Genomic DNA, 57671 nt, shown 5'->3' on the forward strand with positions numbered 1-57671 from the left:
CCATGGAAGTCGCAGAGTTGCTCAAGGTTGTTGCGGGCGAAATGAGCCGTCAGGAACTACAGACTTCAATGGGATTGAAGAACGCCGATCACTTCCGCAAGGCCTATGTTTTGCCTGCTCTCACTGCGGGCTATCTGGAAATGACATTATCCGACCATCCGAAGAGTCGCCTGCAACGGTATCGCCTGACTGACGCCGGCCGGCGCTGGCTGGCGGTTGAGCTGAAAAGATAAACCTGTTTTGGTGGCTGAAGAATGTGTGATTTGTTGAATGGTGATGATTCCCCGATAGAGTTTCGAGATCGGGAGCATATTTCCCTTTTTCTATCGGGTTCATTGGAGGGTGGCAGCATTGACGATGCGGCTGAAGCCTTCGGTGTCGTGATTCGCGCTTATGGTGTGGACAAGATGGCCCGTGAGTCGGGACTGTCCGTGGAGCATCTTGCTCGTTCATTTGGCGACAGGGGCGATCCTGATCTGAGCACTGTGCTGGCGGTGATGAAGGTACTGGACATACTCCTGACCACTCGAGTGAAGGACGAGCGGGAAGATGACTGATTTTGATGAACTGCCGGCACCCCAGCAGGCTTGTGTAGTGGTCGACCGACTCGAATGCACCGGGAATCCAACGAGTCCATTCAGGGATGATTTGGAGAGGTCGTTTACATATCCCCGAGGTGTTACATGGAGAAAGGCTCCGTATTTCAGAGCAGTCGTAGTCGGGTCGTGCGCTTGCCAAAGGCCGCTGTGCTACCTGACAACGTAAAGCGTGTTGATGCTGTCGCTATCGGCAGAACCCGGATTATTACCCCTGTGGGTGAGTCTTGGGATAGCTGGTTTGATGGTGAGGGCGTAGCCGCTGATTTCGTGGTGGACCGTGAGCAGTCAACTGAGTAGGAGCGAGAGCTGTTTTGAAGGTCAATCCGCAGACCTAGCTGGATCAGCCCTTTCCTGTAGATAACATTTCGGCCAAGGACTCAAAGCAAGGCATCACCCTACCTGTGGAAACCGGACCTGCGTAGGAGCCGGCTTGCCAGCGATTGCGATGCCACATTCAATGCAGCCACTACTTGCGAACGAGGTCTCCAAATTTGGCGTTCCAACCGATGAAAACGCGTGTTTTCTCATCGAGAGCCGATTGGGCCAAGGCATCCAGGTACAGCGTGTCAGCGCAAATTTGAATACCCAGTTCCGGCCATTCCGGCTCTATTGCTTCTTGTCCGGAGTTGGGCTGGTTTTTTTGAGTTGGTTATGATGCTCTAACTAAACTGGTTTCTGTGGTCGTCTGAGGGATGTTCGCTACCGGCGCTGTCAGCAGGTCTGTTCAAATGCGTCAAAATCAACTCATCTAGTTCTTTCAAGCGTGTGCGGAGGCCTGTGCGGTCTGTGGCCACAGTTATAGCTGAGGTGCCAGGCACCCCTGATAGTAGTGCAATTATTTCATCTCGCTCGTCTTCTAATTGTCGGACCCTGATCTCATTTCCCACGGCCTCAGCAGCGTCGGTTTGTCGTTGTCGAGCTTTTTCGTCGGCGAGAAGGCTCTCTTCTACTTGGCTAACATTCGCCTTTATTTCCGTAAAGCGCCCGGCCGCAAATCGAAGAAATTGACTAAATTCATAAATGTGAAAGTCTTGCCCGCTTTCAGATTTAAATTCCTCTACCAGCTCTGGTCTAGGGCCGAGCTTTCTTCCTTTATGGATCCACCACCAATCTTCTTTGACGTCATCAGTGATAAAAATTATCGGGCGGTTATCCATTTTTGATTTTGCTATCATTTCTTTCCAAATGATGAGGTCGCCGAATTTATCGAATTCCCCTGCATCCTTCTTGGCATCCTTATAACCCGGTGGAACTTTCTTAGCATAGCGATCCTCGCCCTCTTTCTTTAACGCATTAAGCTGTTCTCGTGTCCACTTGTCACCAATGCGGCCATCCAACAACTGTGTAAGTCTAGATACAGCTTCAGTGATTTCCTCTGAGGGGTGTGCTGTCTGCGCAGCAATCATGCGCCCATGAAAGTCTGTTGCGAATATATCCAGTGCGGCAAGCTCTTTTGGTACGCTAATAGTTGGGTGTGCGCGTAGCTGTCGCAGCCTCTCACGTGCTTTTTCAAGAACCGCATCTAAGTCTTTGATTAATATTTCATATGCGTCTTGAGCTCCAAGTTCAACGTCCAAACGGTTGCGATGAAACTCGAGCCCAACTTGATATGGAATCCATAGTGATGCCTTGAGGGCGTCAAATAGCCGCAGAAGCTCGTTGCGCACCGCAGCAGGATGGCGAAGGCAATGTAATAAAACATTCGCATCGGCAACAAAAATTGCGTTATCCCATAACGCTGACACCTCGGTAACTGATTTTGGGTACCAGCCGGAGTATTTATTTTTCATGTTTACTCCAGCCAGAGCAACTTGTTGATTCCGAGTCGTTTAGCGGCCTCTCTAACCAGCTCGCGGGTATGCTCACTCTCGGTTTTACCACTCTCAAGCAGAATGACACCGAATGAAGAAAAGGATTTGTGCGCACGACCACGCTCGAAAATCGTCATCAAAATTGACTTCCAATCGCGACTACGGCCCCATCCTATGACACGACCATCCTCAAGTCTTCGACCGTGTGGTTTGATAAAAATCTGATCTACGAGATCAAGGTGAGTTAAGCCAAGCATTCGCCAGACTTCGGTTTCGCTCAGCGACAACCGGTTCCGAACGTAAGGCTTCACTAACGAATCCTTAATGTAGACTCGAACTTTTCTTGCGTCCATTACATGTGCCAACTGCCCACCGATAGAGGCATCTCGCGTCCAAAGTTCATAGTGCCGTGCACGCTCAGTGTCTTGGAGTGACATCCATCCGAGGTCGTCACACTGTTCCCAGAGTTTCTCTCTAAGTGCGTCTCGTATTGCAGTCGGAATTGCCGTCATTGAGTTCCTCCTCTATTGTGCGGCGCTGGAAAATCGAATGCAGGGAGGTCGAGTGTAGGATCTCCCTCGCGGGTAAAAAGATCAGCCTGGTCTTTCATCCAATCTAACATAAAGGTGCCAGCGCCCTCGTCGCGAAACTGCACCACTCCCGGTAGACGTAGCCGCTCGATGTCTCCACGAGCAGCTTTTTCTAACTCAATAACCTCGGCAATGCGACGCAAATCACTGACGAAGTCGAGAATGACAACTTTCTTTTTTCTGGGGCTAATACGTAACCCTCGACCTAGTTGCTGTACAAATATGCGTCGGCTGTGTGTGACACGCATGAAAACAATCATATCTACATCGGGAACATCGACGCCTTCGTTGAAAAGGTCACGGGTTGTTACAATGTCGAGAGAGCCCTTGCGAAATGCTGCCATTGTTCGGTCACGGTCGCGAGGCATCATGTCGCCGGTGATCGGCTCGGAGCGAAAACCGAAAAGCCTCAACATTGCCGCGAAACTTTTCGCGTGTGTAACCGAGGAGCAAAAAATTATAGCCGAGCGCCGTAGTTCTTTGTTGAAGGTTTCGCGAATTGCGCGCGCTGCTTCTTCATCTCGAGTTGGTAGCAAGAGCAGTTTATTCAATTGGGTGAGCGAATATCTATTGCGAGATTGAGAACGGACAAATGTCCAATCAATATTGTCAGCAAGCAGTCGATAGTCCGCCTCGCAAAGGAAGCCTCTACGAAGCCCTTCCGCTATTCCAACTCGAATAACCGGGGGGCCTAGCAAATGATCGATATCGTAACCGTCTCCGCGCCATGGTGTCGCGGTAACTCCTCCGATCATCGCCTCCACCATTTTATCGGTTACCCTACGGAAACTGTCTGAGCCAACGTGGTGCGCCTCATCAATAAGTACGAGGCCAAATTCAGGCAGCTCTTCTAACCGTGACACAGCACTTTGTACAGTTGCGAATGTGATCCCGTCCCATTCGGATGGAAATTCTCCACTAATCATTCTATGCGTAGGAATCCATTTTGGAAGTTGATCCCAAAATGCCTTTTGTAGTTGATCGACCAACTCTCTTGTTCCCGCGAGGACGAGTGCTCGTCCTCCTGGTATGGCCTCATCACGGAACAGCTGCGCGATGCTTTCAGCCAATACAACAGTTTTCCCAAGGCCTGTTGCCAGTACTACTTGGGCGCGGCCGGTTTCACGTAGACATCCGACAAACTTGTCAACGGCTTCGAGTTGATAGTCACGGAGTTCACGTCTAGAGGGAGGGTATTCTGGGCTTCGGCGTGCCATTTCCAAAAGGGTTGCTGGCTCCAGTACTCCGATCGTTACCCCAAGTGCGCCCCACCGGCGAACCGACTCCAGCATAGCTGGTCCGACCCGACGACTAGTTGCGACATAAATTCGATCGGCCTGATAATAGCGGGCGGCCTCTCCAACTTGATCAATAGCTGTGGCTGATGGGTATCCATTGGAGGTGAACTTACATTGGATTACCCACAGTTCGCCATTTTTAACACCCAAAACATCAGCACCCGCATCGCCGGAGCCTCCGATCAGTCGAACGTCCTCAAAGCTGTTACACACGAGAAGCCGGGCCACGTCACGCTCGAAAGCTTGCCACGGTCCTTTCAATAGGCGTTGTGCGTTAAGAAATGGCTCTGCGCTCACATCACTGCATCCGGTCTCAGAAGGCGAAGCGAGCAGGTTGCTCGAATTACGGCATCCCGGGATGCAAGTGCTAGGTCTGCAGGTGTCTGATCTGCGAGCCAGATGGCATCCCCGAGATATGCGTCATAGCGCGCGACTGTTGAAGACCGAGCATCGTTCGTAACTTCTGCTGCACCGAAGTCGAGCGCAATGTACGCGTCCTCCCAGTATTTACCATCAAGGAAAATATTAGGATGTCTTAGGAAAAGCTTCCGTACGGTGCTGCCGTCGGCATATTCCCAATACCGACCACTCGCAATTAGTGCTTGTGGGTCAGCAACGCTTCGCCCTGCCATTCGACGAGCGATCCCTTCTTTCTCACGCCCCGACAGCTCTTCATGTGTTATTCGTGCCATGCTCTCACCTACGAGGCTAGCTGCGGCGCGGCAGATGTCGTTCAGAATACTGCTAGCAACGGCGATGATTTCCTGTTCATCTAATCTCGTATCTCCGCTGTACTCCGCGCGAAAGTCTGCGAGAACACTTGCCACTGTTGCGTCCTGGCTATGGCCTCGGAGAAACTCGATCGTTCGATATGTTATATCGACAAGAAGAGCATCTAGCGGGGTCATTGTTGAGGATCGGAATACCTCGTGTGTTGAATCGACCAAGTAGGAGTAGGTGCGTGTAGCTACATCTTCCAAGCGGACAGTCCAAGGCTGCCCCGCTGGTAATTGCGGATCAGTGGGATCTACAGAGAATGCCTCTATTTCGAACTCAGCTCGGTATGTAGGGTGGATGTATTTACGGGTCAACTCGAAAATCGGTCGGCGTGCCGGTGCGGGTATTACCAGAGGCGGTGCCACTGGCGGCTCGCTGGCTTCAGCGCTAGGTCTTTCATTCGCGCCAGAGCTCTCTGGAGTCGAAGCCCCTCCGAGAAAACCTTCGGGAATTACAACAGCATCATTAGTTCCAGATACATCGCCAAGAATCTTTGTGTCCTGTTCTTCAACTAGTTGCCACCATCGTTCATCGGTTAAATAGTCAGCATCTGCATTGGCAAATAGGCCGGCCATTTGTTGGGCTCGATCATTGTCTTGGACCACCATGACTCGAGACCAAAGCCCGTTTTTGCCCTGAGGACTGGTGCGACGGAACGCTTGAAATAGTTTATAGAGTGGGCTTCGATTTCCATCGAACCCTTTCTGGCGTGCAGTATTAGGCCGTAACGGGCCTTCGCCGCGGATCACACGAACCATCTCGTTCCATGCTGGGTCGTCGCGTTCAAATCGGTTCTTTGTATAGCTGACTTGGCAATGATCGAGATGGATTTCCCCGATGAAGCGCCCACGACTCCTGGGGTCATCAATTGGATACTCAATCTCGTCAGTCTCTCCATCGCTCCAGGTGAAGAGATCCTTATTTCCTATTTCGATCTTCCGGCCATTCCTGATGAAGTCGATACCGAAATCTGTCTTGTCTAAGTATCGTTGGATGCCTACCCAGCCCCTGATTTTGCGAAGTGTCTCGATAATTTTGCAGTGTGGTCCGCCAGTAGGACAGTGTTCCTGCTCGCTTGTCAGTGTGCGCATGCAATGCTCGCAATATCGCCGCGGGGCCAGCGCGACGTCGAAGCGCTCTACTGCGCACACTACCGTGCTGTCAGGCAGTTCCACAGACCTGCTCTCATCCCAGACGCATGGACGGAGTGGGGTAATCCTCGCGCCACCCAGCGTCAATCGAATAGCACCGGCCTCTGAGCTGGAAAGGAGCGAAGAGTATGCTTTAGCTAAATGCTTTTTAATGGCAGTTCGATTATTCGCACGAGCGAGAAAGGCTCGTTGCTCTGGCTTCAACCGGGTGATGATGATCTCGGTACCGTGGTCCTCATGGTTTGCCTTAGGCCGAGTTTGACGAGGTACTCTATAATTGCCTGAAGACCGAAGCTCTTCAAGGTCAATGCGAACGCCAACCTGTTCTGGATCCCCTTTACGGCTTGTCCAGACCTCTGTGACGAGGCCGAGCCGCGCAGTCGCAATATTAAAGCCCATGCCAAAAAGGCCGAGTTTAGATAGGGGATCGTTACCTGACCACCCAGCACGGAGGGCATTTTCTAGCACTCCTAGAGACATCCCCGGGCCGTTGTCCTTTACGGACACTCGCGCATTTTCAGTATCCGCCGTGGGGATGCTAACGGCGATTTCGGGCTGTTCAATAGTGTCGTCGGATCGCGCCGAATCGATAAAGCCGTCTATCGAATTGTCGACTAGCTCCGCCAGGCAGCGCCACTGCTCTAGATTGATTTCGCCAAGCATCTGCAGCACGCGCGGCGCAGGGGTGAGATCCAATTCTTGAGTCATTTCCCCTCCTCGGTGCCAAGCCTCAGCCGATACGTATCAGTAGATGCGCTCGACTTTTTGAGGTTTGTAGCTGCGAGATCAGTATTTTTAAAAAATGAGGCTCGGACTAGCGCTACCAGGCCTCCAGGATTGTCCAATTTGTCACTCGTCACGAGTTCTGTGTTGTCGGGTTTAAGAGTTCGCTGCTCTTGAGCTCTGAGCGCTACAAACCCGGCTTCGACTCCGAGAGTCGGGCGAGAAACCATGCCTTTCGACGGTTGATATGGTGCCATCCAATAGCAATCCTTGTAAGCGAACTTCGAGTAGATGAACTCTAGCGAGAAAGCCGAGGAATAGGAAGGTGAACGCTGGAGCAAGACCCTACCAACCGATGCGATCGTAAAGGACGAAAATTATGGTGGATACCATCAGCTCGCGTGAGCGTAGCCATGTAATGTCGTTGGTCAAGGGCAAGAACACCCATCCCGAGATGGTGGTCCGACGCTTATTGCACGCTGCAGGATTTCGCTATCGACTGCACGAAGCGAAGCTGCCTGGCAAGCCGGATCTGGTTTTTCCCCGGAAGCGTAAAGTCATTTTCGTACATGGCTGTTTCTGGCACCGTCATCAAGGGTGCGCCCTCGCCAGAATCCCCAAGTCGAATCAAGGGTTCTGGCTGACGAAACTCGAGCGTAACAAGGTGCGCGACGAGCTCAACTTGAGGCGGCTTCAGGATGAAGGGTGGGAGACACTGGTAGTCTGGGAGTGTGCCCTGAAGGACTTGAATCAGTTACAGCGTGTCTTGTTTTCGTTTCTTGGCGCCACTTCTACGGCTCGACCTAGGTAATTTCGTTCCCTGAATAGAGTTTTTCTAATATACGGGATCTCATAGGCTGGTAAGGCGCCAGCTACAGGGCGCCGGTAGCTCTCTGATCCACTGGAGCCTGTTTAGGGCTGGCCTCACTCAAACGGATCGCCTCAGGGCGATTGCGGTAGAGTCTATTTTTTGAAAATGCCCTGACGACTGAGAGATGAGCTGAGGTAGGTAAGACTGTGTGGACGACACGGTTTGCTGGTCGGAGAGGCCTTTTCATAGAGATTTTGCTGTGTTTATATACAGTCATCAGGGTGGTGCGATGCCAAATGCACAGATTGCCAGTTTGTTCCGATAAACACAGCGCGCATGCGTGTAGAATCCGCCCCCCGATTTTTAAAAGTGACTGGTGTCTCGGCAGCCACCGAGACACCAGTCAACCACGCCACCTGGTTAAGAGGTGAATAATGGCCATTACCGTTTTCCCACGAGCCTCTGTGCATTGCGAGGAGGTAGTCCCTAACGGGCTGCAGTCAATCGAGCTATTCGCGGGAGCCGGTGGTCTGGGACTTGGTTTTTCCCTAAGCGGCGTTGGCCATAAAGCGGTGGTTGAGTGGAGCAGGCACGCTTGTGAGACCTTGCGGACCAACAAACGACATGGTGTGGAGCCAGTTGCTCATTGGCCTGATGTGACCGAAGGCGACGTTCGGAATTTTAGCTTTAGAGGGTTTGAAGGCCTCGATATGATTACGGGTGGGCCCCCGTGTCAGCCATTTTCAATGGGAGGAAAGCATCGCAGTTTTTTAGACGACCGCGATATGTTCCCCCAGGCTGTTCGGGCTGTTCGGGAGGTAAGGCCGCGGGCTTTTGTATTTGAAAATGTACGAGGGCTCACGCGAGCTTCTTTTTACAATTATTTTAATTACATCTTGCTGCAGCTCGAGTATCCGAGCTTTGAAGCCAAGATTGGCGAAGAATGGCTTGAACATTTAGCTCGATTGGAAAAACACAAAACAAAGGGCCGGAAAAGTGAATATCACGTGGTGACCCGTTTGGTGAACGCTGCGAATTACGGTGTACCACAAAAACGTGAGCGTGTATTTATTGTAGGTTTTCGTGCCGATGTGCATCGGCCGTGGACGTTTCCAGCTGAAACGCATAGTGTGGACGCGCTGTTGCGTGATCAATGGGTAACAGGCGAGTACTGGGATAAGCATAAAGTAGCAAAATGTCATAGACCTGAGCGTCCGGCAAAGATTGATAAAAAACTTGCAGCCCTGCAGAAGGACGCGACGGTTTCACTCCAACCTTGGCAGACGGTCAGAGATGCTATTACAGATCTCCCTGATCCTGAGAAAAAAAGCTACCCATTGATACAGGCACACCGATTTCAGCCTGGAGCAAGAAGCTATCCAGGTCATACTGGAAGCCCATTAGATGAACCAGCAAAAGCATTGAAAGCTGGAGATCATGGTGTTCCAGGTGGAGAAAATATGTTGCGCCGCCCTGACGGTTCGGTGCGTTATTTTACTGTTCGGGAATGTGCTCGAATCCAGACTTTTCCAGATAATTTTATTTTCGATGGCACATGGGGAGAAATTATGCGACAGCTAGGGAATGCTGTGCCTGTAAAACTTGCGCAGCATGTGGCAGGGAGCGTTTGCGAGATGCTACGATGAAATAAATAGATGTTTTGTGGAGTAGCAGTTAGAAAATCGGCATTGGAGCTTTATTGTTTTCTCGTAAAGTTAGGTGCGCTGATGGATCGTGTCGCTGCTGTTGAAATGGATGATAAATTACAAAGAGTCAAGCGTGCTCGTTTGACATTAGATGAAGTCACCCGGAGTGTCTCTGCCGCAGCCAGGGAGTTTGTTCCCATATTCTGGCGGCGCCCATTTTTTTGGTTCTTCACGGATTACCGGGAAAGACGCTCTTGATCTTCATGAAAAAGAATTCGCTATCCCGGTAACCGTACGCCATTCGCTTGATGACCTTTATTCGATTGTTTATTCCTTCCAACTGACCTGTGTGCATCGGCCAGCGAACCCGGCTTACGATGCCCCGCCAGTAATCCTTTAGCCGTCCGGCGAACTGGATCAGGGCGGGTATCGCGCTTTCATGAGCATGGCGTAACCATTGCTTCCAAGCCGATCTCCAGCCCCAGGCGGTACTCGGCGTCCAGAGCATTTTGAGTTCAGCCTTCATCAAGTAGACCGTCATCAACGATTGGTTGGCCGCCAGCAAATCCTGCAAATGCACCCGTTGTTCCGGCTTTTTCAGGTTCTCCGGATTGCGCAGTAACAGCCATCGCGCTTGCTTGATGACCTTACGAGCAGGCTTGTCGTGGCGTAGCCGATTAGCTTCGTCGACTCGGACCCGATCAATCACCTCTCGGCCATATTTGGCCACCACATGGAAGAGGTCGTAGACCACTCGCGCTTTGGGGCAGTGCTGGCGAACCTCCAGGTCAAAAGCGGTGTTCATGTCCATCACTACCGCTTCGATTCGAGCGCAACCCTATGGCCCTAGCTCCTCGAAGAATGGCCTGACCGCCGCCCGGCTGCGGCCTTCGCCGATCCACAGCACTCGTCGTGTATCCGCATCCAGCACAACGCTGGCGTAACGATGACCTTTGAACAGGGCGAACTCATCCATTATCAGGCGTCGCGGTTGCGCCTTTGGCAGATTACTCAGCGCCGCTTGCAAGGCTCGACGCTCCAGCAACCGGACGGTGTCCCAATGCAGCCCAAACAGTTGAGCCACGTGTAGCGTGGGAAGGCGCTCCGAGGCTTGAATGACCGCATCGGCCAAACGGCGCGTCATGCGGGCATAGCGATCCAGCCAACTGACAGCCTCCATGCGCTTACCGCAGTCACGACAGCCAACACGCCTGAGCAAAACGCTGAGGCGCACCGCACGGCCGAGAATGGGCAAATCACGAACGACTCGCTCGCAATACTCATGAGTAGTTGAACAGGGTTTTTGGCACCCGCCACAGGAAGGGAAACGGGTGGCGTGGGGAGTCAGGTCGATCTGTAGCGCGTCGCCATCAGGCTTGATCGTGACGACAGAAAAGCCCTCCCAAAAAGGAAGGAAAGTATTAATATAGCGCATAAGAACGCCGGTTTGTTAGATGTGTTTGCTCGCACGAACATCATCAATCAAATCGGCGTTCTTGTTTCTGTGTTTCCCGGGATTCCGTGAAGAACCATTTTTTTACCCATCAGCCTCGATATGGGATATGGCGGGACGGGTCATGGTCTAAGGGCGAGCATTCTACTAGTGAGTGAAAAGGGGAGCTAGGCTCCCTTTTCTAATCGCGCGCTGATTTTGTACCTAGTCAGCTTGTTCCATCTGCGGGTTGCTCCTCAATCACTGAATCCACCTGCCGTTGAGCCAACTCGATCAGATGCACTACGCCCATCGCCACCTTGCGATTCGCGCCAGTGAGATTGTCGGCGTTTTCGTAGGCGGTGGCGGCAGCGGAGTCCAGTATTGAACTGGCGTTAACGAGGGCTTCCTCTCGGCTTTGCCGGGCAGGGGACTTGTCTTGTGTTCCTGTGATACCAGGACGTTTTGGACAGCCGCCCCGAGGCAGTATGTAGTACGCCAAGGCGCGATCAGCGGCTTGGGGGTCGATGCTTTCGGTACCGAGGGTTCCCGGCGGGTTGGGTGTGACCTTGTACATGGCAAATCTCCAATCTCACGGATGGAGCCGTCACCAGTATCGCTACCAAACGATTTGAGGGTGGCGGCTGTACACAGGTTGGTAGACCGGAAGATTGGAGAAACCGGCGCGCCCGAAGGTGCCCTGCGCACAGCCACCATAAAATGCAGGCAATAAAAAACGCCTGATTCCAAGGGGGCGCTGTGCGCCAATCTATACCGGGCTACCAAACCCGATCACTGATATGCAGTGACGGACTGAAGACTAGCCAGCGAAATTGGCAAGCACAAGCGGTCAGGATTTTCTAGGAAACTTCAGTCAAAGGAAAGCGAGTTGTCTTGCTGGCCTTGCAAGATCACCGGGAAAACGGCTCCTGAATCACCTCTTGCCACCGGGGGCCACATGCAATCGTGTCACCACCTCCAGTCTTCAGAAAATGATGCTCATTGGCAGTCATTTCGCCGATGACCGGTGTGGCTAAAAAATGGCAAATGCACATCATCTGGCCTATCGTTCATCGCACCTAGCCCAGACTGCTTTCAAGACGACCTGCTTAACGGTTTCCGAATACCGGATGGCGCTCATGGCGTTTCATCCCCACAGTCTCCTCGCCAGTCTCGGCACGGCCGAATATTGCAATGACATTTCGTGTGGTAAGCCAGCCTTTGCCCATAGTGGTCACGGGTCGAGGTCGGGTGGCTGTCAGGTGACCACTCACCAGGAAGGTAAATTGAAATGGCTATCGATCCCAAGCAAGTGCATGCACGTGTGATGATTCAAAATATAAAAAGCGGTCGTTATTTAAGTATTGAAGGGAATACTGCCAACTGGAGTAAAGATGATGCCAGTTTGACGATTCGTGACTCCTTGAATCTCCCGGTTTTGGAAAGTCCACAGGTCTGGAGTATTATTCAGATTCGAAAAAGCTCTTGGATATTACTGAATCAGTACAGCATGAATGTTGCCTGTATCCGGGGACGTAGTACCGATAATGGTGCCACGGTCATCCAGTACCATACTCAGGGTGTGGCCTTTCAGGAGTGGGACTTCAAACAGCTCCAGAACGGCAACTGGCTGATTCGTAATCAGAACTCTGAAAAATATATCGGCCCTCAAGATCGCAGTACGGGCAATGACCATTACTGTATCCAATGGGACGATCAAACGGGCGAGGACAGCTACCAAGAGTGGCAGTTTAACCCGGTCTAGTGACATTTGAGTCAGTCCACCCGTTCCAACAACCCGTCTTGTAGGGGCGTTCATGACCTGCGTGTGATGTCGTGGCACGCAGGTCTGTTTTCATGAGCCCCGGGGTTGGATCATCGGATAACGCATCCTGTCCCTGTAAAGTCCTTATGTTGCGAGATTCAGGCCCTCTCCAGGCGAGTGTCAAACGCCGGGGCCCGTCACGCGGGCTGGCAATCTGGCCAAGCGATCCCACCCCTCTGCGCTGATCCCTGAGCAGTTCGGCAACCACAATTTTTGTAGCGGCAACTGCTCCAACACGGACACTACGGCTGAAGTGATCTGCGATTCCCCCGGGCCTGCCGCAAGCGTCAGATCTCGCAGAGGCAGACGCGCCAGGTGGGCGACTCCGGCGTCAGTGAGCCAAGGACTTTCATATAAACCGAGGCGTTGCAGCGGTAGATCGCGCAAACAGGCCAAGTCGGCATCGCGTAGATCCAGACCGCTTATCTCCAGTTGCTCCAACGGCAATCCCAATTCGACGAGCATTCGCAAAGCCTTGCCGTCGATGCCGCGACAAAAACTGAGATTGAGCCGCTTCAGCGGCAGACCCGCCAATTGTTTCAGTTCCTTCCCTGTGATGTCGTTCAATGAAAGGTCCAGTGATTCCAGCTCCAAACCACGCAGGTCGGACAATGTATGCGCGTCGATGCCTTGCACATCGGAGAGCCCCAGGCGCTTCAGTGGAAACGCGTGCAGTACATCGAGCCGCTCGATCATTTGCTGTGAAGACTTGAGATCCAGATCGGCGAGTGGCATGCCTTCCAGTTCGGCAATGTCGTCCTCACAGATATACGAAGATTGCAGCGAAAGCCGTTCGATCGGCAGGCTCTGGATAGCGTGGAGCATGGCGTCGGTTGCGTAACAGTAATCGAGGCTCAGCGAGCGCAATGCGGTCAGGCCGCGGAGCCAGGAAGGGTCCTTCAGGATTGCGCCATTCCAGCCCAGAGATAACTGTTCGAGTGGATGATGACCCAAGTGCCGCATTCCACGTGAAGTGAGTTCCCCTGCGCGATTCAAGGTGAGTGAGCGCAACTTGAGTCGTGACAGTCCGAGCAGGCCGTCGTCGGTGACCTCATCACAACGGTTCAACGACAACTCCTGCAGCGCGCCACTGCCGAGTTGGTGGAGGAAACGGTCGTCGAAGTCTTCGCCGTAGGTTTCCAACTTCAGTCGGCGCAACCGTTCGAGTGATGGAAGGCTGCTGGCGTTGTCATCGCGCGAAAAGCCACTGATTTCCAATGTCTCGAGGGCAACGGCTGGCAAACGTTGCCATACAGTCTGATCGAAGCTGAATTTCGGGCTGTTGAGTACCAGCGTACGCAGTGGCAGCCCAGCCAGGGCATCAAGCCAGTCAGGCTCGGCGTTATCCAACTCCACATGGTCTACGGGCAGTCCGCGAAGCTGCGATAACAGTGCCTTGGGGCGATTGGTATGCGCGGTGGCGTTCAACTGCGCGACAACAGCGATAGCAGCCGGATCGCACAGACCGGCAGCGACTCGTAATCCATCCAGTGAAACCTCCCCGCTGTCGAGCAGAGCACGATAAAGCGAAGCACGCGCGGCAATGTCATCGGGTGTGGCAGAGAGTTGGGCCATCAGAGCGTTGCGGTTCAGCACTATTGACGAGTCCGAAGTGAGTGAGCCGAAAGGATTGAAGGAAGTATTAGCCAGTGAAGTCAGCCAAGTGTCCAGAGGCCTGCGTGAAAAAAGGGGAGCAACAGCTTCCCTTCATGTCATGCCTTTTCGTCAGCTTGCTGCCCCTGTGGGCAGCTCCTCAATCGCCGAAGATTTCAGTCTCCGGGGAGTGATGCTCATGGGCTACATTTTCAAGGGTTTATGATTTTTTGAGTCCCCTGGGCTACAGCTTGTCATTCAGCCTTGATGTCCAATCAAATCTGCCTGAAGCACTATGAGCATTGCGAATTTGTGCCTCCAAGGCTACAGTAATTGAATGTTACGTACTTTTTGATGCCAGGGGGCTACAGATGAGCACCTTGTTCGATGTGGCGCATATGCTGAAGGAAGCTCGTCGTGAGGCACATCTCAGCCAGGAGGCGATCGCGAGCCGTGCAGGCGTGGCGCGTTCAACTGTCGCTCGCATGGAAACCTTGGCCAAAGGCGATATGAGTGTTTCGGCTCTGGTGCGATTGCTGGAGGCGGCGGGTTATGACTTGAAGCTGGTGAAGGCAGGCCATCAGCGCACGGTCGAGGATATTCTCGCTGAGCAGCGACAGGGAGTGTTTGAGCGATGATCCTGGATGTCCATGTCAGTGGGAGAGCGGTAGCCAAGCTGTACCGTGAACGGGACGAATACGTGCTGAAGTATTTTCCCGGTACAGACGCGGCAGACTTTGTCAGTTTGACCCTGCCTGTGCGCGAAGAAGCTTGGCGTTGGCCGCGTGACCTCTTTCCGTTCTTTCGGCAAAACTTGCCTGAAGGATATTTGCTGGGCGTTATTCGTGAAGAGTTCGGGCCGCTGCTTGACGGTACTGACTTGTCTCTGTTGGCGGTCATCGGCGGTGCGGGTATCGGTCGGGTTGCGGTGACACCTGAAGGGCTAAAGCCGGGGCTGGAAGCGGATCCGCTGGATATCGGCCACCTTTTGACAGCTGAAAATACCTCCGAGCACTTCGCCAAACTGGTCCGTCGCTATGCTCGGGCGGCGATCTCGGGAGTGGTCCCAAAGTTCATCGCCCAACAGGCCGAGGCAGGCGATCTACCTTTGGGTAAGCCCACGTTGCGCACCGGATTTCACATCATTAAAGGATCGGATGACAACACGCCTTATCTGGGCTTCAACGAGTTTTACACCATGCGGGTACTGGAGCGTCTGAATACCGTTCCGGTTGCCAAATGTCGTATGTCAGATGATGGCCGTGTTCTGGTCGTGGATCGTTTCGATGTCGATGAATACGGCGTACCGCAATGGGGATTGGAAGATGCCTGTGGGCTGCTGGGCTTGCCGCCCCACGAGAAGTACGCAACCACGATGGAGAGAGTTTGGAATGCCACCCGGGCCTATATTGATGCACAACACTTGCGTGAGCAGCGAGAGCATTTCGGTTGGCAGTTGCTGAGTAACTATGTGGTACGTAACGCAGATTGCCACGCCAAGAACATCGCGCTTTATTACACGTCGCGAACCGATGTGGCCTTTACACCGGTCTATGACCTGGTCACGACTCAGGCCTATCCGCGTTTCGCGGATAATGCGCCCGGGCTATCTATCGGTGGGCGTCAGACCTGGACTCCAGGGCGAACACTGGAGATGTTCTTCAATGCTCGCCTTGGCATCGCCCCGCGTCGTTACGCCGAAATGGTCGAGCAGCTGTGTGAGTCAGCAGTCGCGGTGGGGGGCGAAGTTATCGAGGCGGCGAAGAACGAGCCCGCGTGGCGAGATGTTGCCAAGCATATGGTGCATGCCTGGAACGATGGCATGGAGTCATTACGTAGTCAGAAATCAGCTCCGCACTTGCGGGGGTTGGAGGCAGCCATTACGGGCGCGGAATTCTCAGGCCCTCGGCCGCCAGAGCGACACCGGGAACAGATTGGCCGCTCTGAGTTGTTGGCGTCGAAAAAACGCTAGGAATATCGGGCCTCACTGGTAGCGTTCGCCGAATGAGCACCAAGCGGACATACAGGGAGTTGACTCTATGTCTCCTTATCGCGCCGCTTCCACCCACTTCAAGCCTGAACAGTCACCACTCAGACCTTGATCTGCTTCAGCCACCGGTTGGCGAGCCCCAGGTCAAAAGCCGCCGGGTCGAAGAGCTCCCCATACCATTCCAGCACCGATTCGTGCTCCGGATGCTTGGGGTCTTTCATCGCTTCAACGAATTCGTCATAGCCCGGCACACTGCCCACATCTTCCGGCGGGCAGGCATTGGCGCCATCGACGCAGTAGGGCACCTGAGGGCAGGCGGCGGCGGGGAGGTTTTTTTCAACCTTGATCGTGTGCTCCCAACTGTCGCCAAAGTCATAGAGGTAGCTGAACGTCTTTTTCCCGTTCAAGGCCTTGATCAGGGTTTTGCGAGCCTCTGAGTTCACGGGGGGGCCCCAGCCTTCGGAATCGGGAATACCGTACTTCTCGCCGGCAATCTCAAACTCGTGCATATGGCAATCTTCCCAGCCCATCACCGCCTGGAACACCCGGTGCAATCTGCCCAGGGTGATGTTTTCGGGCACCGCCACGCGCCTCCAGATGGCCGGTTCGATCCATTTCAACTCAATGTGCAGTAACAGCAGATCAGGCTCGGGTTTTGGTGAGCGAACAGGTTTGACCATGAATCAGGTTGCCTCGTCATGTTTGATGGGCGTGAGCGCGTTGTTTTACGGTGGTGATCCTGTCTTGCAACACGTTGCGATTACTTCGGGCGCGTGTGGCTCTATGGTAACGATGTTCTCGTGAGAGGGAAAAGGGGAGCGCCGCTCCCCTTCACACCACACTCGTTTACGTCAGGTCGCCACCGCTGACGACTGTCCGTCTATCACTGAATCCACCTGCCGTTGAGCCAACTCGATCAGATGCACCACACCCATCGCCACTTTACGATTGGCGCCCGTGAGGTTGTCCGCATTCTCATAGGCGGTGGCGGCAGCGGAGTCCAGGATTGAGCTGGCGCTGACGAGAGCGTCTTCTCGACTTTGCGGGGCAGGGGCTTGGTTTTGTGTTCCTGTGACACCAGGGCGTTTTGGACCGCCGCCTTGAGGCAGTATGTAGTACGCCAAAGCGCGATCAGCGGCTTGTGGGTCGATGCTATCGATACCGGATGTTCCCGGTGGGTTGGGTGTGACTTTGTACATGGTAAATCTCCAATCTAGCTAGCGGTTGGAGCCACCACGCCATCGCGACTAAACGATTGAGGGTGGCAGCTGTGCACAGGTTAGTCGACCGGAAGATTGGAGAAACCGGCGCACCCGAAGGTGCCCTGCGCACAGCCACCATAAAATGTAGGCAATAAAAAACGCCTCATTCCAAGGGGGCGCTGTGCGCCAATCTATCCCGGGCGACTAAACCCGATCACTGAATAGGCAGTGACGGACTGAAGACTAGCCACCGAAATTGGCGGGCGCAAGCGGTCAGGATTTTCTAGGAAATTTCACGCGAGGGAAAGCGAGTTGTCTTGCTGGCCCTGCCAAATCACCGGAAAAACGACCTCTTGTTTCATTCAATCTTGTAACCACCTCCGACCGTGCCCTCATGCAACGCCGACTGTATAACCTCATACAGCCTATTGGCCTCCACCGTGGTTATCGACCGTGAGCTGTCGCGCAAAACCACCCGCAGCAGTACATTTTCCTGCCCAGGTAGCAACCCCAGTCGTTCAATCGCCTGGGTCGGCAATTGATCCTCGCACCAGCGTCCCTTGACCTGCATTTCTTCAATCCACCCCGCACGGTCTCCCGCCGCCGCCAGCATCTTTTCAGTCAATGCCTCTTCACTTTGCCCAGGGGTAACCGCCAAGGAGATATCCCGGCTGATCGACGGCAGGCGGGATACGGCTTTCCACGGCAACAAGTCATGCATCTGTGCTTGAACCCGGATGTTCGGGTCGCGCAACAAGCGGATATCCGGAATACCCTTGCGCAACATCGTCAGCCGATCCAGGCCCATTCCCAGCGCCAACCCGCCATGCCGAAGCGGGTCAATCTCCAGTCTTTCCAGCAATGAGCGGGCGATGCAGCCACATTCAAGCACTTCCACTGGTCGCTCCGGTGTGACGACATTCACTTCGATACCGCCCTCGGTGTAGTGGTGAGGGCTGTCCGCCGTCACCCAGGTATGGCCGGGCACCGCGAGTTGAAGGATGTCGCCCACCAGGCGCAGCAAGTGTTTCCGTGCTGAAAGATCCGGTTCCCCCAGAACCCAGATATCCATCTGGTGCGGTTCGGCGCAATGCCAACGATCACGGGTATCCCGTCGATAGGTAATACCCGGAGCGGCCAGGAGAATCATTTCGCCGGGTTGTCGTCTTTCAGCCGCCTGTTGCAGTGCGAAAGGGATCTGGCTGGTGGTTTGCGTGCGCAACAGCGCGTGTTCGTTGACCCAGCGGGTGTGCTCGCTACCCAGTGTGATTTCGCTGGGGGCGTAGCCGAGCAATCCATAGTTCTCTTCGGCAGAAACAACCCGGGGACCTGTCCGGACTTGAGCGTTCGGCCAACCCCGAAGAGCAAGCCCGCCAAGGATTTCGTGGACTAACAGGTTGATCGCATGGGGGGGAGATGACGCTTCGGTCAGGTCAGGAAGATCAAGTGATTGTTGAAGGGCAGTATCTGACAGATGTCTTTTTTTATCGCGCATGACTTATCCGCTCCGCCATATTGATGGGTATTTGCGTGAAGGATCACATTACTTTTTGTGGTGGGAGTAATTCATTGATGTGGTGCTTAAAAATATGTAGGCATGTTCTTGTTGGTTTGTGGTTTTTAGCTTGCAGTAAAATCTTGCATATATGCGTTTTTGTGATGTGTTTTATCTTTGTTATTTTTATTTAATAAGAAAGCTATCCGTTTGGCTAGTTTTTTGTGTGTGAGGGAAGGTGTTCAATATTTGTGCCCTTTCCGTAAAGGTTTGGGTGTCATCCAATTGCACTTATCTATGTGAGGTGTCAGCGGTATGAAAAAGTTAAAAGCTCCAATCGTTCTGTTAACCCGAATGGCTTCAGATTCCGAAGCTTTCTCTTGGCCGCCACTTTCGTGGCCCTCGTTATGAGGGTCCTTTAATTTAAATCTGTTACGTTGGCGTCAGGGTAGTCGCTTGATGCCTTCCTCATAATGAGGGAGTTACGATGTTAAAGTCCAAACTGGTCGAAACTTTATTTGGTGGCCGGATGCCAAGCATTTTGTCTGACTCGGAAGAGTTTACATCCAGGTGTGCGGGCCTTGGCGTACCGGCACTAAACCTGAGTGATTTGGCGGTTTTACCGGAATACTGTGTGGTATTTTCATTTTGCGATGATGCGGCAAAGCTTGTATTCAAGAAGGCCCGGGAGTCACCTGTAAAAAAATTGATATTTTGTGCTGTTCACGTTTTTGATGCCTCCATTGATAGTGTGTTCTACACTCTTGAACTACTGCTGCAGAGTGACATTCAAAGCGCGCTTCAGTTGCAGCGAAAGGTTCTGGAGAAGCTGGAGTGCCATAAACACCTTCGTGTCACAGGTGTGGATACACAGGTGGAGGTATCTATTTTCGACGATGCCAAACCCTATGCGTTGATTGCGGAGGATGTTTGTGGGGACTTTGTTCATTCTGTCGCGGAATTTTTTGAGGTGCACTACGCACATATGAATTCACTCAAGCCCTGCCCCTTTCACGCTGAGGGTGTTCTAAAAGTAGCGGGTATTCTGACTGTTCTCAGAAAATCCGACTCACCATGTTCTCAAGATTTGAAGGATAAGTTGAAGAAATTGACTGGGCGAGTAGCCGAATATGGGGCGATGGCGGTCGTGAAAAATAATAAGCTTAGGTCATTCAAAGTCGATAATAAAGAAGAAATTGAGCTGCTTATTGCCGCTGCCGGGCCCCGTGGGGGGCAGCTAACAGAGTTTGCGATTGGCGTTAACAAATCGCTCGCACCCATTGTTGATTTCAGTGTTAACTCGCAAATGAATGAGGGCGTTGACGGGGTTCATGTTGCCATCGGTGATGGGTCAACTGGTTATCACATCGACTTCTTGAGTCCGGGGGCCGCAGTGGTTACTACCTCCACCTGACTCTGATTCCCAGTAGCCTGGGAAAATGTCCCCCGGATTGCCTCTTACCTCACTCAATCTTGTAGCCATCTCCAGTTTCCTGAGGGTGATGCTCGTGGGCTACAGTTTCCAAGGTTTTGTGCTTTTTTGAGGCCTCTGGACTACAAACTACGGCTTAAAGGCCGCTACATCCGCCGATGCTCAGTCATCGCCGACAGCACCACCGACGTCGCCGCCGTCCTCGTCTCCACCCCCAGCTTGATATACACGTGCTCCAGATGCTTGTTCACCGTACGCGGGCTCAAGTCCAGGATGGTGCCGATATCGCGATTGGTTTTCCCACAGGCCACCCAGCGCAGCACTTCCACTTCACGCCCCGTCAGTTGAAAGCGTGCCGACAACACCTGGCTGGCCGGCTCATCATTCAGGCTCAAGGCCGCCACTGGCTGCGAAGCCGCCCGCGCCGAATGCAGGATGCGTGAGGTGCGCAAATGCGCCGCAACCCGAGCCAGCACCTCATCAATCTGAATCGGCTTGGTCACGTAATCACTACCGCCCACCTCAAACCCCTGAACCACATGCCGACTCTCCGTCAGCGCCGTCATGAACAGCACTGGAATATCAGCACTCTCCGGCTGCGCCTTGATCCGCCGACAGGTCTCAAACCCATCCAGCCCCGGCATCATTGCATCGAGCAAGATCAGGTCCGGGCGCCGGCGTTCAATCCGGTTCAACGCACTCAACCCATCCAGCGCCACCAACACCATATAACCGGCATCGTTAAGCGCATCGGAGAGCAGGGCGAGGTTATCCGGCGTGTCATCCACAATCAGCACGACACCGGGTTCAGCGACTGTGGTCAGTGCATTCATCTTCTGCCTCCTTGAGGGTGCGGTTGATTTCGTCCAGGCGAAAGTTCTTCAGCAGCTTGCGGATCGACCCGATAAACGCCGCCGTGTCGGGTGTCTCGGCCTGGATGCTGTCGAGCTTTTCCTGCAAGCCACGGACATAGCCGATGGCGCTGAGTTCGCCGAGGGCGACAAGGTCAGGGTGTGAGGGCAAGACCCAGGGTTCGGGGAGTGCCGCCGGCGCCGGCTTTTCACGCCGCACCCAATGCAGATCAAGTTGCTTCTGAATTCTCTCCAGCAACTCCGGCGTGCGCACCGGTTTGGCCAGATAGTCATTGCAGGCACTCGCCAGGTTGCGCTCATCGCTGAAAGCATTGGCCGAGATCACGATGATCGGCACCGTGGACAGCGCATTGCGGCGGATCAGGCGGCTCGTCTCCCAGCCATCCATGGTCGGCATCGACAGATCCATCAGGATCAGGTCCGGCCCCAGCAACGCGACCTGACGAATCGCTTCCTGGCCGTTGCTGGCCTGCACCACTTCGAAGCCCAACGGTGTGAGCATGCCGTTGAGCACCTTGCGATGGTCGACATGATCGTCCACCACCAGCACCCGGCGTCGTGGTCCCTGGTAGCCGATGATGTCGTGCTCGACATGGACCACGGCTCGGGGCGCCCGCACCTGGGAAAGAAACAGCCGCACCTGGAAGCAGGTGCCCTTGTCCTGTTGGCTCCTGACCTGCAACTCGCCGCCCATCAGCGAGGTGAGCATACGGGTGATGGTCAGGCCCAGGCCGACGCCCTTGTCCTGGCGCATCAGGTCGCCGCGCTCGAAGGGCTGGAAGATCCGCTCGATATGCTCGGGGTCGATACCGATACCGGTGTCGATGATCTCGAAGTTTGCGGTTTCGCGCATGTAGCTGACCCGCAGGCAAACCTCGCCGCTGTCGGTGAAGTTGACCGCATTGCCCAGCAGGTTGATCAGAATTTGCCGCACACGTTTTTCATCGCCACGCACCACCGCCGGCATCTTGCCGATCAGTTCCAGGCGAAAGCGCAGGCCTTTCTCCTGGGCCTGCGGAGTGAACATCAGCTCCAGGTCGTGGATCAGTTCCGGGAACGGAATCTCCGTCAGTTCCAGGCGCAGCTTGCCGGCCTCGATCTTGGCCACATCGAGCAGGCCGTCGATCAGCGACAGCAGGTGCGAACCACTGCGCAGAATGGTCGCCAGGGCATCCTGGTGCTGTTCCGGCATGGCTGCGTCACGCTGCAGATTCTGGGTAAAACCGAGGATGCTGTTGAGCGGCGTGCGCAGTTCATGGGACAGCCCGGTGATGTAGCGACTCTTGGCCGCGTTGGCTGCCTCGGAGGCTTCCTTGGCATCCTGCAACGCCTGGTCGGTGACACGGTGGGCGGCGATTTCCTGCATCAGCAACTGGGTCTGGCGGGTTGATTCTTCCTGGGCCACATGGCGGCTTTCCCGGGTCAGGACAATCCACCAGGCGAGGATCGCCGCCAGCATCGAGAGGGTCAGGAAGGCCTTGAAAAACGCCTGGTACAAGGTTGCCGAATGGGGCAGTCCCTGGGAGGCCTGGCCGTAGATCAGCGCCAGGGCGCCGCTGAGCATCAGGATCAGCACCAGCAGCAGACCGAGATAATGCATCAGCCGGGTGTGCAGGCGCGGCACCATGGTGCTGGGCAGTAACCAGCGCAATAGCGACTCGAACTGCGCGGACAGGCGCCCCTGGGGTTTGCAACGATCACCGCAACGCGCATCCAGCGAACAGCACAGCGAGCAGATGGGCGTGCTGTAGGCCGGACAGAACGCCATGTCCGCGACTTCGAACGGATTGCTGCACAGACCACAGGTGACCTGCGTACTCGGCTGCACCGACCGCAGCAGCAACGGGTCACTGGTGCGGGCGATGTAATAGCGGCTGCCGGTGGCCCAGGCCAGCAGCGGAACCATGATCAGGGCCGTGCCGAGGGCTACGAAGGGCGGCGCGGCCTGGGCCAGTGTGCCGAACAGGCCGAAGTGGGCGAGGATCGACAGCAACGAGGCGATCACCATCGAGCCGACGCCTACCGGGTTGATGTCGTAGAGGTGCGCGCGTTTGAACTCAATGTGTTTCGGTGACAGCCCCAAGGGCTTGTTGATCACCAGGTCAGCGACCACGCAGCCGATCCAGGCCGTGGCGATATTGGCGTAGAGGCCGAGCACCTGGTCGATGACGTCGAACACCCCCAGCTCCATCAGCATCAGCGCAATCGCTACATTGAACACCAGCCACACCACGCGGCCGGGATGACTGTGGGTGACCCGGGCGAAGAAGTTCGACCAGGCCAGGGAGCCGGCGTAGGCATTGGTCAGGTTGATCTTCATCTGCGAGACGAACACGAACAGCACCATCGCCCCCAGGGCCCATTCCGGCGAAGAGAACACATAACTGAACGCCACCAGGTACATCTGCGTCGGTTCGGCGGCGCGCTCCATGGGGATTTCGTGTTGCAGGGCGAGAAAGGCCAGGAACGCCCCGGCGGCCATTTTCAGGGCGCCGGGGATGATCCAACCCGGACCGGCGCAGAGCAGGGCGGCCCACCAGCGTTTGCGGTTGGCCGCGGTTTTCTCCGGCAGGAAGCGCAGGTAGTCGACCTGTTCGCCGATCTGCGTCACCAGCGACAGGGCCACGGTACAGGCCGCGCAAAACTCCAGCAGATTGAAGTCGCCGCCGCTGGTGCTGCGACCGAGGAAGCTGGTCCAGTCGCTGAAAGCCTGGGGATTTTTCACCAGCACGAACAGGTAGGGCAGTACCAGTAGCACCAGCCATAACGGCTGGGTCCAGAGTTGCAGGCGGCTGATCAGGGTCACCCCATAGGCCACCAACGGGATCACCAGCAATGAGCAGATCACATAGGCGAAGGCCAGCGGGATATGGAAGTACAGCTCCAGGGCCAGGGCCATGATCGCCGCTTCCAGGGCAAAGAACAGGAAGGTGAAGCTGGCGTAGATCAGCGAGGTGATGGTCGAGCCGATGTAGCCGAAGCCGGCGCCACGGGTCAGCAGGTCCATGTCGACGCCGTAGCGGGCGGCGTAGTAGCTGATGGGCAGGCCGGTGAAGAAGATCACCAGGCTCACCGCGAGAATCGCCCAGAAGGTGTTGGTGAAACCATAACTCAGGGCCAGCACCCCGCCGATCGCCTCCAGGGCGAGGAACGACACCGCGCCCAGGGCGGTGTTGGCGATGCGCAGTTCCGACCACTTGCGAAAGGACTTCGGCGTGTAGCGCAGGGCGTAGTCCTCCATGGTCTCGTCGGCGACCCAGCTGTTGTAGTCGCGACGGATCTTGGCGATGCGCTGGGTGCCGGGTGGTAGCACGGTGAAGGACTCCTGCGGTCAAGGCGCTCCGTGCCTGGCGTTGTAGTGGTGAAAAATTGAGCAATTTTCATGCCCCAGACTGCCGGGCCGCTTTAGCGGTTACCCGTGCGCGGGCCTGCGCGTGAGGCGGTCAGGTGGCACGGGCCTGGGGCGCTAGCCTGCGCCAGCTTGGTGCGAATTTCCCTACGTCAAATGACGTATGCCTTTACGTCAGGCTGCGTATACCGGCCACCGCTGCGCGCCGCCATGCTGATGCCATCACCGTTGCTGGCCGCCCCCGAGGCGAACCCGCAGCGCCACCGCAGAGGAGTAGCAGCATGGAACCACGATTGATCCGCACCCAAGGTCTGTTGCCGCGCCGTCTGGCGCTGGGAGCGGCGGCCCTGTCGTTACTGGCCGCCAGTGTATTCAGCCAGGGGGTCATGGCGGACGAGGCCAACAGCACCGGCCTGGCCGTGACCCCGACTGAAGTTACCGTCGGCCAGTTGCACTCGGCCACCGGCACCATGGCGATTTCCGAAACTGGTTCGATCCAGGCCGAACGCCTGGCCATCGAGCAGATCAACGCCTCGGGCGGCATCCTCGGCCGGCAGATCAAGGTGATCCAGGAAGACGGCGCCTCCGACTGGCCGACCTTTGCCGAGAAGGCCAAGAAGCTGCTGGTCAACGACAAGGTGGCGACGGTGTTCGGCTGCTGGACCTCGGCCTCGCGCAAGGCCGTGTTGCCGATCTTCGAGAAGGAAAACGGCCTGCTCTACTACCCGACTTTCTATGAAGGGCTGGAGCAGTCGAAGAACGTGATCTACACCGGCCAGGAAGCCACCCAGCAAATCCTCGCCAGCCTCGACTGGATCGCCAAGACCAAGGGCGCCAAGACCTTCTATCTGGTGGGTTCGGATTACATCTGGCCGCGCACCTCGATGAAGATCGCGCGCAAGCACATTGAAAACGTGCTCCACGGCACCGTGGTCGGTGAAGACTACTACCCGCTGGGCAACACCCAGTTCGGCTCGCTGATCAACAAGGTCAAGCTGAAGAAACCTGATGTGGTGTTCGCCGCCGTGGTCGGTGGTTCCAACGTGGCCTTCTACAAGCAACTGAATGCGGCGGGCGTCAACTCTTCCAAGCAGACCTTGCTCACCCTGTCGGTGACCGAAGACGAACTGCTGGGCATCGGTGGCGAAAACATGGCCGGTTTCTATGCCTCGATGAAGTACTTCCAGAGCCTGGACAACCCGAACAACAAGGCCTTCGTCGAGGCCTTCAAGGCCAAGTATGGCAAGGACGCGGTGATCGGCGACGTGACTCAGGCGGCCTATCTCGGCCCGTGGTTGTGGAAAGCGGCGGTGGAGAAGGCCGGCAGTTTCGATGTCGACAAAGTGGTCGCGGCCTCGCCGGGTATCGAGCTGAAAACCGCGCCTGAAGGCTATGTGAAAGTGCACGACAACCATCACCTGTGGAGTAAGACCCGCATCGGTGAAGTACAGCCCAATGGTCAGTTCAAGGTGGTGTACGAGTCCGGTCTGATCGAGCCGAATCCGTTCCCTAAAGGTTACCAATAACGTTCGATCGCTATCGCCAGCAAGCTGGCTCCTACAGGGACCGCCTTGGTCGTCATTGCGGTTAACGACCAAGACGGTATCTGCACGCGCCTGGCTTGCCGGAGATGCGGTTTTTTTACTTCCACCCTCCCAGCAGGAGACCATCATCATGGAATGGCTATCGGAATTTGGTGCCATCGCGGCCATGCAGGGGTTCAACGGTTTGTCCGTGTTCTGCGTGCTGCTGTTGATGGCATTGGGGCTGGCGATCATCTTCGGGCAAATGGGGGTCATCAATATGGCCCACGGCGAGTTCCTCACCATCGGTGCCTACACCACCTATGTCTGTTCGAGCCTGACCAGCCATTTCGCCCCGGTGTTCCAGCCCTACTATTTTTTCTTCGCCATCGCCCTGTCGTTTCTGATCGCCGGCGCCATCGGCTGGCTGGTGGAGTGGGCGATGATCAGCCGCCTTTACAAACGCCCGCTGGACACGCTGCTGGCCACCTGGGGGCTGTCCCTGGTCATGCAGCAGACCTTCCGTTCGGTGTTCGGCGCCCGTGAAGTCAGTGCCACGCCACCGGAGTGGCTGATGGGCTCGTTCAACCTCACGGACGCCATCGAGATCCCGCGCAACGGCCTGTTCATGATGGCCCTGACCTTGTTGCTGACGGCGGGGATTTTTGTCCTGCTCTACCGCTCGCGCTGGGGCCTGCATGTGCGGGCCACGGTGCAGAACCGGTTGATGAGCCGGGCCGTGGGCATCAATACCCGCAAGGTCGACCGCATGACTTTTGCCCTGGGTTGCGGGGTGGCCGGGGTGGCCGGCGCGGCCTTCACCACCATCGGTTCCACCGGGCCCACCGCCGGCTCGCAGTACATCGTCGACACCTTCCTGGTGGTGGTCTTCGGTGGTGCGCAAAGCCTGTTCGGCACCATCGCGTCGGCGTTCGTGATTGCCCAGACCCAATCGATCTCGGAGTTTTTTCTCAGTGGCTCGATGGCCAAGGTGCTGACCCTGTCCGGGGTCATCCTGATCCTGATGCTGCGCCCCCAAGGGCTGTTCTCCATCAAAGTGCGCAAGTAGAGGCGAGCCGATGAACGTTCTAGACAAGATGCTGGCGGGCAAGCCGAACCTGCTCGGCGTGGCGCTGTTGGCGCTGCTGATTTTCGTGGTGTTCCCACTGACCCTGGATGCTTTCCGCCTGAACATGGTCGGCAAGTACCTGACCTACGCCTTCGTCGCCGTTGGCCTGGTGTTGTGCTGGGGTTATGGCGGCATTCTCAGTCTCGGGCAGGGAGTGTTTTTCGGTGTTGGCGGCTACTGCATGGCGATGTTTCTCAAGCTGGAAGCCTCCGATCCGGTCAGCACCAAGATCCAGACCACGCCGGGCATTCCGGACTTTATGGACTGGAACCAGATCACCGAACTGCCGTGGCTCTGGGTGCCGTTCCACAGTTTCAGCTTCACGCTGCTGGCGGTGATCCTGGTGCCGGTGCTGCTGGCTTTTATCATCGGCGTGGCGCTGTTCAAGCGGCGGGTCGGGGATGTGTATTTCTCTATCGTCACCCAGGCCATCGCGCTGATTCTCACGGTGCTGATTGTCGGGCAGCAGGGACTGAGCGGTGGGGTCAATGGCATCACCGATCTGAAGACTTTGCTCGGTTGGGACCTGCGCACCGACAACGCCAAGCTGCTGCTGTATTTCATCAATGCGGCGCTGCTGTTCGGCTGCATTTTTATCGGCCGTTTTGTCCTGGCTTCCAAGCTTGGACGGCTGCTGATGGCGATGCGCGACAAGGAGGAGCGGGTGCGCTTCTCCGGTTATGACGTGGCCACTTTCAAGATATTCGTGTTTTGCATCGCCGCCGGGTTCTCGGCGATTGGCGGCGCGATGTTCGCTTTGCAGGTGGGCTTTATGTCGCCCACGTTCGTCGGCATCGTGCCGTCCATCGAGATGGTGATCTTTACCGCGGTCGGCGGGCGTATGTCGTTGCTCGGTGCGGTGTATGGGGCCCTGCTGGTGAACTACGGCAAGACCTATTTCTCCGAGTCCTTTCCCGAACTGTGGTTGTACCTGATGGGCGGGCTGTTCATTGCCGTGGTCATGTACTTCCCTAATGGGCTGGCCGGGCTTTGGGACAGTCATGGTCGCCAGGCTCTTGCTCGATTGCTGCGGCGTTCTCCTCGCTCACAACTGGTGGCTGCGTCCTTGCCGCAGGCCGTGCGTGTCGAGCCGAAAGCTCCAGCTCCTGAACGTCCTTCTCTGGAGACACAGCCATGACCGCCATCGGTTTTCAGATGAACAAACCGGTATTGGCCATCGAGGGGCTGACGGTGTCCTTCGACGGTTTCAAGGCGGTGGACAACCTCAACCTGTATATCGATCGCAATGAAGTGCGGGTGGTGATCGGACCCAATGGCGCCGGCAAGACCACGGTGCTCGACCTGATCTGCGGCAAGACCCGCGCCACCAGCGGCAGCATCCAGTTCGACGGGAAAGAGCTGACCCGGATGCACGAGTACAACATCGTCCGCGCAGGCGTTGGGCGCAAATTCCAGAACCCGTCGATCTACGAAAACCTCACGGTGTTCGAGAACCTGGAGATGTCCTATCCGGCCGGGCGCAAGGTGTTCAGTGCGTTGTTCTTCAAGCGTAGCGCCGCGGTGATTGCCCGGGTGGAAGAGGTGGCCCGGGAGATCTTTCTCGGCGACCTGCTGGAGCAACAGGCCGACCTGCTTTCCCACGGGCAGAAGCAGTGGCTGGAGATCGGCATGCTGCTGATGCAGAACCCTGACCTGTTGATGCTCGACGAACCGGTCGCCGGGATGAGCGTCAACGAGCGGGTGCAGACCGCCGAGTTGCTCAAGCGCATCAGCCAGGGCCGTTCGGTGCTGGTGATCGAGCACGACATGGAGTTCGTCAAGAGCATCGCCCACAAGGTCACCGTGTTGCACCAGGGCAAGGTGCTGGCCGAGGGCAGCATGGAGTCGGTGCAGAACAACCCGAAAGTCATCGAAGTCTATCTGGGCCATTGAGGAAGCAGGCATGTTCAACGTCAACAAGCTGTCCTGTGGCTACGGCCAGAGCCAGATCCTCCACGACCTCGACCTGGCCGTGGCCAAGCAGGAAATCGTCGCCGTGATGGGGCGCAACGGCATGGGCAAGACCACGCTGTTCAAGAGCCTGATGGGCATTCTTCCGCAGTGGGGCGGGCAGGTCAGTGTCGATGGGCGAGAGGTGTCGAAGCTCGAGACCCACGAGCGGGTCGAGCATGGCATCGCCTATGTGCCCCAGGGGCGGATGATCTTTCCCAGCATGACGGTGCTGGAGAATATCCAGACTGGCTTGCCGGCCTCGGCCCGGGGCCAGGTGCCGGAAGACCTCTATGCATTGTTCCCGGTGCTCCACGACATGCGCTCGCGCAAGGGCGGCAACCTCTCGGGCGGACAACAGCAGCAACTGGCGATTGCCCGGGCGTTGGCGACCAATCCCAAGGTGCTGCTGCTGGATGAGCCCACCGAGGGCATCCAGCCGTCGATCATCAAGGACATCGCTCGGACCCTGAAGGAAATCCGCAATTTGCGCGACCTGACCATCGTGGTTTCGGAGCAGGTGCTGTCGTTCACTCTGGAGATCGCCGACCGCTTCCTGGTGATCGAGAAGGGGCGCTTCGTCATCGAGGAGACCCGCGACAAGGTCGACGAAGCGACCATCAGCCGTTACCTCTCCGTCTAGACACCACCGTCCTGTAGGAGCCCGGCTTGCCGGCGATAGCGCCCTTGAAATCGCCATCGCCGGCAAGCCGGGCTCCCACAGGGCGCTACGTCATCCGACGTATTGGCCGATTCGCGCCGCCATTCGAGACTGCCAGCAACGCTGTACATCCCTACTGTCCAGGAGCTTTGCCATGACCGATACCTTGATCAAAGTCGACCTCAACCAGCCCGCCACCGAGAACGAACAGATTCACAACCGCTGGCATCCAGACATCCCGATGGCCTGCTGGGTCAAACCGGGAGATGACTTCATTCTCGAAACCTACGACTGGACCGCCGGGGCGATCAAGAACAACGATGACGCTTCCGACGTACGCGATATCGACCTCTCCACCGTGCACTACCTCTCCGGCCCGGTCGGTGTGCACGGCGCCGAACCAGGCGACCTGCTGGTAGTCGACCTGCTGGACATCGGCGCCAAGGTCGAGTCCCAATGGGGCTTCAACGGTTTCTTTTCCCGCCAGAACGGCGGCGGCTTCCTCACCGATCACTTCCCCAGTGCACAGAAAGCCATCTGGGATTTCAAAGGCATGTTCACCCGTTCGCGGCACATCCCCGGGGTCAACTTCGCCGGCTTGATCCACCCTGGCCTGATCGGTTGCCTGCCGGATCCGCTGATGCTCGCCGACTGGAACCGTCGCGAGCAGGAACTGATCGACACCAACCCGACCCGCGTGCCGCCCCTGGCCAACGCGCCGCTGGCCGCCACCGCGCACATGGGCCGACTCAAGGGCCAGGCCCGCGATGACGCCGCCGCCACCGGCGCCCGCACCGTGCCGCCACGTGAGCATGGCGGTAACTGCGATATCAAGGACCTGTCCCGCGGCTCGAAGATTTTCTTCCCGGTCTACGTCAACGGCGCCGGCTTGTCGGTGGGCGATCTGCACTTCAGCCAGGGCGACGGCGAGATCACCTTTTGCGGCGCCATCGAGATGGCCGGCTGGGTGCACATGAAGGTCGAACTAATCAAGGGCGGCATGGCCAAGTACGGGATCAAGAACCCGGTATTCAAGCCAAGCCCGATCACCCCGAACTACAAGAACTACCTGATCTTCGAAGGCATCTCGGTGGACGAGAGCGGCCAGCAGCACTACCTCGACGTCAACATCGCCTACCGCCAGGCCTGTCTCAATGCGATCAACTACCTGACCAAGTTCGGCTACTCCCCGGCCCAGGGTTATGCCCTGCTGGGATCGGCACCGGTGCAGGGCCATATCAGCGGTGTGGTGGATATCCCCAATGCCTGCGCGACCTTGTGGCTACCGACCGAGATCTTCGACTTCGATATCAACCCCAACGCCAACGGCCCGATCAAGCACCTGGACGGCAGCATCGACCTGCCCATCGCCCACGATCTGTAAGGCGCCATCGACATTCCGGGAGGACACACCATGCCGACCTACGAATACCCGTGCCAGGCCTGCGGCACCTTCACCATGCTGCGACCCATGAACCAGCGCCATGAACCTTGCCAGTGCCCCTATTGCGGTGGTGCGGGCGGTGGCTTGCAGCTCTCGGCGCCGGCCTTGAACTGCCTGTCCAGCAGTCAGCGCCAGGCCATCGCGACCAACGAGCGTAGCGCTCATGCACCGCAGACCATTGCCGAGTACCAGCAACGGCGCCATCCCGCAGGCTGCGGTTGTTGCGCGCCGAGCAAACCGGTGGCGCCGAGCAAGGCCAACCCCCTGGGACTCAAGAGCAAAACCGGGCCACGGCCCTGGATGATCAGCCACTGACAGAGGTTTTCTTCATGCGCCATGGTGATATTTCCAGCAGCCCGGACACCGTCGGTGTTGCTGTCGTGAACTACAAGATGCCGCGCCTGCACAGCAAGGCCGAGGTCATCGACAATGCCCGCAAGATCGCCGAGGTGATCAAGGGCATGAAGCAGGGGTTGCCGGGCATGGACCTGGTGGTGTTCCCCGAGTACAGCACCATGGGCATCCTCTATGACCATGATGAAATGATGGCTACCGCCGCGACGATTCCTGGTGAAGAAACCGCGATCTTCTCCGCGGCCTGTCGCGAGGCCAATACCTGGGGTGTGTTTTCCCTGACCGGCGAGCGCCACGAGGAACACCCGCACAAGGCGCCCTATAACACCCTGGTGCTGATCGACAATCAGGGGCAGATCGTCCAGCGTTATCGCAAGTGCATCCCCTGGTGTCCCATCGAGGGTTGGTACCCCGGTGATCGCACCTATGTCTGCGATGGCCCCAAGGGCATGAAGATCAGCCTGATCATCTGCGACGACGGCAACTATCCGGAGATCTGGCGCGATTGTGCGATGAAGGGCGCGGAGCTGATCGTCCGCTGCCAGGGCTATATGTACCCGGCCAAGGAGCAGCAGGTGCAGATGTCCAAGAGCATGGCCTGGGCCAATAACTGCTATGTCGCGGTGGCCAACGCCGCCGGTTTCGATGGGGTGTATTCGTATTTCGGGCACTCGGCGATCATCGGTTTCGACGGCCGCACCCTGGGCGAGTGTGGCGAGGAGGAAATGGGCATCCAGTACGCCCAACTGTCGATCTCGCAGATCCGCGATGCACGGGCCAACGATCAGTCGCAGAACCATCTGTTCAAGCTGCTGCACCGTGGTTATACCGGCATCTACGATTCCGGCGATGGCGACAAGGGCATCGCCGACTGCCCGTTCGAGTTCTATCGCACCTGGGTTCTGGATGCAGAGAAGGCCCGGGAGAATGTGGAGGGCATTACCCGGCGCACGGTGGGGGTGGCTGATTGTCCGGTGGGGCAGTTGCCCCATGGTGGTAAAGAGCGAACTACGGACTCCCCTGTGTGACAACCGCCCGAATATGCTTGATCAGCGCTTCGGCCGCCGGCGAGTTGAGACCGTTGGTCCGGTAGATCAGCCCTATCGGTCGCCCGGTGTCGCCCAGCGGCACCGGTAATTGTTGAAAATCCCCCGAGGCGATTTCGTGCTCCAGCTGGTGTTCAGACACCACCGCCAACATGTCCGAACGCATCAGCAAGCCGCGGATGATCGCCAGGTCGCCGGTTTCTACCATGGGCAGCGGGGCCTGGCTGTCTATCTGGTTGAAATGCGCATCCAGCAGCCTCCGGGCGGGGCTATTGGCCCGGGGCAAAATCCACCGGGCCTGGGCCAGATCCTCAGGCGTCACCGCTCGGCCCAGCAGGGGATGGTCGCGCCGCACCAGAATCACCATGGCCTCGGTCAACAACTCCTCGCCATACAGGTCGCTGGCATAGTCGGCGGAACGCAGAGCACCGAATACAAAGTCGAGGTCGCCGGCGCGCAGTTCCAGCGCCAGCAGGTTGAACGGGCTTTCATTGGTCGAAACCTGCACGCCAGGGTGCTCGGCCAGCAAGCGCACGATCGCTTCCGGCAATATCCGCGTGCGCCCCAGCGGCAGCGCGCCTACGCGGACGACGCCTTGCAACGATCCCTTGAGGGCCGCGATGTCGGCATCCAGATGGCGCAGCTCGTTGAGTGCCCGGCGAATCGGATAGAGGATTTCGCTGCTGGCGCGGGTGGGCATCAACCCGCGGGCGGTGCGTTCGAAAAGCACTTTCCCGGTGCCTCCCTCAAGCACCTTCAATGCGGCGCTGATCGCGGGCTGAGTTAATTGAAAGGCGTTGGCGACGGTCTGCATGTGCTGGGTTTCGCAGAGTTTTACGAACACCTCCAAGCGGCGGGTGTTCAGCAAATAAAGCGGCTCATGGAAAGGTTGCGATGGCTGTCCAAGCAACGCCGGAATGCCCTCCAGCTCAGCCAGGATGCGCCGGGCTCTGGCCAGGATGCATTTGCCATAGGGTGTCAGCAACATGCCGCTGGCGTGCCGTTCGAACAGCGGATTGTCCAAGCGCAGCTCAAGGTCGCGAATCGAGCGGGTCACCACGGATTGCGCACGCAGCAACACCTCGGCTGCCTTTGACACGCTGCCGTGTTCGGCAACCCTGACAAAGGCGCGGATTTGCATCAGATGCGCTAGTTCAGGCGATGACATTCAACTGCTCTCCCGCTGCGGCTGACGACCGTTCATCAAGAGCCGATAAATAAAAAGTATATCAGGAACAATTGAACGCATGACTCGCCCACGGATATCCATGCCAGCATCGGTATAAATAAAACCGCGAGTCCTATCCAACATGACGACCACTGTCGCAAAAACCGCCCTTGTGGTGAGCGCCCACTCCGCCGACTTCGTCTGGCGGGCGGGCGGTTCGATCGCGTTGCACGCCAGTCAGGGTTACCAGGTGCATATCGTCTGCCTTTCATTTGGCGAACGGGGTGAGTCGGCCAAGCTCTGGCGAAAGGGCGAAATGAACGAAGACAAGGTCAAGGCCGCGCGCCGTGAAGAGGCCCAGGCCGCCGCTGACATTCTTGGCGCGACGATCGAGTTTTTTGATATCGGCGATTATCCGATGCGCGCGGATAAGGAAACCCTGTTTCGCCTGGCCGATGTGTTTCGTCGGGTCCAGCCGGAGTTCGTCCTCAGCCATTCCCTGAAAGACCCGTATAACTACGACCACCCGCTGGCGATGAACCTGACTCAGGAAGCCCGAATCATTGCCCAGGCAGAAGGCTACAAACCGGGCGAGAAAATCGTCGGCGCGCCGCCGGTGTACAGCTTCGAACCGCATCAGCCCGAACAATGTGACTGGAAGCCGGATGTGTTGTTGAACATCACCGACGTCTGGGACAAGAAGTACGCCGCCATTCAGTGCATGGCCGGCCAGGAACATCTCTGGGAATACTACACGCGTGTCGCCCAGCAGCGCGGCGTGCAGGCCAAGCGCAATATCGGCATCACCGCGAGCAAGGATATCGTCTATGCCGAGGGCTACCAGAGCCTCTTCCCGCGGGTGACGGAGAATCTGGGATGAACGCAATCGGCAGAACCGGTGTCGTGGTCCGCAACATACCTCGGGCCGATGCGGCGTTGATTGATGAGCTCCAGCGCTACGGTGTCGCCACGGTTCATGAAGCCCAGGGGCGCAAGGGCCTGCTGGCGCCGTTCATTCGGCCGATCCAGCAGGACTGCTGCATCAGCGGCTCCGCCATCACGGTGTTGGTCGCCCCGGGCGATAACTGGATGTTTCACGTCGCGGTCGAGCAATGCCAGCCCGGTGACATCCTGGTGGTTGCGCCGAGCTCGCCGTGCAGCGATGGCTATTTCGGCGATTTGCTCGCCACTTCATTGCAGGCCCGTGGCGTCCGCGGCCTGGTGCTGGAAGCCGGTGTTCGCGACACCAGGACCCTGCGTGAGATGGGTTTCGCGGTATGGTCCAGGGCTGTGCATGCCCAAGGCACGATCAAGGAAACCCTCGGTTCGGTGAATATCCCCGTGGTGTGCGCCGGTCAGTTGGTCAATCCCGGCGATGTCGTCCTGGCTGACGATGATGGTGTGGTGATTGTTCGTCGCGAGGCGCTGCCGGCCGTTATCGCCAGCAGCCGTAAACGCGCCGAGCTGGAGGAGCAAAAGCGCTTGCGACTGGCCAACGGTGAGTTGGGCCTGGACATCTATGACATGCGTCCTCGCTTGGCGCAGAAGGGCCTGATATACCTTGAGAGTCTTGATCAACTGGAAGACTGAACATGGCCCAGACCCGCATACCTTGCTTGATGATGCGCGGTGGCACCTCTAAAGGCGCGTATTTCCTGAGGGAGGATCTGCCCTCGGAGCGAGGTCTGCTCGATCAGGTGTTGTTGGCGGCCATGGGTTCCCCTGATGCCCGGCAAATCGATGGCATGGGCGGCGCGGACAGCCTGAGCAGCAAAGTGGCGATCATCGCGCGCTCCACGCGGGCGAACGTCGACGTCGACTATTTGTTCGCCCAGGTCGAGGTGGGCCTGCCGCGGGTCGACTACGGTCAGAATTGCGGCAATATCCTGGCCGGGGTCGGTCCTTTCGCCCTGGAGCGGGGGCTGGTCAAGGTGACGGGCGACGTCACCCGTGTGCGGATTTATATGGAAAACACCGGGCAAACCGCCACGGTGGTGGTCCAGACTCCCGGCGGTGAAGTTCGCTACGACGGTCAGGTTCACATCGACGGCGTGCCCGGTACGGCAGCACCGATCGTGGTGGAGTTCGACGATATCGCGGGCGCCAGTTGCGGGGCGTTATTGCCTACAGGGCAGGCGCTGGATCGCTTCGACGGTGTTGAGGTGACCTGCATCGACAACGGCATGCCGGTGGTTCTGATCCGTGCGGCCGACCTGGGGCTCACCGGATACGAGCCTCGCGAGCAATTGGAGGCGGACGAGGCGCTCAAGCTGTCGATTGAGTCCATTCGCCTGCAGGCGGGGCCGTTGATGAATCTGGGGGACGTCAGCCATCGCAGCGTGCCCAAGATGTGCCTGATCGCCGCGCCTGTCGCCGGCGGCGCAATCAGCAGTCGCACGTTTATTCCTCATCGCTGCCATGCCTCCATCGGGGTCTTCGCCGCGGTGAGTGTCGCTTCCGCCTGCCTGATTGAAGGTTCTGTCGCCCAGGGGCTGGCACGGCTGGCCACGGACGAGCCTATCCAGGTGTCGGTGGAACATCCCATTGGCGAGTTCACGGTGGCCTTGACCCTGGAGAACGGTGCCGTTACCCGTTGCGGACTATTGCGTACCGCGCGGCTGTTATTTGACGGTCAGGTTTGCATACCTCGCGCCGTATGGAACGGCACGTCGGTCGATTGAAGTGCGACCGTTCATGTTGACCACTGGATAAATAGATATAAATAAAAGCGATACGTCGTTAAGTTTTTCGAGCCGAGCGAATCGCCTGTGGCAGTTAGGATGAGTGGAAGATTTACACCCTATAAAAACAACACAGGTGATGTATGCGATTAGGCTGGTATTCGGATTTGACCCCGAAAGAGAGGCGTACCTATTGGGCATGCTTCGGTGGCTTTACCCTCGACTCCATGGACTCGACCATCTACGCCTTGATGATGCCCGTCCTGCTGACGGTGCTGAGTCTGAGCAAATCCGATGCGGGCATGCTCGGTTCCGTGGCGCTGATTGGCAGCGCGGTCGGCGGCTGGGGGGCGGGGATGCTGGCTGACCGCTACGGCCGGATCAAGGTGATGCAAGGCACGGTTTTGTGGGTCGCGACCTTTACCTTCATGGCAGCGTTTTGCAGCAGCTTCTGGGCATTCCTGCCGGTGCGGTTTCTGCAGGGAGTCGGCTACGGCGGCGAAGCGGTGGTGGGCGCGGTGTTGATCAGCGAGGCGATTAAACCCGCCTTGCGTGGCCGTGTCGCGGCATCGGTCCAGAGTGGTTATGCCCTCGGTTATGCCATCTCGCTGGCCGCCATGCCGGTGGTCTTCTACTTTCTGCCTGAAGACATCGCCTGGCGGGCTTTTTTCGCGATCGGGCTGTTGCCGGCGTTGCTGGTCTGGTTCATCCGTCGTCTGGTGCCGGAGTCCGACACGTTCGCCAAGGTGAGCAGCCAGCACAGAAAAATGGATATTCGTAGCATCTTTACCGCGGAACATCGCCGCGTGACGTTGATCAGCACGGTGTTGGCGAGCGGTATTTTCGGTGGTGCCTACATCATGATCACCTGGTTGCCGACCTACATGCGCATGACATTAGGCCTGCCCATCGCCTCGACCTCAGGTTATCTGGCGGTGAATATCGTGGGTTCGTTGCTGGGGCCGTTCATTTACGGCTTGATCAGCGACAAGATCGGCCGTGGCAAAACCTTCATGCTGTTCCTCGTCTGCCAGGCGATCGTCGTCTCGATCTATATGTTCGCCCACATCGACCTGTCGGTCCTGCTCGGCCTCGGGCTGCTGTTGGGGGCGTTTCAAGGTGGGTTGGCGTCAGGCTTGCCGCTGGCGTTTTCGGAACTGTACCCCACCCGGATTCGCGCCAACGGCGCCGGGTTCTGCACCAGCTTCGGACGTGGATTTGGTTCGATCATGCCGGCGGCTGTCGGTTTCGCCTCGGGTCACATGCCCCTCGGTATCGCCATGGGCTTGTTCGCCATTGGTTCTTACGCCATCGGCTTTATCGCCGCGCTCTGCCTGCCTGATGCCACCGGTGTGGACCTGGATGCGCTGGATTCCAGTACTGCCAGTGACACTCCGACGGACGCATCCTGGGTGGTTCGGCATTAGGGGGGATCAGCCACTTTGCGCATCCCGAGCGCCAGGTGAGGGTTTCAGGTGGCGGGAGGGGCGGCCTGGGTCAGATCGGCCAGCTTTCCAGCCACCTCCACCCGATTGCGACCTTTCCCTTTGGCGCCATAGAGCGCCTCATCCGCCACCGACAGCAATCGCGAAAGCTCGTACCCCGATTCCCCGGTGGTCACCAGGCCGATACTCACGCCGAGAAAGCCGGGCTCCAGCAGCGTCAGCCCGGCAAACGCGGCGCGAATACGCTCAGCCACTTCCAGCGCGCTGGTTTCATCGCTATCGCCCAGCACACAGGCAAACTCTTCGCCGCCAATGCGCCCGAATACATCTGCCGGACGGAGGATCTGTGTCGTGACCCGGCCGAAGGCGATCAGTGCCTGATCACCCACGGCATGGCCGAAGGTGTCGTTCAGGCGCTTGAAGTGATCCAGGTCGCAGAGCAGGAGCGCTGCCGCCACTGCGCGACGTTCGCAGTCGGCCAGCAGTTTTTCACTCTTGAGCATGAATGACCGCCGGTTGCCGATGCCGGTCAGCGGATCGCTGTAGGCCGCGGCCTTGAGCTGACGTTCGGCACGCTCCTTGACCATGGCCAGGGTCACGTAGCCGATTCCAACTATGTAGACCATGGATTCGAACAGCATGAAGGAGAAGAACGGCACACCTTTGCCGCTACCCGCTTGTGCCTGCTCCAGGCCGATACCGGTATCGGTAAAGATCCGCACGCAGTAGAACAGGGTATTCAGCGCCGTCAGGGTCAACGCGGGCAGATAGGACGCTTCGAGGCTGTGCCGGCTACGCCAGAATTCCAGCAGGGTCAGCCCGCCGTAGCCGGCTGCCAGCGCCGAGTAGGCGGCTACCCGCAATGTCAGCGATTCGAAGAAGGTTGGCACCAGGCACAACGTTAGCCAGGTCGTCGCGCCTGCGAGCATGCCCGGCACTGAAGGCGAGCGTCCGGCAAACACGCGCATGGCGGTCCAGTTCATGGCGGCGCTGAGCAACAGGACCACGTTGCCCACCACCAGCGGCACAAAGTCGACGCCCAGGCCACGCAAGCTCACCAGCAGGATGCCGAGGGACGCCAGCAACATCATGCTGCCCAGGTAGGCGAGGCAGCGTTCGCGGGTTTCGCGCATCCAGGCGTGCAGGCTCAGCAGCCCCATCAGGCAGAAGATGAAGACCGAGACCAGCAGCAGGGTGGGGATGTGCAGCAGTGTCATGTTCGGGCAACCCTGTTCAGCCAGCAACCGGGAATAGCCCGGGGCGGCGGCGGTGGGTGCCAGGGAACACCGCGAGGTGGAAAGCAGGAATTGGCACGTTAGTGAGCCGTTTGGGCAATCACTCGGCGGGATTGTAGCGGTATCTCTGTGGGGTTGCCTGCTTGTTGAATCGGGTTGCCGGACAAGGTCCTACAGATAGCGTTGAGTTGTCTGGCATCCAATGCGGTCACTTCCTTTTGGCCTCGACCGTAAGCTTCGATGACTGGGCCGGATAGTGGGTTTTCTGTTTTTGTCGGTCCTTCTCGAAGGAGCGAACGACCGTTGAAACAGGGATCTCGTTAACCGTGGGCCATTACGACTCCAGGGGCAATTATTCGCCCACACCCGGCCCGTGTATTCCTTTACCTCCACGCAATTCCGAGCGCCGCGCGACGCCTCCGCCGGCCTATAACGGCGACTTCTACAGCCAGGCAAAGCGGACCATTGAGCGCGAGGTTCCGCCGAGCACCTGCCATGTCGGTTTGAAGTTTGTCTGGGATAACGGCGAAGGTCTGGGGTGTGATCTGCCTTGCGTGCTTACCCCGGCCAGTGGCGATCCCATTCGGACTCGGTTGGATGAGTACAGCCGATTTGTCGGCAGCATTCCCGACGGGCCTTATCAGGCGCAGATGCTGGGGGACGTCGACGTTGAAGAACTGGTGGTCCGCAGCCGTGCCGAGGTGCGGGGCGCGCTGGAGGCGATCCTTGATGCGGAGCGTGCCGAAGCGGCAGCGTTGGAGGCTATTCAGGAGGACCGCAGTGCTGTCGTCAACGCGTTCTATACCCATCTGGCGATTGGCAAAGGGGCGCTTTATGGCGCTTGGGGACTGGTTAAAAGCCTCAAGGAATATGGTGATCTGCTCAACCCCTTCGTTACCTTTTCCAATGTCGTGGTGGCCGCCTGGAACGCTGACGCCTCCAATGGCGGCAGTTGGATCGCTTCCTTTCGCGACAATTTTTCCCAGGAGCAGCATCGCGAACTGGTAGAGGCGCTGGGCTTCGACCCAAGCAAGATCACCCGTGAGCAACTGGCCGAAAGCTACGAAACGGCGTGCTTCGTGATGGAGGACGGGCCGAGTCGGGACCTGTTGGCGCGATTTGTCCTCGATTATGTGAAAGCCCAGAACCGCGAAGAGATTGCTGAGTTCACGGGGGCGGTAGTTTTCGAGATTGTGCTGATCGCGCTGTTGGTCATGTATAGCGGTGCTGCTGGTGTGGCGGCGAAAGCTACGGCGCCGGTGCGCAACTTCGCATTGACGCAACGTTTGGGCACTGGGCTGAAACGGCTCGGCCAAAGCCTCAAGAACGCTAGAATCAAAAAGGCGGGAAGGGCAGAAGGGAAGGGCGCTGGGGCTCAGGTTGTCGAGGTTGAGCGCCCGAAGGAAGTTTCCAATGCGGCATTAGTCGCTACTGTACTGAAGGATTGGTCGCATTTGACCTTGAGTCAGCGCCATTTCGTGAACAAGGTGTCAAGCGCAAAGGCTGCTGGTAACACGATATATACCGTTCCTCGTGAGATTGTACTCAGAGATTTGAAAGAGATTCATCTCAATGGAGAAAGCATTCGAAACGGCGAAACATTCAAGACGTCTTCAGGGCGAGTTTACGGAAGGCATAAGGACTCAATCCATCCGATCAGTGGGCCCGGAACAATGAGCCTTAACGCTCAACAATATAAGGTTTTGGTGGAAGCCAAAAAGAAGGGGCGTGTGGGTGCTGAGAACTATATGGGGTTCGTGGTTCGAAGCGGTGGCCTGACTGCTGAGGAGGCTAGTGTGATGTCTAAATTGTTTGATGTGTTGGATGCTGGAGGTTTGAAGTGACACAGACGCTGAATGTTCTGATCAAGAAAGATGTTGATGTGTCTGGTATTGTAAAGTGCTTTGATGACTTCTTTAATTGTGCCGTGAGTACGATGGAACGGCCCAATCAGAAAAGCATTTTTTTTCTGCACTGTTTTGAGTATTCTGAAGGTTTTCGTAGGGCCGCTTTTTTGAGTTGGAATGGGGGCGTGGATGAGTTTGATGAACTTTCTTTGGGGTTGCATGTGGCGAGCTACTTTGGAACGGAGGTCATGTTTGAACCTCATAGGGTAAAATTGCCTGCCGGTTTAGAGTTTTTGCTAATTAATGCGGGCGGGGTAAGTTACGCTGCTGATTATCGTGAGCTCGAAGATGGAGTTGATATTCTTCCCGGGAGCCTAGTTTCAATTTGATGCTGATGAATTTGTGAGGGGAGAGGTGACTGCTATGTTTTTATGGTTGAAAGTCTAAGTGAGTTCGGACGGACAGCTGCTTTGACGAATTATACCCATCTGGCGATTGGCAAGGGCGCGCTTTATGGTGCTTGGGGACTGGCTAAAAGCCTCAAAGAATAGGGTGATCTGCTCAACTCGTTTGTGACCTTTTCCAATGTCGTGGTGGCCGCCTGGAACGCCGACGCCTCCAATGGCGGCAGTTGGATCGCTTCCTTTCGCGACAATTTTTCCCAGGAGCAGCATCGCGAACTGGTAGAGGCCCTGGGCTTCGACCCAAGCAAGATCACCCGTGAGCAACTGGCCGGAAGCTACGAAACGGCGTGCTTCGTGATGGAGGACGGACCGAGTCGGGACCTGTTGGCGCGATTTGTCCTCGATTATGTGAAAGCCCAGAACCGCGAAGAGATTGCTGAGTTCACGGGGGCGGTAGTTTTCGAGATTGTGCTGATTGCGCTGTTGGTCATGCATAGCGGTGGTGCTGGTTTGGCGGCGAAAGGCGCAGCGTCGGTGCGCAACCTGGCATTGACGCAACGTTTGGGCACTGGGCTGAAGCGGCTCGGCTAAAGCCTCAAGAACGCTAGAATCAAAAAGGCGGGAAGGGCGCTGGGGCGCAGATTGTTGGGGTTGAGCGCCCGAGTAAGGTACAGCCTGGCAAGCTTGATAAAACACTGCCTGTTGTACCCATGGTATTTTCTCAAAGGCAACTCGATCGAAAATTCAAACATGCAGTTGATTTTGGTGTTGTGACAACTAAAAAGAATACTCAGACTCTTAAGGTATATGAGGCGAGTATTAGGCGGCATATGGGGGCGCCAGAAACCGTTCAGAAAGGTACTTACGGTTTTCTTAAAGGTTCAAAGGTGTATTTTAATCCGGGTACAAATAATGCTGTGGTGATGAGCGAGGCTGGAGAATTTGTTACTGGGTTTAACTTGAAGCCGCAAACGCCTCAGTTGATACACTATCTTGGGAATGGAGTGTTGCGATGAGCTTTGAACTTCTTGCTTTTGCAGAGTCTTTTGTTTCTGGAAAGCTGTCAGCAGATCAGTTTTGTGACGATTATATTGATCGGTGGAGGCTCGAAAGGGATACTGATGTGATTTTGCAGGATGACCCGGTTTTAAGTGGGTGTTTGTCTAGCATATTTTGTGCGGTCGATATGTATGCCCCTGATACTGACAGATTGGAGTACGAGTTTGATAGTGAGCGCTTACGAGATGAAATAGTAAAGCTAATTGAGGCTTACCAGCGTGGCGAGTACTGAAACTGTATTTGTAAAAATAGCCATTTAAGTGAGTGTCGTAGATCCCGCAAGTGGGAATGTTTCCTAAAAATCGCATCATCTGCACACGTGAGCATTTCCAATGTTGACACTGTGGACACTGATAGCCGAGATTGACTCGGCGGTCGAGGTTGCCTGGCGGGCCGGCACCTTGTTTGAGATCAAAATGCCATAAACGTAACAATGATGGTCAAGGCTGTGACGCTCTGAACGAATGTGAAAGGGTTAGGCGCCCCAGTTGCTCGGGGCGGTTTATGGATGCAAATAAAAACAACAGTACCCGAAGATCCTCAGGAGAAAACACATGGTGCAGCGAAAACTGTTGGGTTCCGCAACTGCAATATTGGTCATGAGCCTCGCTGCTTCAGTCAGTGCCGCTGAACTGAAGCAGATCGGCACACTGGTGGTTCCGGGCGAACCGCTCAACGGTTTCGACATCAGCTACGTCGATCAGGCGAGCAACCGTTACTATCTGGCCGATAGAAGCAACAAGGCTGTTGACGTGTTCGATGGCGCCAGCGGCAAGATGGTCGACCGCTTGCCCGGCGGATTCGCGGGGCAATTAAAGAGCAACGATGTGTCCGGTCCGAACGGCGTCGTTGTCGTTGGCGGCGAAGTGTGGGCCGGCGACGGCGACAGCACGGTGAAGATCATCGACCTCAAGACGAAAAAAGTCACCGATACCCTTTCGACCGGCGGAAAAGCCCGGGTTGACGAGATGGCCTACGATCCGAAGGCCCACGTCGTGATTGTCGCCAACAATGCCGACGAGCCGCCGTTCCTGACACTGATCTCAACCAAGCCAGGCCACAAAGTCGTGGCCAAGATTCCCTTCGAGGACGCCACCGACGGGATCGAGCAGGCTGTCTACGATGCCGCGACAAAAAGGTTCTATGTGTCGATTCCAGAGTTGAAGAAGGATAAGGCCAAGGGAGCCGTCGCCGTCATCAACCCGGACAGCGGCAAGCTCGAGAAACTGTTGCCGGTGAGTGACTGCCATCCCAACGGACTGGTGCAAGGTCCTGGCGCAAACCTGCTGTTAGGTTGCAACGCCGGCAGTAAGGACAGCGGTCTGCCGCCGGTATTCGTCGTCATGAAAACCGACGGCTCGGTGGTCAAGGTCATTCCAGGCCTCGGCTCCGCCGACATGGTCACCTACAATTCGAAACTCAAGCAATATTACACCGCCTCGCGCGGTATGCCGGACGGTCCGGAACTCGGTGTCATCGATGCGAAATCCAACACCCTGGTCCAACGTATAAAGCTGCCCGGCGGCAATCCGCATTCGGTTGCAGTCAGCGAAAAAAATAATCACGTCTTCCTGCCGCTCAACGCCAAGGACGGTGGCTGCAATGGTTGCGTGGCCGTGTTCGCACCAGGTAGCTAACGCCATCCTAGAGCTACCCTTGATTATTCCGATCTTTTCAGTGCCCAGTACTGGCTTGAAATCAGAGTCAGTACGGATATCCCTCGAAATGTTCTTGGATTTCAAGATGTTTAGAGTCGCCGTTGCTGACTCTGATTTCGATCGGGCCCGGCCACAAGGTCGTGGCCAGGATTCCGTTTGAGGCCGCCACGGACGGGATCGAGCTGCCCGGCGTCAGCCCGTATTCGCTGGTAGTCAGCGAGAAAAATAGTCACGTCTTCCTGTCGCTCAACGCCAGGCACTTCGGTACACGGGCCATCGACTATTTGCGGAAAGAATCCAGGTTGACGTCATTTTTCCCACGCGGCGGGAGCGTTGAGACTATGCTCAGCGCTAATGTAAACACTGCACTTTTTCCAGTTGTCGGCCGTCCAGGAAGGAGTCCGTATGTATTTAGCGCTTCATATCCAGCTATACCCCATTGCCTTTATCGATAGCGCCTCCCGGGATCCGGCCAGCAGGCGGCACCATTATTGATGGTAATGGTTAGTCACATCGTGCGATCCCCCGCTGACGCTGCAACTCTAGTGATCGAGAGCGACCGGCTTCAAACCGGATCCAGCAGTCGCTCGAGGCTGCCGGCAGGTGCCGGTGGTAAATCCCAAGCCCGATGGAGAACAGCATGAACGCTAAATCGATCGAGAAAATCTTGCGTCGCTTCGTCGGCGGCCTGACCGGGCTGGCGATGGTTGTCGCCATTACGGCCCAGGCTGCCGACGGCGGCATCGCCAATGGCCCTACCGCAAGCAAACGCATCGCCTTCAGCAACTCCTACGCGGGCAGCGATTTTCGCAAGGTGATGGTGCGCAACTGGCAGGAGGTTGCGGCCACGGCCAAAAAGGATGGCTTGATCCAGGAGGCACCGGTGGTCAGCGCCAACAACTCGGCGTCGGAACAGGCGGCGCATATCCAGGATCTGATCGTCCAGGGCGTCAACGCCATTGTCATCCTGGCCGCATCCGACACCGCCCTCAATGGGGTGATCCAGGATGCCTGTAACGCCGGCATCGTGGTGGTCGTCATGGCCAGCCTGGTGACCGAACGCTGCGTCTATACGGTGGACTACGACTGGTCCGCTATGGGCCGCGTGGAAATGGACTATATCGCCGAGCGCCTCAAGGGGAACGGCACGCTGCTGGAGATCCGCGGTATTGCCGGCGATGCCACCGATCAAAACATCAGCGACGGTATTCACAAGGCTGCTGGCGACTACCCGGGGCTGAAGTTCGCCAAGACCGTGTACGGGAACTGGACTGCTTCCGTCGCACACAAGGAGGTGGCGCTGGCGCTGCCGTCGCTGCCGAGCATCGATGCCGTCGCTACTCAGGGCGGTGACGGTTATGGCGCGGCCCTGGCGTTCAAGGCGGCGGGACGCACCTTGCCGATCATCGTGATGGGCAACCGTCAGGACGAACTCGCCCTGTGGAAACAGGAACGCGATGCCAATGGCTATGAGACCGTGTCGGTTTCTGCCTCCCCGAGCGTCTCCCAGGTGGGTTTCTGGGTAGCCCAGCAGATTCTGGCGGGCAAGCAGGTGCCGAAGTTCGTCGAGGTGCCGCTGGTACGCATCGATGCGAAAGACCTGGATACCTGGCTCGCCACTATGCCGGTGGGCGCCGCCGCCAATCCCTCCTACAGCCAAGCCGCCGTCGTGGCGATGATCGACGCCGCCATCAACCATACGCCGCCTCTGCCGAAGGTTGCGACGCCGTAGCGGGGAGTGAGGAGGCGAGGCTCCATGTTGGCATTCAAACCCGCCAGGGACAGGCCTATTGCCGTCAGGATCGGGCTGGCGGTCGCCGCACTGGTGTTCCTGATGCTGACGGTATCGCTGGTGGACCTCTACGGGTTGCGGGGCATGGAACGTGCGGTGGATTCCGCCAGCCATTCCGCAGAGATCCTGGTCTCGGTCAACGCGGCCACCGGGCGGGTGGAAAATTTTATCGCCAGCCGTGACCAGGAAAGCCTGTCCCAGGCCGAAGCCATGGTGGCGACCGCGATCGCCGGTCTCACCACCATTCCGGCGACGGAGGCGGAATCGCTCAAGGGCAGCCTGGAGAGACTTGCCGAAGCGATCGCCACCTTGCGGGCGGCGACCCTGACCATGGATGGCGAAACGGAGAACATGACCGACCATTATGGCCGGATGCGAGAGGCGACGATCCTCGTCGAACAGGGCATCGCCGATGGGCTGAAGGGGCTTGACTCCCGCATTGCCGACCACGAGGCGCAGGTGAGCAACATCGAAAGCGCCCATCGCATCCTGGATATCCTGCGCAATGGCGAACGGATTGTCATTGCCAATGTGGCCAAGGTGTTAGCGACCGGTGATGGGGCCGCCGCCACCGGGGCGCGCGACGCCTGCGCGGCTCTCCCGCCCGTTGTCGAGCAATTGCGTGAGGTGATGGACGCGCCGCAGGCGGGAGAGACCCTCGACCAGTTGGCCGCTGCGGTCGCCGCGGCCAGGCTGGCGGTCGAGCACCTTGACGAGGCACCCAAGCTGCGGGGAAGCGAGACCTTGCAGCATCTCGCCGTTGTCGGGGATACGCTCGAGCGCCTCGAGGCGAGGGTGGGCGAAGCGAGCCAGCACGTGGCCCATGACGCAAACGACATTCAGGCCGCAACCGGTTTGCTGCACAATGCCTCCGCGTTGTCCAAGCGTTTCGCCGAGCGCGTCGCCACCCTGGAGGCGCAGACCCTGTCGTTCCGCCTGTCACCATCGGCCGAGGTCGCTGGCTCCGTAGGCAACCTCCTCGATGAGCTCTCCCGTCTCTCCCGCGTTCTCCCCTCGCCCGGAGGATTGCAAACCCAAGCCGCGCCCCTCTCGGTCTACGACCAGATTGCTGGCTACCGGGCAGCATTCGTCAAGTTCCATCAGGCGAGCAACTCTTTGAGCGCCGCGCGCGATCAGGTGCGCAACGAGGCACGAAGTGCCGGCCAACTGGTCGCGGGCTTCGCTGGCGAAGCGCGCTCCGACGCAGTGGTCCACAATGATCGCGGCATGCTGGCGACGGTGATCGCAGGCACTGTCGCCATCCTGCTGGCTGGCGCCATTGCCTGGAGCACGTCGCGGTTTGTCGCGCAACCCATCGTGGTCCTGGCCTCGGTCATGCGCCGGCTTGCAGCCGGCGACCTGAACGCCGAGATCGCCAGCGCCGAACGCGGCGACGAGATTGGGATCATGACCCGCGCCGTCCGGGTGTTCCAGGAGAATGCCCTGCGTATCCGGGTGCTGGAGGCCGAGGCCGAAGCCGAACGACAGCAGGTCCAGGCCTCTTTGGAAAGAATGGTCGCCGAACGGACCGACACGCTGCACCAGCAGACCGAGGTACTGGAGGCGCAGGCCGTCGAACTCATTCAGGCGCGCAACCAGGCCGAGGCGGCGAACCAGGCAAAGAGCGATTTCGTCGCCACGGTCAGCCACGAACTGCGTACCCCCCTGACCCTCATTCTCGCCCCCCTGGAGCAGCTCACGGCGGCGAGCACGCCGCCGACGGACTGGCATGCGCAACTCGACCGGGTCCAGCGTAACGCGCTGCGCTTGCTGAACCGAGTGAACGACATTCTCGACTTCTCCAAGGCCGAAGCGGGCAAGTTTGAGTTGTGTCCGGCGCCAGTTGACTTGAACAAGACGGTTGGCGCGCTGGCCGACGATGCCGCCATGGTGGCCGAGGCCAAAGGCTGCACCTTGACCTGGTACATCGATCCCGCGCTCGGCACGGTGTTCCTGGACCCCCGGCACTTCGAGAAGATTCTTCTCAACCTGGTGAGCAATGCCATCAAGTTCACGCCCGCTGGCGGCACCGTGCACCTGGTGGTGACCCCGCTCGATGGCGAGCGCTTTGAACTCGTGGTGCAGGACTCGGGCATTGGCATTGCGCCTGACAAACTACCGCTGCTGTTCCAGCGTTTTTCCCAGATCGACAACTCGGCCACGCGCCACTACAGCGGCACAGGCATCGGTCTCGCCCTGGTCAAGGATCTGGCTGAACTGATGGGCGGTGAGGTCGGCGTCAACAGCGAGCCTGGACGGGGTTCGTGCTTCTTTGTTCGACTTCCGCTGGGGGCAGAGCAAAACACCGTGCCGGCCGAAGCCGGCAATCTGCACGAGCGATCGTCACCGAGCACGACGAGCAGTACCGAGCAACGCCACCTGCGTTTCGACGACGGCCACCCCGGCAGTAGCAACGAGCGACCTTCGACGGACGAGGCTACAGGCGACGAGCAGCATCCGGAACAGGTCTTGCGATCCCGAGTACTGCTGGTAGACGACAGTCCGGAAATGCTCAGCTACCTCAGCGAGCTTTTGCACAACGACTACGTCGTCACCACTGCGGCGGATGGAGAGCAGGCCTGGGCACTCCTGCAGCGTCGCTCCATCGATGTCGTCGTCTCGGATGTGATGATGCCGAAGCTCGACGGCTTTGGTCTGACCGCCAGAATCAAGTCCAGCGCCGGTTTCGCCCATTTACCCGTGATCCTGTTGACCGCCCGCGGCGGCAGCGAGGCCAGCGTCTCCGGGCTGGAGAGCGGCGCCGACGACTATATCGCCAAACCGTTCTCGCCGCTGGAGCTCAAGGCTCGCATACGCGCGGCGCTACGCATGAGCCAGATACAAACCGAACTGCATGCAAAATCCCGTCAGGCTGGCATGGCCGAGATCGCCAATAATGTGCTGCACAACATCGGCAACGTGCTCAACAGCGTGAATGTCTCGGCCGATGTGATCAGTAGCCAGATGCGCACCTCCAAGACGCAGGGACTGACCAGGGTGGCTCATCTGATGAACGAACACGTCCATGACCTGAGCGATTTTCTCACCGGCGACCAGAAAGGAAAGATGTTGCCCGAATACCTGCTCAGACTGGCAGTGGTGGTGACGGCGGAGCAGCAGGGCATCATCGAAGAGCTGGAGCAGCTTACCAAGGGTATCAACCATATCAAGAGCATCGTCGCTGCCCAGCAGTCCCATGCCGGTAACGTCAATGTCGTCGAGACAGTGCCGGTCGAGGAATTAATCGATGATGCCTTGCGCATGAATGCCGGATCACTGGCGCGCCACGAGGTGACGGTGGTCAAGGACGTTGCCGACTTGCCCCTGCTGCCGCTGGACCGGCATCGGATACTGCAGATTCTGCTGAACTTGATCCGCAACGCCCAGCAGGCATTGGACGGCGTGGTTGATCGCAGCCCGAGTATCACGCTCGGCGCCGTCCTCGCCGACGGGCCAGTATTGCGCATCACGGTGGCCGACAACGGCGACGGGATTACGCCGGAAAACCTGACTCGCATTTTCTCGCATGGCTTCACCACGCGTAAGAACGGACACGGTTTCGGCCTGCACAGCTGCGCGCTAGCCGCGCAGGAAATGGGCGGTAGCTTGGCTGTGCACAGCGACGGGGCTGGACAGGGCGCAACCTTCACCCTCGATATTCCCGTTGATGCCGCGCAGGATGAGTAAGGCCGCATCCACACCACCCAGCAGCGTGCCACGCTGGCGGTGAATCAAGTTTTGCATGGCGTGGCACTCGAGCGTTTTCCGAGCCAAGGCTTATTTAAAAAACGTTATTCGAAAAAGGCTCAGTGAGACTCGCTCAGCAGTGTCGAGCAACAGGCTCGCCTTGCGGCCTTCAACGCGCTAGGCGTATTGCCGCTGGCTATTGTTCCCGCCGCTGATGTGTCCGCGGCACTGGAGAGTATGCATCTCAGCCCGGCGGCAACTGCAGCGCTGGCGAAGGAACTTACCCTGCACCTGCCCGCGGCTACGCCGTCAGCCGATATGCAGCAGGCGCCGCGCGGCACAGTGGCCAGCAGCAGTGCTATGCCATCTCCTGCCACTCAGCCGGCCATCCGTTTTGCCTGGGTCACCTTATGGGACTCCGATGTGGAGGACGGCGATGCCGTGCGTATCCAGAGCGCTGGTTATTTGAGGACGATCGTGTTGACCAGGCAGGGCATCACCTTTGCGATACCCGTTCCCGCCGATGGAAAAATAACCCTCACTGGTGTCCAGGATGGCGACGGTGGTGGCATCACCGTCGGTTTGGGGTCAGGTGGCGTGCCGATCATGAGCGTCGGCCAGACACTCACCTTGAACGTCAAGGTCAACTGATGCGCTGGCTGAGCTCGTTGGCGATCCGATTAGGCCCGGTTGCGTTTGTTGTGATGGCGCTTGTAGTTGTCGCGCAATTCTGGATACAGCATCACCCCAACAGCGCTGATGTCGCTCACTACGGACGGGATGTCGCCCGTGTCACGGCGCTTGAAATCGAAGCCATGATCCAGGGCTATGGGCTGGATGTCGCGGTTGGTGGTATCGACTCGGATATCCTCGTCGACATGATGCGTCGTCAGCAACGGCTGGGAAGCGGTGCATCGTCACGTGATCTGGTACGAGCGGTTGAAGAGTCAATGGCCGACACGCTGATCGATGCTCGAGAACAGGGCCACACGAAGGTGGTATTGCTCTCGGTTGATGGTCACGTTATCGCGAAGCCCGAACTATGAATCCAGTTTTGAGCGATGGCAAAACCGTGTTCAAGTCGCTATGGGCGCGTGCGCCCTGGTGGCGTACCTGTTTGATGGCTGCGACGTTTCTCTCGGTGGTGGTGGTGTTTTTCCCACCAGCCATAGGGGCGACGAATCTAAATGCACCGCATGCCCTTGCGGAGCAGGTGGATTATCGACCGCAGCGCAACCCGGCAGCTCCGCTTCCGCTACTGGCCGGGGGTATGACGGCGAAAGGCGTGACTTATCCGCAGGACTTCATGGTGGTGAGGTTCTTTCGTGCGGAAAAATGGGGACTGCTTGAAGCCAACTATTGGTTCAGCCCTGAGTTGGAGGGGATTAAGTCCAACAGCGTACCGTCTTTCCATGAGTCCGACTGGGAGGCGAGGAGTATTTCCCGGTTTCCTGAAAAACAGGGCTATGTGGGTAAGCTGAAGAATTGGGGCGCTGCTTTCTGGCCAAGGTTTCAACAGGCTTTTGTAGCAGGCAGGCCGTCGAACAATTCCGTCGGAAGCTGCTGCGGTGATGGAACACCGAAAACGGCCGGCCCAAGTGCCTGCGGTCACTTCACCACGTCAGCAGCAGTCAAACGAACGGATTTAAGCTCACCTCGGTGTTCCCCACGGGGTAAAATCTGCGACGTTGAGCGGTTGGTTACCTTCAAGTCCATGGTAAAGCCACCAGTCTGACCTTTGGGGCCGTGCTAGCCAGTGCGGCCAATGGTATGTGTGATCGGTAATGAATGTCTGCTATAGAAAAGATAAATGTGGGGGCGGCAGAGTGGACAAGGTGGATGAACTGATAATTGCTGCGTTGAAGGATGACTCCAGGGTCAGCCTGGCGCAGCTGGCGCGACAAGTTCACAAGTCTAGAACCGCTGTGGAGTCGCGCGTTCAAAAGCTGATCGATAAGGGCATTATTCTGGGCTTTACCATCAGTGTTGCTGAGGATGATGAAGCACAGCAATCAGCGTTTTTGATGTTGAAGCTCAATGGCAGTAGTTGCCATCTGGTGTTTCCGAAGATCTATCAGTATCGCGAGGTGGTTCACGCCTATTCGCTGTTTGGCGATGTAGACATGATGCTCGACATTAAATACAGGAATTTTGAAGAACTGATGGTTTTCAAGGAAAACCTGCTGAAGATCGAACATGTGAGTGAAGTGGTGGTAAACCCCGTACTGAAGGCCTGGCGCTAGAAATGCAGCCGCCGCCGAGGTCCGCGGCGGCGGCTACATGTTCCCTGAGGTTAGCCGCATTCCAGATCATGTACGGTTTCGAGAAAGTAATGACTCAAGGCTGGCATTCTCTGGCGAAGGGTGTCGACCAGTTCTTCAATCACCGCCTGATTGAACTCGAACGGCGTGTCGTCATGTCCCAATACCACCACCAGCAGGTTTGACGACTCTTTCGTCAGCCTGAAATCATGGGCATCGGCGTCTACTTTGCCGATGCTCGCCAAAGGCACGTCACCGCAGGTATAGACGATATCCCCGACGGGAATCGTGACGTCCTTCTTGGCGAAGAGCGGGCGGAAAGCCCTGGGTTTCTCCGAGCGCATGACGTAAATATCATCCTGCTGATGATAGGTGTGCACGCCGATGCTGACCCCATGCCGAATCGCTACGGCGTTGTAGGCATCCACGATATTGTTGATGGGATGGACGCCTTTGGCGATGAAGCGCCGGAGCAGTTTTTCGTTGGCACTGACGGTGTTTTCATAACCGAGCTTTTTAAGCTGCTTGGCAAAGCCGTCGTAAATGATGTTCGAGTCCAGCTCGTTCAGGTGGGAGGCCACGTGATTCAAGTTGTTTTGCAGGACGTCCACGAAACTCTGATCATCAGACACCGTAATGTCTTCGATCACGGCGGCGCAGGCATTCTTGATGCCCAGGTCACTGGCGGACTTTCTTATGATCAAGCGACTTTTCATAAATTCAACACCATAATTTTTTGCGTAGATGGTCGGTACTGATGTCCAGTTGCAGGGTCGAGGGATGCTGCAACCAGAACAGGCCCGGGCAGGTGGCGAAGTCGATGGTGATCGGGGTGGTGTCGCCTGGGCTGATGAAGTACCGGTGACCGCAATAGGCAACATCCTCAACCGCGCTCTGCAATACCTGCGGCGCCGGCGCGCGGAAGGTGCGGCTTTGGTCGGAGCAGAAGAAGCCGATCCGGCCATGGCTGGTTTGGCTGACAGCATCAGCCTGGGGGCGTGGGCGTTCCAGATAGCAATCAATGGCCAGCGACAGCAAGTCGGGCTGGTACACCTGTTGAAACAGCTGCGGCGCGATGCCGCCGTGCAACCGTCCACCGGCTTCAATCATCACCGGACCGGCATCGGACCAGATGATTTCCATGTGAATCGGGCCGACCTTGATGCTCAAGGCCGCTGCCGCTTGGCGGGCATAGTCGATCAGGGGTTGCAGGTCCGGTGCCTGGGGATCGAGGGTGTCCAGGCTTTCGTAGACAAACATGCTGCCGTTTTTCTGAATCTTGGTGTATTTGCACACCGAGGCAATAATGTACGTTCCCGCAAACGCGACCATATCGACGACGTACTCCGGGCCCGATACGAACGGCTGCACGATAAAGCCGAGGTTGATTTCTCCCAGGTCATTCTTTTGCTGCCAGGCCGCGTTGTTCAGCGCGGCTTCTACTTCATTCTTGCCTTGGGCAAACACCACGCCCTCGGTGGCTGCCGAATTCAGCGGCTTGACCACGTAGGTGGCGGTGGGATCCAGCGAGGCCACCACTTGCGCAATGCGGCTCGGCGAACTCAACAGCTGTGAGGCAATGTTTGCCAGCTGGTGTTTTTTCAGGGCCTGTTGCATGGAAAACTTGTGGCGACGAAGGTCGCTGGTGATTCGGCTATTGCCCGGGATATCGAGAATTTCCGTCAGGTAATCGGTGAGGTAAATCGCCGTTTCACACCCGGCGATCACCGCGCTTGGTTGCAGATTCGCCAGGGTGGTCAGCAGGCTTTCCTCCCAGTAGTGAACCTCCTGGAAGTTTTCCCTGACCAGGTCATTACTGAAGTGCTCGGGCAAATCGGGCGTGGAGATCACGGCAATGCAACGCACGCCCTGGGCCTTGAGCAAAGGGGCGTAAAGTTTGCCCGTGGAGAACGGGTCAACAATCAGTACGGTTTTCAAGTCTTGTACTCCTTATTCAGCGGTGGCGGTGGCCGTGACAGCGGGTGTGAGATTCCAGGCCAGTACGGCAACTGCCAACAGGGCGGCGGAGACGATCATCAACAGGCGTGCCCCTTCGAGCCCGAGGAATCCTGCTGTGGTAAAGAACGTCAGAATCATCGGCGCCGAGCCACTGACCAGCAGGTAGTAGAGCGAGCTTTTGGTGGCGATGACGTCGGCTATCCGAGCGTTAGGCGCGGACTCAATCAGGGTTTTACGCAGCTGGATCCGCAGGCTGTTGATACAGAAGCCCAGCAGAAAGGCGGCCGCCATCATCATGTAGAGGTTCTGGAAATAGACGATCGCCACGTCGGCCAGGATTACCAGCAAGACGACGCTGTAGCTATTGAGCTTGATACGTGGCAACACCGCCGCGCTGAATGCCCCCAGGCCGGCGAGGCCGCTGGCGATGCCAAACAGGGTCGCGTTCCACTCATTGAGCTTTTGAAAAACGATCGGCACCAGGCTGTTGAACGCGCCGATATGGAAACCGATCATGCTCAGTACGATGATCAGGATGTACAGGTTGCGCGGCAGGTGCAGTGGCTGTGCGGTGTTGATGTCTGCCGCTTGTTCGTGCATGTCGGCAGTGGGTGTCGCGGCGATAAAGAGCATGGCCACCAGGGAGAGGATCGCGCCCAGGCTGATGATTTGTAGGGTTTGGTTGACCGAGAACCTATCCACAATCACCCCGCCCAGCAGGGCGCCGCCGAAAGCGCCGAGCTGGATGGAGGTTTGCATCAGTCGCGACGAGGTGTCGCTGTTGGTCAGGCCGGCGAGCACCAGCTTGGTGTTTTTTGATTCCAGGGTACTGACGGTGAAGTAGTCAGTGACACCCACCACAAAGGCAATGGCCAGGAAGCCGATCGGCAGCAGGGCGGCGTCGGTAAACGAAAGGCCCAGGACCGCGGCGAATGCTGTCAGGCGAATGTACAGCAGCCGTTTCATGCTCAGTTCAATGGTGAAAAACTTGCCGATGTACTGTTCGCACAAATAAGGCACCACCGTCGCCACGCACAAGGTCGCACCGACCAGGAACGTCGAACCGGTGGTCTCCAGGCCAAACCAGACCATGGCAATGACGATCGCCATGTCCAGGCCGGTAAAGAGGGTTACGATCGAGTAGAACGCCGCAAGTGTTGATTTATTAGTCATGAGATCCATCAATCGTAGCGAGAGAGTTTAAGTAAAGGCACACACCGGTCGGTGTCACCCACGACGGTACTGATCCGGTTTCTGACACGGACGGTGGGCAGGGACTTCTTTTCCAGGTTGCACACCTTGTAAGCGTTGTCGTGCCACGGGCAGATCACACTCTGTCCGTCACTGCTCACTTCGCCCATGTGCAACGGGCCACCTCGATGGGGGCAAGCCGTTGGCAATAGTTGGGTTGAATAAGCGTGGCGCTTGAGAAAGTAGGTTTTCTCTTCCACGGCTACATAGTTGGTGTGGCTGATGCTCAGGCTGATGGCTTTCATTGGGCTGGCTTACTCAAATGGCCGTGACGGTGTAAGTGCAGGACTTGCTGGTGACGTACGTGCCATGAATCATCCCTTTGGGAATCGCGACGCCTTCTCCGGCCTTGAGGCGAATGGTCAAATCGGGGCTGGCGATAAAATCCAGCTCGCCCGACTCGACCCAGAACAACTCATCATTCGGGTGGGTGTGTAATACCGACAGTTCATGTTCGGATTCGGTAATGGTCAGGTCCACCGGCTTGCGGCCCTGGAGGGCCGCGGCCTGAGCACGATGTTCGTCCATCTCGTCATGCCATTTGATATGGGCATAGAGTTCTTCGTCGGCGATCTCCTGAAGCAGCTTGAACTCTTCAAAACCGCGGATTAGGTCGGGGATTATCTTGTTACCGAATTGCTCGATCATGGGAATGATCAGGCGCTGGAGGGCCATTCTTCCGTGATGGACATCGATGTGTGAATGTTCATCGAAGTATTCGGTGGACACCGTGCCGTTGAAGATGGTCTTGATGGCGCGGGACTGATGCTTGGTCGTCAGGGCCAGCGTGGCTTCGGTGTAGTACATGGCGCCGATATACCGGAACAGCTCGCCATGGTTCGCCGAAACGTAGTGGAAATAGTTGGTGAGCGATAGCGAGCTGGGGGTATAGAACTGCCAATAGTGGTGCACGTGATGCGACATGCCCAGGTCCTTGAGCATGCCTTCAAAAATGCTGCTGTGCTTTTTTTTGTCGATGCCGTAGCCGTACTCGTCAATCAGGATCTTGAACAGTTCGCTGGTGTAAACACCGGCGTTGCCCAGCACATTGCGGGCCATGGCCGAGGCTTCACTGAGAAAGTCGCCTGCGCATTGAGCCATGAAAAACCTGGCCGCACGTTCTGGCTGACGGCTGGTGGTCAGCACCTCATAGAGTTTGGATTCGGACTGGGCAACGTCATCCAATACCTTATCGGTATGGGCCACGAAGGACTCGCTGTGCCAATAGATGTTGGCTGTTTGCAAGCTGATCGCTGGTCAGGCCGGTGCTGATGATTGATTCATTGACGTCCTGCGGCCTGGAAGGTCGCTGATACGGGCTAGTTGTATAGAACGTGCGAGGTTGAGCAAAGGCATTGGCGCGACAGTAGTGGGTCAGCGCTTCGGCATCCGAACTTAAGATAAAGCTTGTCGAGTCGTCTGAAAGCTTAGTTGTCCATAACATAAGTGGTGCCTTTCCATGGAGTTGTTTGATAGCCAGATGCTATAGCTTTGGTTTTTCTAAAGACAGATTAAAAATTGTGCGCGCATGTAGTGAAATTTACTAAACGCATAGGTGGAGTTTTCTTTATCGGTGGGCTGGTTGATTTCTGCCGGGGCGGCAGCTACACAGGCTCGTCGGTTTTTGTTGGATGCGCTTGGCGGGCCTTTCGACCGGCGACTGTAGCTGTCCGCTCGGACAGTTTTGTAGTGGTCTAATTCCCCCGGACACCTCGATAGGTGGAAAATGCATCTATCGAGGAGTTTTTCATGACCGACAAACGCAGAACATTCGACGACAGCTTCAAGCTGCAAGTCGTGAAGATGATCAAGGATCAGCGCCTGAGCGTTTCACCGGTTTGTCGTGATCTTAATATCGATGATCTACCGCGAACTGCGGACCCGCATGCCGGGTGGTGTGGCAGGGGAGCGGCCTATGAATGCCGCCCCCTATGCCGATTATAGGGTCGTATTGGCGAGGCGAGATCCATGTCGCAGCCGCCGCGTACCTTGGGGATCGCTGTTGCGCAGGGGCTTAGCTATCGAGCAACCGGAAAAACCTGTCGCGAACCTGTGTGTTATCGCTGTGGGCGACGTTGAAGCGCAGGAAATGGCTGGCATCCGTTGCTTTGCTGAGCAAGGTACCAGGGGCCAGTACCAGATCATTTTCCAGGCCTTTTCTGGCCAGGGTTTCGGCGTGCAATCCTTCGGGCAGGCGAGTCCAAATGAACAGACCTTCACCCGGAAGAGAAGACACCGAGCAGCCTGCCGCCACCAGCCAGCTCGCCACGCGACTGCTGGACTCATACAGCCGATCTACCGTGCGCCGAGCATGTTTGGTATAGCGTCCGTCGCTGAGCATGGTGCAGGTGATCTGCTCCGCCAGTTCCGAGGTCACGCCCCCGCAGCTCATTTTCAGCGCCACCATCCGCGCCGCGAGTTGTGGTGACAGCACCGTATAGCTGACCCGGCTGTTGGCGGTCAGGGTCTTGGAGAAGCCGGAGACGTAACTGACATTGTCCAGACCGCTCGCGGCCAGGCG

The 57671-nt window shown here is 57.1% G+C and carries 54 protein-coding genes and 1 pseudogene (1 of these 55 running past the window's edge); 35 read left to right on the top strand and 20 right to left on the bottom strand.

Annotation, left to right across the window (positions count from 1 at the left end):
* The 3 genes from AC07VG_RS22980 to vapB form a co-directional block, all read left to right on the top strand.
* Window positions 1-233: Fic family protein (locus AC07VG_RS22980; protein WP_495021916.1), on the top strand; the 233-nt coding region annotated here is incomplete at its 5' end.
* 21 nt (window positions 234-254) lie between these two features.
* Complete coding sequence (locus AC07VG_RS22985) at window positions 255-557, top strand: helix-turn-helix domain-containing transcriptional regulator (protein WP_495021917.1); 303 nt, start codon at window positions 255-257, stop codon at window positions 555-557.
* A gap of 126 nt (window positions 558-683) precedes the next feature.
* Entirely contained in the window at window positions 684-896 is a 213-nt protein-coding gene (vapB, locus tag AC07VG_RS22990; protein WP_495021918.1) for a type II toxin-antitoxin system VapB family antitoxin, read from the top strand.
* Between the two features lie 362 nt (window positions 897-1258).
* Here vapB and AC07VG_RS22995 read toward each other — a convergent pair whose 3' ends face one another.
* The 4 genes from AC07VG_RS22995 to AC07VG_RS23010 form a co-directional block, all read right to left on the bottom strand.
* Window positions 1259-2389, bottom strand: coding sequence for a PIN-like domain-containing protein (locus AC07VG_RS22995; RefSeq protein WP_495021919.1), 1131 nt, complete (start codon window positions 2387-2389; stop codon window positions 1259-1261).
* 2 nt (window positions 2390-2391) lie between these two features.
* Window positions 2392-2721: a hypothetical protein gene (locus tag AC07VG_RS23000; RefSeq protein WP_495021920.1), complete on the bottom strand. Its 330-nt coding sequence runs from the start codon at window positions 2719-2721 to the stop codon at window positions 2392-2394.
* A gap of 197 nt (window positions 2722-2918) precedes the next feature.
* The gene (locus tag AC07VG_RS23005) at window positions 2919-4595 is read right to left on the bottom strand and encodes a DEAD/DEAH box helicase family protein (protein WP_495021921.1); all 1677 of its coding nucleotides are present in this window, start codon (window positions 4593-4595) and stop codon (window positions 2919-2921) included.
* Window positions 4592-6934 carry an ATP-binding protein gene (locus AC07VG_RS23010; RefSeq protein ID WP_495021922.1) on the bottom strand — a complete coding sequence of 781 codons (2343 nt, stop codon included), beginning with the start codon at window positions 6932-6934 and terminating at the stop codon, window positions 4592-4594. Before AC07VG_RS23010 ends, AC07VG_RS23005 begins: the two co-directional genes overlap by 4 nt.
* Before the next feature lie 394 nt (window positions 6935-7328).
* On the opposite strand from AC07VG_RS23010, the gene AC07VG_RS23015 reads away from it, so the two are divergent.
* Window positions 7329-7760 (top strand): very short patch repair endonuclease, encoded by a 432-nt coding sequence (locus AC07VG_RS23015; protein ID WP_495021923.1) that lies wholly within the window; start codon window positions 7329-7331, stop codon window positions 7758-7760.
* 434 nt (window positions 7761-8194) lie between these two features.
* Window positions 8195-9406 carry a DNA cytosine methyltransferase gene (locus tag AC07VG_RS23020; RefSeq protein ID WP_495021924.1) on the top strand — a complete coding sequence of 404 codons (1212 nt, stop codon included), beginning with the start codon at window positions 8195-8197 and terminating at the stop codon, window positions 9404-9406.
* A gap of 229 nt (window positions 9407-9635) precedes the next feature.
* Here the strand turns inward: AC07VG_RS23020 and AC07VG_RS23025 are convergent.
* Together AC07VG_RS23025 and AC07VG_RS23030 are read right to left on the bottom strand one after the other, a co-directional pair.
* Window positions 9636-10841, bottom strand: a pseudogene (locus AC07VG_RS23025) (ISL3 family transposase).
* 226 nt (window positions 10842-11067) lie between these two features.
* Window positions 11068-11415: a DUF6124 family protein gene (locus AC07VG_RS23030; protein WP_495021925.1), complete on the bottom strand. Its 348-nt coding sequence runs from the start codon at window positions 11413-11415 to the stop codon at window positions 11068-11070.
* A gap of 714 nt (window positions 11416-12129) precedes the next feature.
* On the opposite strand from AC07VG_RS23030, the gene AC07VG_RS23035 reads away from it, so the two are divergent.
* The gene (locus AC07VG_RS23035; RefSeq protein ID WP_495003138.1) at window positions 12130-12603 is read left to right on the top strand and encodes an RICIN domain-containing protein; all 474 of its coding nucleotides are present in this window, start codon (window positions 12130-12132) and stop codon (window positions 12601-12603) included.
* A 180-nt stretch (window positions 12604-12783) separates the two neighbouring features.
* On the opposite strand, the gene AC07VG_RS23040 is transcribed toward AC07VG_RS23035, so the two are convergent.
* On the bottom strand, window positions 12784-14238 hold the full coding sequence (locus AC07VG_RS23040) for a leucine-rich repeat domain-containing protein (protein WP_495021962.1): 1455 nt from the start codon (window positions 14236-14238) through the stop codon (window positions 12784-12786).
* A gap of 37 nt (window positions 14239-14275) precedes the next feature.
* On the opposite strand from AC07VG_RS23040, the gene AC07VG_RS23045 reads away from it, so the two are divergent.
* The 3 genes from AC07VG_RS23045 (at window position 14276) to AC07VG_RS23055 (ending at window position 16228) form a co-directional block, all read left to right on the top strand.
* Window positions 14276-14482 (top strand): hypothetical protein, encoded by a 207-nt coding sequence (locus AC07VG_RS23045; protein WP_495021926.1) that lies wholly within the window; start codon window positions 14276-14278, stop codon window positions 14480-14482.
* Window positions 14483-14627: 145 nt separating this feature from the next.
* Complete coding sequence (locus tag AC07VG_RS23050) at window positions 14628-14894, top strand: helix-turn-helix domain-containing protein (RefSeq protein WP_495021927.1); 267 nt, start codon at window positions 14628-14630, stop codon at window positions 14892-14894.
* On the top strand, window positions 14891-16228 hold the full coding sequence (locus AC07VG_RS23055; RefSeq protein WP_495021928.1) for a type II toxin-antitoxin system HipA family toxin: 1338 nt from the start codon (window positions 14891-14893) through the stop codon (window positions 16226-16228). The genes AC07VG_RS23050 and AC07VG_RS23055 overlap by 4 nt, the downstream gene beginning before the upstream one ends.
* Window positions 16229-16347: 119 nt before the next feature.
* On the opposite strand, the gene AC07VG_RS23060 is transcribed toward AC07VG_RS23055, so the two are convergent.
* The 3 genes from AC07VG_RS23060 to srmL all read right to left on the bottom strand — a co-directional run bounded on the left by AC07VG_RS23060 (window position 16348) and on the right by srmL (window position 18943).
* Window positions 16348-16926 carry a plasmid pRiA4b ORF-3 family protein gene (locus AC07VG_RS23060; RefSeq protein ID WP_495021929.1) on the bottom strand — a complete coding sequence of 193 codons (579 nt, stop codon included), beginning with the start codon at window positions 16924-16926 and terminating at the stop codon, window positions 16348-16350.
* Window positions 16927-17097: 171 nt separating this feature from the next.
* On the bottom strand, window positions 17098-17445 hold the full coding sequence (locus AC07VG_RS23065; RefSeq protein ID WP_495021930.1) for a DUF6124 family protein: 348 nt from the start codon (window positions 17443-17445) through the stop codon (window positions 17098-17100).
* A gap of 361 nt (window positions 17446-17806) precedes the next feature.
* A complete protein-coding gene (gene srmL, locus AC07VG_RS23070; RefSeq protein WP_495021931.1) occupies window positions 17807-18943 on the bottom strand; it encodes a PheS-related mystery ligase SrmL in 1137 nt (378 codons plus the stop codon).
* Window positions 18944-19430: 487 nt separating this feature from the next.
* Here srmL and AC07VG_RS23075 point away from each other — a divergent pair, with 487 nt between their 5' ends.
* Window positions 19431-20357 (top strand): CgnE/CgnB domain-containing protein, encoded by a 927-nt coding sequence (locus AC07VG_RS23075; protein ID WP_495003141.1) that lies wholly within the window; start codon window positions 19431-19433, stop codon window positions 20355-20357.
* Between the two features lie 164 nt (window positions 20358-20521).
* On the opposite strand, the gene AC07VG_RS23080 is transcribed toward AC07VG_RS23075, so the two are convergent.
* Together AC07VG_RS23080 and AC07VG_RS23085 are read right to left on the bottom strand one after the other, a co-directional pair.
* Entirely contained in the window at window positions 20522-21208 is a 687-nt protein-coding gene (locus AC07VG_RS23080) for a response regulator transcription factor (protein WP_191486392.1), read from the bottom strand.
* Complete coding sequence (locus tag AC07VG_RS23085; protein WP_495021932.1) at window positions 21183-24560, bottom strand: ATP-binding protein; 3378 nt, start codon at window positions 24558-24560, stop codon at window positions 21183-21185. Before AC07VG_RS23085 ends, AC07VG_RS23080 begins: the two co-directional genes overlap by 26 nt.
* A 317-nt stretch (window positions 24561-24877) precedes the next feature.
* On the opposite strand from AC07VG_RS23085, the gene urtA reads away from it, so the two are divergent.
* The 8 genes from urtA (at window position 24878) to AC07VG_RS23125 (ending at window position 32685) form a co-directional block, all read left to right on the top strand.
* On the top strand, window positions 24878-26122 hold the full coding sequence (gene urtA, locus AC07VG_RS23090) for an urea ABC transporter substrate-binding protein (RefSeq protein ID WP_495021933.1): 1245 nt from the start codon (window positions 24878-24880) through the stop codon (window positions 26120-26122).
* Between the two features lie 148 nt (window positions 26123-26270).
* Window positions 26271-27188: an urea ABC transporter permease subunit UrtB gene (gene urtB, locus AC07VG_RS23095; protein ID WP_495021934.1), complete on the top strand. Its 918-nt coding sequence runs from the start codon at window positions 26271-26273 to the stop codon at window positions 27186-27188.
* Window positions 27189-27198: 10 nt separating this feature from the next.
* Complete coding sequence (gene urtC / locus AC07VG_RS23100) at window positions 27199-28386, top strand: urea ABC transporter permease subunit UrtC (protein ID WP_495003143.1); 1188 nt, start codon at window positions 27199-27201, stop codon at window positions 28384-28386.
* Window positions 28383-29141, top strand: coding sequence for an urea ABC transporter ATP-binding protein UrtD (urtD, locus tag AC07VG_RS23105; RefSeq protein ID WP_152742110.1), 759 nt, complete (start codon window positions 28383-28385; stop codon window positions 29139-29141). Before urtC ends, urtD begins: the two co-directional genes overlap by 4 nt.
* Before the next feature lie 10 nt (window positions 29142-29151).
* Complete coding sequence (urtE, locus tag AC07VG_RS23110) at window positions 29152-29841, top strand: urea ABC transporter ATP-binding subunit UrtE (RefSeq protein ID WP_495003144.1); 690 nt, start codon at window positions 29152-29154, stop codon at window positions 29839-29841.
* Between the two features lie 172 nt (window positions 29842-30013).
* Window positions 30014-31243 (top strand): formamidase, encoded by a 1230-nt coding sequence (gene fmdA, locus AC07VG_RS23115; protein ID WP_495021935.1) that lies wholly within the window; start codon window positions 30014-30016, stop codon window positions 31241-31243.
* Window positions 31244-31273: 30 nt separating this feature from the next.
* Window positions 31274-31618: an FmdB family zinc ribbon protein gene (locus AC07VG_RS23120; protein WP_495004245.1), complete on the top strand. Its 345-nt coding sequence runs from the start codon at window positions 31274-31276 to the stop codon at window positions 31616-31618.
* Window positions 31619-31632: 14 nt separating this feature from the next.
* Window positions 31633-32685, top strand: coding sequence for an aliphatic amidase (locus tag AC07VG_RS23125; protein WP_495021936.1), 1053 nt, complete (start codon window positions 31633-31635; stop codon window positions 32683-32685).
* Here the strand turns inward: AC07VG_RS23125 and AC07VG_RS23130 are convergent.
* Entirely contained in the window at window positions 32666-33871 is a 1206-nt protein-coding gene (locus AC07VG_RS23130) for a LysR substrate-binding domain-containing protein (protein ID WP_495021937.1), read from the bottom strand. The genes AC07VG_RS23125 and AC07VG_RS23130 overlap by 20 nt on opposite strands.
* 142 nt (window positions 33872-34013) lie before the next feature.
* Here AC07VG_RS23130 and galB point away from each other — a divergent pair, with 142 nt between their 5' ends.
* The 4 genes from galB (at window position 34014) to AC07VG_RS23150 (ending at window position 37979) form a co-directional block, all read left to right on the top strand.
* On the top strand, window positions 34014-34751 hold the full coding sequence (gene galB, locus AC07VG_RS23135) for a 4-oxalmesaconate hydratase (protein WP_495004248.1): 738 nt from the start codon (window positions 34014-34016) through the stop codon (window positions 34749-34751).
* Window positions 34748-35461 (top strand): 4-carboxy-4-hydroxy-2-oxoadipate aldolase/oxaloacetate decarboxylase, encoded by a 714-nt coding sequence (locus AC07VG_RS23140; RefSeq protein ID WP_495021938.1) that lies wholly within the window; start codon window positions 34748-34750, stop codon window positions 35459-35461. The genes galB and AC07VG_RS23140 overlap by 4 nt, the downstream gene beginning before the upstream one ends.
* Before the next feature lie 2 nt (window positions 35462-35463).
* Window positions 35464-36552, top strand: a complete 1089-nt coding sequence (locus AC07VG_RS23145) for a 4-oxalomesaconate tautomerase (protein ID WP_495004250.1) — start codon at window positions 35464-35466, stop codon at window positions 36550-36552.
* Between the two features lie 167 nt (window positions 36553-36719).
* Window positions 36720-37979, top strand: a complete 1260-nt coding sequence (locus AC07VG_RS23150) for an MFS transporter (RefSeq protein WP_495004251.1) — start codon at window positions 36720-36722, stop codon at window positions 37977-37979.
* Between the two features lie 44 nt (window positions 37980-38023).
* On the opposite strand, the gene AC07VG_RS23155 is transcribed toward AC07VG_RS23150, so the two are convergent.
* Complete coding sequence (locus AC07VG_RS23155; protein ID WP_495004252.1) at window positions 38024-39214, bottom strand: GGDEF domain-containing protein; 1191 nt, start codon at window positions 39212-39214, stop codon at window positions 38024-38026.
* 344 nt (window positions 39215-39558) lie between these two features.
* On the opposite strand from AC07VG_RS23155, the gene AC07VG_RS23160 reads away from it, so the two are divergent.
* From AC07VG_RS23160 to AC07VG_RS23215, 12 genes are all read left to right on the top strand, one after another.
* Complete coding sequence (locus AC07VG_RS23160; protein ID WP_495021939.1) at window positions 39559-41076, top strand: polymorphic toxin type 24 domain-containing protein; 1518 nt, start codon at window positions 39559-39561, stop codon at window positions 41074-41076.
* A complete protein-coding gene (locus tag AC07VG_RS23165) occupies window positions 41073-41468 on the top strand; it encodes a hypothetical protein (RefSeq protein WP_495021940.1) in 396 nt (131 codons plus the stop codon). Before AC07VG_RS23160 ends, AC07VG_RS23165 begins: the two co-directional genes overlap by 4 nt.
* A 183-nt stretch (window positions 41469-41651) precedes the next feature.
* Window positions 41652-42074, top strand: a complete 423-nt coding sequence (locus AC07VG_RS23170) for a hypothetical protein (RefSeq protein ID WP_495021941.1) — start codon at window positions 41652-41654, stop codon at window positions 42072-42074.
* Between the two features lie 119 nt (window positions 42075-42193).
* Entirely contained in the window at window positions 42194-42499 is a 306-nt protein-coding gene (locus AC07VG_RS23175; RefSeq protein WP_495021942.1) for a colicin D domain-containing protein, read from the top strand.
* Window positions 42496-42774 carry a colicin immunity domain-containing protein gene (locus tag AC07VG_RS23180; RefSeq protein ID WP_495021943.1) on the top strand — a complete coding sequence of 93 codons (279 nt, stop codon included), beginning with the start codon at window positions 42496-42498 and terminating at the stop codon, window positions 42772-42774. The genes AC07VG_RS23175 and AC07VG_RS23180 overlap by 4 nt, the downstream gene beginning before the upstream one ends.
* A 322-nt stretch (window positions 42775-43096) precedes the next feature.
* On the top strand, window positions 43097-44179 hold the full coding sequence (locus AC07VG_RS23185; RefSeq protein ID WP_495021944.1) for a YncE family protein: 1083 nt from the start codon (window positions 43097-43099) through the stop codon (window positions 44177-44179).
* Window positions 44180-44840: 661 nt separating this feature from the next.
* Window positions 44841-45932: an ABC transporter substrate-binding protein gene (locus AC07VG_RS23190; RefSeq protein WP_495021945.1), complete on the top strand. Its 1092-nt coding sequence runs from the start codon at window positions 44841-44843 to the stop codon at window positions 45930-45932.
* 24 nt (window positions 45933-45956) lie between these two features.
* Window positions 45957-49679 (top strand): ATP-binding protein, encoded by a 3723-nt coding sequence (locus AC07VG_RS23195; RefSeq protein WP_495021946.1) that lies wholly within the window; start codon window positions 45957-45959, stop codon window positions 49677-49679.
* A gap of 237 nt (window positions 49680-49916) precedes the next feature.
* Entirely contained in the window at window positions 49917-50330 is a 414-nt protein-coding gene (locus tag AC07VG_RS23200; RefSeq protein ID WP_495004260.1) for a hypothetical protein, read from the top strand.
* Window positions 50330-50725, top strand: a complete 396-nt coding sequence (locus tag AC07VG_RS23205) for a hypothetical protein (RefSeq protein WP_495021947.1) — start codon at window positions 50330-50332, stop codon at window positions 50723-50725. The genes AC07VG_RS23200 and AC07VG_RS23205 overlap by 1 nt, the downstream gene beginning before the upstream one ends.
* A complete protein-coding gene (locus tag AC07VG_RS23210) occupies window positions 50722-51414 on the top strand; it encodes a hypothetical protein (protein ID WP_495021948.1) in 693 nt (230 codons plus the stop codon). The genes AC07VG_RS23205 and AC07VG_RS23210 overlap by 4 nt, the downstream gene beginning before the upstream one ends.
* A gap of 100 nt (window positions 51415-51514) precedes the next feature.
* Window positions 51515-51922 carry an Lrp/AsnC family transcriptional regulator gene (locus AC07VG_RS23215; protein WP_495004263.1) on the top strand — a complete coding sequence of 136 codons (408 nt, stop codon included), beginning with the start codon at window positions 51515-51517 and terminating at the stop codon, window positions 51920-51922.
* Between the two features lie 50 nt (window positions 51923-51972).
* On the opposite strand, the gene AC07VG_RS23220 is transcribed toward AC07VG_RS23215, so the two are convergent.
* The 5 genes from AC07VG_RS23220 to AC07VG_RS23240 are packed head-to-tail and all read right to left on the bottom strand — an operon-like array spanning window position 51973 to window position 56356.
* Complete coding sequence (locus tag AC07VG_RS23220; RefSeq protein WP_495021949.1) at window positions 51973-52656, bottom strand: phenylalanine--tRNA ligase beta subunit-related protein; 684 nt, start codon at window positions 52654-52656, stop codon at window positions 51973-51975.
* A 4-nt stretch (window positions 52657-52660) separates the two neighbouring features.
* Entirely contained in the window at window positions 52661-53878 is a 1218-nt protein-coding gene (locus AC07VG_RS23225; RefSeq protein ID WP_495004265.1) for an ATP-grasp domain-containing protein, read from the bottom strand.
* A gap of 12 nt (window positions 53879-53890) precedes the next feature.
* Window positions 53891-55072 carry an MFS transporter gene (locus AC07VG_RS23230; protein ID WP_495004266.1) on the bottom strand — a complete coding sequence of 394 codons (1182 nt, stop codon included), beginning with the start codon at window positions 55070-55072 and terminating at the stop codon, window positions 53891-53893.
* An 8-nt stretch (window positions 55073-55080) separates the two neighbouring features.
* Complete coding sequence (locus AC07VG_RS23235; RefSeq protein ID WP_495021950.1) at window positions 55081-55395, bottom strand: Rieske 2Fe-2S domain-containing protein; 315 nt, start codon at window positions 55393-55395, stop codon at window positions 55081-55083.
* 13 nt (window positions 55396-55408) lie between these two features.
* Window positions 55409-56356: an iron-containing redox enzyme family protein gene (locus tag AC07VG_RS23240; RefSeq protein ID WP_495021951.1), complete on the bottom strand. Its 948-nt coding sequence runs from the start codon at window positions 56354-56356 to the stop codon at window positions 55409-55411.
* Window positions 56357-56899: 543 nt separating this feature from the next.
* On the opposite strand from AC07VG_RS23240, the gene AC07VG_RS23245 reads away from it, so the two are divergent.
* On the top strand, window positions 56900-57094 hold the full coding sequence (locus AC07VG_RS23245; RefSeq protein WP_495004269.1) for a transposase: 195 nt from the start codon (window positions 56900-56902) through the stop codon (window positions 57092-57094).
* A gap of 70 nt (window positions 57095-57164) precedes the next feature.
* Here AC07VG_RS23245 and AC07VG_RS23250 read toward each other — a convergent pair whose 3' ends face one another.
* A protein-coding gene (locus tag AC07VG_RS23250) for an aminotransferase-like domain-containing protein (protein WP_495004270.1) crosses the window boundary here: on the bottom strand, window positions 57165-57671 show its 3' portion. Its footprint extends 903 nt past the window's final position; only the last 507 of its 1410 coding nucleotides appear in the window; the start codon falls outside the window, past its right edge — the gene reads right to left on this strand; it ends in the stop codon at window positions 57165-57167.

The organism is Pseudomonas sp. GW821-FHT03C07 (assembly GCF_059420925.1).

Coding starts and splice junctions, on each gene's coding strand:
- AC07VG_RS22985 (WP_495021917.1), top strand. CDS start 255: ATGTGTGATTTGTTGAATGGTGATGATTCCCCGATAGAGTTTCGAGAT.
- vapB (WP_495021918.1), top strand. CDS start 684: ATGGAGAAAGGCTCCGTATTTCAGAGCAGTCGTAGTCGGGTCGTGCGC.
- AC07VG_RS22995 (WP_495021919.1), bottom strand. CDS start 2,389: ATGAAAAATAAATACTCCGGCTGGTACCCAAAATCAGTTACCGAGGTG.
- AC07VG_RS23010 (WP_495021922.1), bottom strand. CDS start 6,934: ATGACTCAAGAATTGGATCTCACCCCTGCGCCGCGCGTGCTGCAGATG.
- AC07VG_RS23015 (WP_495021923.1), top strand. CDS start 7,329: ATGGTGGATACCATCAGCTCGCGTGAGCGTAGCCATGTAATGTCGTTG.
- AC07VG_RS23020 (WP_495021924.1), top strand. CDS start 8,195: ATGGCCATTACCGTTTTCCCACGAGCCTCTGTGCATTGCGAGGAGGTA.
- AC07VG_RS23030 (WP_495021925.1), bottom strand. CDS start 11,415: ATGTACAAGGTCACACCCAACCCGCCGGGAACCCTCGGTACCGAAAGC.
- AC07VG_RS23035 (WP_495003138.1), top strand. CDS start 12,130: ATGGCTATCGATCCCAAGCAAGTGCATGCACGTGTGATGATTCAAAAT.
- AC07VG_RS23040 (WP_495021962.1), bottom strand. CDS start 14,238: ATGGCCCAACTCTCTGCCACACCCGATGACATTGCCGCGCGTGCTTCG.
- AC07VG_RS23050 (WP_495021927.1), top strand. CDS start 14,628: ATGAGCACCTTGTTCGATGTGGCGCATATGCTGAAGGAAGCTCGTCGT.
- AC07VG_RS23055 (WP_495021928.1), top strand. CDS start 14,891: ATGATCCTGGATGTCCATGTCAGTGGGAGAGCGGTAGCCAAGCTGTAC.
- AC07VG_RS23060 (WP_495021929.1), bottom strand. CDS start 16,926: ATGGTCAAACCTGTTCGCTCACCAAAACCCGAGCCTGATCTGCTGTTA.
- AC07VG_RS23065 (WP_495021930.1), bottom strand. CDS start 17,445: ATGTACAAAGTCACACCCAACCCACCGGGAACATCCGGTATCGATAGC.
- srmL (WP_495021931.1), bottom strand. CDS start 18,943: ATGCGCGATAAAAAAAGACATCTGTCAGATACTGCCCTTCAACAATCA.
- AC07VG_RS23075 (WP_495003141.1), top strand. CDS start 19,431: ATGTTAAAGTCCAAACTGGTCGAAACTTTATTTGGTGGCCGGATGCCA.
- AC07VG_RS23080 (WP_191486392.1), bottom strand. CDS start 21,208: ATGAATGCACTGACCACAGTCGCTGAACCCGGTGTCGTGCTGATTGTG.
- urtA (WP_495021933.1), top strand. CDS start 24,878: ATGGAACCACGATTGATCCGCACCCAAGGTCTGTTGCCGCGCCGTCTG.
- urtB (WP_495021934.1), top strand. CDS start 26,271: ATGGAATGGCTATCGGAATTTGGTGCCATCGCGGCCATGCAGGGGTTC.
- urtC (WP_495003143.1), top strand. CDS start 27,199: ATGAACGTTCTAGACAAGATGCTGGCGGGCAAGCCGAACCTGCTCGGC.
- urtD (WP_152742110.1), top strand. CDS start 28,383: ATGACCGCCATCGGTTTTCAGATGAACAAACCGGTATTGGCCATCGAG.
- urtE (WP_495003144.1), top strand. CDS start 29,152: ATGTTCAACGTCAACAAGCTGTCCTGTGGCTACGGCCAGAGCCAGATC.
- fmdA (WP_495021935.1), top strand. CDS start 30,014: ATGACCGATACCTTGATCAAAGTCGACCTCAACCAGCCCGCCACCGAG.
- AC07VG_RS23120 (WP_495004245.1), top strand. CDS start 31,274: ATGCCGACCTACGAATACCCGTGCCAGGCCTGCGGCACCTTCACCATG.
- AC07VG_RS23125 (WP_495021936.1), top strand. CDS start 31,633: ATGCGCCATGGTGATATTTCCAGCAGCCCGGACACCGTCGGTGTTGCT.
- AC07VG_RS23130 (WP_495021937.1), bottom strand. CDS start 33,871: ATGTCATCGCCTGAACTAGCGCATCTGATGCAAATCCGCGCCTTTGTC.
- galB (WP_495004248.1), top strand. CDS start 34,014: ATGACGACCACTGTCGCAAAAACCGCCCTTGTGGTGAGCGCCCACTCC.
- AC07VG_RS23140 (WP_495021938.1), top strand. CDS start 34,748: ATGAACGCAATCGGCAGAACCGGTGTCGTGGTCCGCAACATACCTCGG.
- AC07VG_RS23145 (WP_495004250.1), top strand. CDS start 35,464: ATGGCCCAGACCCGCATACCTTGCTTGATGATGCGCGGTGGCACCTCT.
- AC07VG_RS23155 (WP_495004252.1), bottom strand. CDS start 39,214: ATGACACTGCTGCACATCCCCACCCTGCTGCTGGTCTCGGTCTTCATC.
- AC07VG_RS23175 (WP_495021942.1), top strand. CDS start 42,194: ATGGTATTTTCTCAAAGGCAACTCGATCGAAAATTCAAACATGCAGTT.
- AC07VG_RS23180 (WP_495021943.1), top strand. CDS start 42,496: ATGAGCTTTGAACTTCTTGCTTTTGCAGAGTCTTTTGTTTCTGGAAAG.
- AC07VG_RS23185 (WP_495021944.1), top strand. CDS start 43,097: ATGGTGCAGCGAAAACTGTTGGGTTCCGCAACTGCAATATTGGTCATG.
- AC07VG_RS23190 (WP_495021945.1), top strand. CDS start 44,841: ATGAACGCTAAATCGATCGAGAAAATCTTGCGTCGCTTCGTCGGCGGC.
- AC07VG_RS23195 (WP_495021946.1), top strand. CDS start 45,957: ATGTTGGCATTCAAACCCGCCAGGGACAGGCCTATTGCCGTCAGGATC.
- AC07VG_RS23200 (WP_495004260.1), top strand. CDS start 49,917: ATGCATCTCAGCCCGGCGGCAACTGCAGCGCTGGCGAAGGAACTTACC.
- AC07VG_RS23205 (WP_495021947.1), top strand. CDS start 50,330: ATGCGCTGGCTGAGCTCGTTGGCGATCCGATTAGGCCCGGTTGCGTTT.
- AC07VG_RS23210 (WP_495021948.1), top strand. CDS start 50,722: ATGAATCCAGTTTTGAGCGATGGCAAAACCGTGTTCAAGTCGCTATGG.
- AC07VG_RS23220 (WP_495021949.1), bottom strand. CDS start 52,656: ATGAAAAGTCGCTTGATCATAAGAAAGTCCGCCAGTGACCTGGGCATC.
- AC07VG_RS23230 (WP_495004266.1), bottom strand. CDS start 55,072: ATGACTAATAAATCAACACTTGCGGCGTTCTACTCGATCGTAACCCTC.
- AC07VG_RS23235 (WP_495021950.1), bottom strand. CDS start 55,395: ATGAAAGCCATCAGCCTGAGCATCAGCCACACCAACTATGTAGCCGTG.
- AC07VG_RS23245 (WP_495004269.1), top strand. CDS start 56,900: ATGACCGACAAACGCAGAACATTCGACGACAGCTTCAAGCTGCAAGTC.